Origin of the sequence: Flavobacterium sp. (assembly GCF_027531905.1) — a bacterium.
GTDB lineage: Bacteria > Bacteroidota > Bacteroidia > Flavobacteriales > Flavobacteriaceae > Flavobacterium.
Map to the genome: position 1 here is coordinate 1 of NZ_JAPZSU010000035.1, position 57,671 is coordinate 57,671.

Annotated in this window: 51 protein-coding genes, 2 tRNA genes and 1 pseudogene (1 of these 54 running past the window's edge); 28 read left to right on the forward strand and 26 right to left on the reverse strand. The window is 35.4% G+C overall.

Going from position 1 to position 57,671, the window contains the following annotated elements; translation table 11 throughout:
• From O9307_RS09435 to O9307_RS09470, 8 genes and pseudogenes are all read right to left on the reverse strand, one after another.
• Nucleotides 1-91 (reverse strand): annotated as a pseudogene (locus O9307_RS09435) (IS1595 family transposase); the annotation flags it as partial.
• Nucleotides 60-506 carry a DUF2851 family protein gene (locus O9307_RS09440; protein WP_366100352.1) on the reverse strand — a complete coding sequence of 149 codons (447 nt, stop codon included), beginning with the start codon at nucleotides 504-506 and terminating at the stop codon, nucleotides 60-62. The gene O9307_RS09440 and the pseudogene O9307_RS09435, both read right to left, overlap by 32 nt.
• A 61-nt stretch (nucleotides 507-567) precedes the next feature.
• Nucleotides 568-1,053 carry a 3'-5' exonuclease gene (locus tag O9307_RS09445; protein ID WP_298298221.1) on the reverse strand — a complete coding sequence of 162 codons (486 nt, stop codon included), beginning with the start codon at nucleotides 1,051-1,053 and terminating at the stop codon, nucleotides 568-570.
• A gap of 1 nt (nucleotide 1,054) precedes the next feature.
• A complete protein-coding gene (locus tag O9307_RS09450) occupies nucleotides 1,055-2,416 on the reverse strand; it encodes a pyridoxal-phosphate dependent enzyme (RefSeq protein ID WP_298298223.1) in 1,362 nt (453 codons plus the stop codon).
• Nucleotides 2,417-2,427: 11 nt separating this feature from the next.
• The gene (locus O9307_RS09455; RefSeq protein WP_298298225.1) at nucleotides 2,428-4,305 is read right to left on the reverse strand and encodes a putative porin; all 1,878 of its coding nucleotides are present in this window, start codon (nucleotides 4,303-4,305) and stop codon (nucleotides 2,428-2,430) included.
• 229 nt (nucleotides 4,306-4,534) lie between these two features.
• Nucleotides 4,535-6,394, reverse strand: coding sequence for a S8 family serine peptidase (locus O9307_RS09460; RefSeq protein WP_298298228.1), 1,860 nt, complete (start codon nucleotides 6,392-6,394; stop codon nucleotides 4,535-4,537).
• 70 nt (nucleotides 6,395-6,464) lie between these two features.
• Complete coding sequence (locus tag O9307_RS09465; RefSeq protein WP_298298230.1) at nucleotides 6,465-7,988, reverse strand: RagB/SusD family nutrient uptake outer membrane protein; 1,524 nt, start codon at nucleotides 7,986-7,988, stop codon at nucleotides 6,465-6,467.
• Nucleotides 7,909-10,938, reverse strand: a complete 3,030-nt coding sequence (locus O9307_RS09470) for a SusC/RagA family TonB-linked outer membrane protein (protein WP_298298232.1) — start codon at nucleotides 10,936-10,938, stop codon at nucleotides 7,909-7,911. The genes O9307_RS09465 and O9307_RS09470 overlap by 80 nt, the downstream gene beginning before the upstream one ends.
• Before the next feature lie 198 nt (nucleotides 10,939-11,136).
• On the opposite strand from O9307_RS09470, the gene O9307_RS09475 reads away from it, so the two are divergent.
• Nucleotides 11,137-11,796, forward strand: a complete 660-nt coding sequence (locus tag O9307_RS09475; RefSeq protein WP_298298235.1) for a ribonuclease HII — start codon at nucleotides 11,137-11,139, stop codon at nucleotides 11,794-11,796.
• 27 nt (nucleotides 11,797-11,823) lie between these two features.
• On the opposite strand, the gene lipB is transcribed toward O9307_RS09475, so the two are convergent.
• From lipB to O9307_RS09490, 3 genes are all read right to left on the reverse strand, one after another.
• Nucleotides 11,824-12,531 (reverse strand): lipoyl(octanoyl) transferase LipB, encoded by a 708-nt coding sequence (gene lipB, locus O9307_RS09480; protein ID WP_298298237.1) that lies wholly within the window; start codon nucleotides 12,529-12,531, stop codon nucleotides 11,824-11,826.
• A gap of 11 nt (nucleotides 12,532-12,542) precedes the next feature.
• The gene (locus O9307_RS09485) at nucleotides 12,543-13,289 is read right to left on the reverse strand and encodes a hypothetical protein (protein WP_298298240.1); all 747 of its coding nucleotides are present in this window, start codon (nucleotides 13,287-13,289) and stop codon (nucleotides 12,543-12,545) included.
• 139 nt (nucleotides 13,290-13,428) lie between these two features.
• On the reverse strand, nucleotides 13,429-14,163 hold the full coding sequence (locus tag O9307_RS09490; RefSeq protein WP_298298242.1) for a hypothetical protein: 735 nt from the start codon (nucleotides 14,161-14,163) through the stop codon (nucleotides 13,429-13,431).
• A gap of 180 nt (nucleotides 14,164-14,343) precedes the next feature.
• Between O9307_RS09490 and O9307_RS09495 the strand changes: the two genes are divergently transcribed.
• From O9307_RS09495 to lysS, 3 genes are all read left to right on the forward strand, one after another.
• Nucleotides 14,344-15,579 (forward strand): hypothetical protein, encoded by a 1,236-nt coding sequence (locus O9307_RS09495; protein ID WP_298298244.1) that lies wholly within the window; start codon nucleotides 14,344-14,346, stop codon nucleotides 15,577-15,579.
• 14 nt (nucleotides 15,580-15,593) lie between these two features.
• Nucleotides 15,594-16,601: a hypothetical protein gene (locus tag O9307_RS09500; RefSeq protein WP_298298247.1), complete on the forward strand. Its 1,008-nt coding sequence runs from the start codon at nucleotides 15,594-15,596 to the stop codon at nucleotides 16,599-16,601.
• Nucleotides 16,602-16,751: 150 nt separating this feature from the next.
• Nucleotides 16,752-18,455, forward strand: coding sequence for a lysine--tRNA ligase (gene lysS / locus O9307_RS09505; RefSeq protein ID WP_298298249.1), 1,704 nt, complete (start codon nucleotides 16,752-16,754; stop codon nucleotides 18,453-18,455).
• A gap of 68 nt (nucleotides 18,456-18,523) precedes the next feature.
• On the opposite strand, the gene O9307_RS09510 is transcribed toward lysS, so the two are convergent.
• Entirely contained in the window at nucleotides 18,524-18,706 is a 183-nt protein-coding gene (locus O9307_RS09510; RefSeq protein WP_298298251.1) for a hypothetical protein, read from the reverse strand.
• A 182-nt stretch (nucleotides 18,707-18,888) separates the two neighbouring features.
• On the opposite strand from O9307_RS09510, the gene O9307_RS09515 reads away from it, so the two are divergent.
• The 4 genes from O9307_RS09515 (at nucleotide 18,889) to O9307_RS09530 (ending at nucleotide 22,253) form a co-directional block, all read left to right on the forward strand.
• A complete protein-coding gene (locus tag O9307_RS09515) occupies nucleotides 18,889-19,107 on the forward strand; it encodes a hypothetical protein (protein WP_298298254.1) in 219 nt (72 codons plus the stop codon).
• 164 nt (nucleotides 19,108-19,271) lie between these two features.
• Nucleotides 19,272-20,201 carry a quinolinate synthase NadA gene (nadA, locus tag O9307_RS09520; protein ID WP_298298257.1) on the forward strand — a complete coding sequence of 310 codons (930 nt, stop codon included), beginning with the start codon at nucleotides 19,272-19,274 and terminating at the stop codon, nucleotides 20,199-20,201.
• Complete coding sequence (gene nadB / locus O9307_RS09525) at nucleotides 20,201-21,736, forward strand: L-aspartate oxidase (protein ID WP_298298260.1); 1,536 nt, start codon at nucleotides 20,201-20,203, stop codon at nucleotides 21,734-21,736. Before nadA ends, nadB begins: the two co-directional genes overlap by 1 nt.
• 70 nt (nucleotides 21,737-21,806) lie before the next feature.
• On the forward strand, nucleotides 21,807-22,253 hold the full coding sequence (locus tag O9307_RS09530) for a hypothetical protein (protein ID WP_298298263.1): 447 nt from the start codon (nucleotides 21,807-21,809) through the stop codon (nucleotides 22,251-22,253).
• Between the two features lie 57 nt (nucleotides 22,254-22,310).
• Here the strand turns inward: O9307_RS09530 and hemL are convergent, their stop codons facing one another.
• The 4 genes from hemL to O9307_RS09550 all read right to left on the reverse strand — a co-directional run bounded on the left by hemL (nucleotide 22,311) and on the right by O9307_RS09550 (nucleotide 25,835).
• On the reverse strand, nucleotides 22,311-23,597 hold the full coding sequence (gene hemL / locus O9307_RS09535; protein ID WP_298298266.1) for a glutamate-1-semialdehyde 2,1-aminomutase: 1,287 nt from the start codon (nucleotides 23,595-23,597) through the stop codon (nucleotides 22,311-22,313).
• Nucleotides 23,598-23,685: 88 nt separating this feature from the next.
• On the reverse strand, nucleotides 23,686-24,495 hold the full coding sequence (locus tag O9307_RS09540; RefSeq protein WP_298298269.1) for a glucosaminidase domain-containing protein: 810 nt from the start codon (nucleotides 24,493-24,495) through the stop codon (nucleotides 23,686-23,688).
• Nucleotides 24,492-25,382, reverse strand: a complete 891-nt coding sequence (locus O9307_RS09545; protein WP_298298272.1) for a pyridoxal-phosphate dependent enzyme — start codon at nucleotides 25,380-25,382, stop codon at nucleotides 24,492-24,494. Before O9307_RS09545 ends, O9307_RS09540 begins: the two co-directional genes overlap by 4 nt.
• A gap of 111 nt (nucleotides 25,383-25,493) precedes the next feature.
• Nucleotides 25,494-25,835, reverse strand: a complete 342-nt coding sequence (locus O9307_RS09550; RefSeq protein ID WP_298298275.1) for a hypothetical protein — start codon at nucleotides 25,833-25,835, stop codon at nucleotides 25,494-25,496.
• A gap of 101 nt (nucleotides 25,836-25,936) precedes the next feature.
• On the opposite strand from O9307_RS09550, the gene O9307_RS09555 reads away from it, so the two are divergent.
• From O9307_RS09555 to O9307_RS09585, 7 genes are all read left to right on the forward strand, one after another.
• Nucleotides 25,937-26,125, forward strand: coding sequence for a DUF5522 domain-containing protein (locus O9307_RS09555; RefSeq protein WP_078212576.1), 189 nt, complete (start codon nucleotides 25,937-25,939; stop codon nucleotides 26,123-26,125).
• A 911-nt stretch (nucleotides 26,126-27,036) separates the two neighbouring features.
• Nucleotides 27,037-29,022 (forward strand): urocanate hydratase, encoded by a 1,986-nt coding sequence (locus tag O9307_RS09560; RefSeq protein ID WP_298298282.1) that lies wholly within the window; start codon nucleotides 27,037-27,039, stop codon nucleotides 29,020-29,022.
• Nucleotides 29,023-29,193: 171 nt separating this feature from the next.
• Nucleotides 29,194-29,730 (forward strand): DUF4136 domain-containing protein, encoded by a 537-nt coding sequence (locus O9307_RS09565; protein WP_298298284.1) that lies wholly within the window; start codon nucleotides 29,194-29,196, stop codon nucleotides 29,728-29,730.
• A 305-nt stretch (nucleotides 29,731-30,035) separates the two neighbouring features.
• A complete protein-coding gene (locus tag O9307_RS09570; RefSeq protein WP_298298287.1) occupies nucleotides 30,036-30,464 on the forward strand; it encodes a hypothetical protein in 429 nt (142 codons plus the stop codon).
• A 10-nt stretch (nucleotides 30,465-30,474) separates the two neighbouring features.
• Nucleotides 30,475-31,719 (forward strand): threonine ammonia-lyase IlvA, encoded by a 1,245-nt coding sequence (gene ilvA / locus O9307_RS09575; protein ID WP_298298290.1) that lies wholly within the window; start codon nucleotides 30,475-30,477, stop codon nucleotides 31,717-31,719.
• A gap of 67 nt (nucleotides 31,720-31,786) precedes the next feature.
• Nucleotides 31,787-32,182, forward strand: coding sequence for a group III truncated hemoglobin (locus tag O9307_RS09580; RefSeq protein ID WP_298298362.1), 396 nt, complete (start codon nucleotides 31,787-31,789; stop codon nucleotides 32,180-32,182).
• Nucleotides 32,183-32,720: 538 nt separating this feature from the next.
• Complete coding sequence (locus O9307_RS09585; RefSeq protein ID WP_298298293.1) at nucleotides 32,721-34,484, forward strand: aromatic amino acid hydroxylase; 1,764 nt, start codon at nucleotides 32,721-32,723, stop codon at nucleotides 34,482-34,484.
• Nucleotides 34,485-34,688: 204 nt separating this feature from the next.
• Here O9307_RS09585 and O9307_RS09590 read toward each other — a convergent pair whose 3' ends face one another.
• The 4 genes from O9307_RS09590 to alaS form a co-directional block, all read right to left on the reverse strand.
• A complete protein-coding gene (locus tag O9307_RS09590) occupies nucleotides 34,689-35,309 on the reverse strand; it encodes a DUF4230 domain-containing protein (RefSeq protein WP_298298295.1) in 621 nt (206 codons plus the stop codon).
• A 2-nt stretch (nucleotides 35,310-35,311) separates the two neighbouring features.
• Complete coding sequence (locus O9307_RS09595; RefSeq protein WP_298298298.1) at nucleotides 35,312-36,277, reverse strand: GSCFA domain-containing protein; 966 nt, start codon at nucleotides 36,275-36,277, stop codon at nucleotides 35,312-35,314.
• Nucleotides 36,278-36,403: 126 nt separating this feature from the next.
• The gene (locus tag O9307_RS09600) at nucleotides 36,404-37,147 is read right to left on the reverse strand and encodes a hypothetical protein (RefSeq protein WP_298298301.1); all 744 of its coding nucleotides are present in this window, start codon (nucleotides 37,145-37,147) and stop codon (nucleotides 36,404-36,406) included.
• 249 nt (nucleotides 37,148-37,396) lie between these two features.
• Nucleotides 37,397-40,027 carry an alanine--tRNA ligase gene (gene alaS / locus O9307_RS09605; RefSeq protein ID WP_298298304.1) on the reverse strand — a complete coding sequence of 877 codons (2,631 nt, stop codon included), beginning with the start codon at nucleotides 40,025-40,027 and terminating at the stop codon, nucleotides 37,397-37,399.
• Nucleotides 40,028-40,224: 197 nt separating this feature from the next.
• Between alaS and O9307_RS09610 the strand changes: the two genes are divergently transcribed.
• The 6 genes from O9307_RS09610 (at nucleotide 40,225) to O9307_RS09635 (ending at nucleotide 46,462) form a co-directional block, all read left to right on the forward strand.
• Complete coding sequence (locus O9307_RS09610; protein ID WP_298298307.1) at nucleotides 40,225-41,202, forward strand: M23 family metallopeptidase; 978 nt, start codon at nucleotides 40,225-40,227, stop codon at nucleotides 41,200-41,202.
• 66 nt (nucleotides 41,203-41,268) lie between these two features.
• Nucleotides 41,269-41,601, forward strand: a complete 333-nt coding sequence (locus O9307_RS09615) for a MerR family transcriptional regulator (RefSeq protein WP_298298310.1) — start codon at nucleotides 41,269-41,271, stop codon at nucleotides 41,599-41,601.
• Nucleotides 41,602-41,632: 31 nt separating this feature from the next.
• A complete protein-coding gene (locus O9307_RS09620) occupies nucleotides 41,633-42,220 on the forward strand; it encodes a LemA family protein (protein ID WP_298298313.1) in 588 nt (195 codons plus the stop codon).
• A gap of 58 nt (nucleotides 42,221-42,278) precedes the next feature.
• The gene (locus O9307_RS09625; RefSeq protein ID WP_159682214.1) at nucleotides 42,279-42,716 is read left to right on the forward strand and encodes a TPM domain-containing protein; all 438 of its coding nucleotides are present in this window, start codon (nucleotides 42,279-42,281) and stop codon (nucleotides 42,714-42,716) included.
• Between the two features lie 3 nt (nucleotides 42,717-42,719).
• Nucleotides 42,720-43,532, forward strand: a complete 813-nt coding sequence (locus O9307_RS09630) for a TPM domain-containing protein (protein ID WP_298298317.1) — start codon at nucleotides 42,720-42,722, stop codon at nucleotides 43,530-43,532.
• 371 nt (nucleotides 43,533-43,903) lie between these two features.
• Complete coding sequence (locus O9307_RS09635; RefSeq protein WP_298298320.1) at nucleotides 43,904-46,462, forward strand: TonB-dependent receptor; 2,559 nt, start codon at nucleotides 43,904-43,906, stop codon at nucleotides 46,460-46,462.
• A gap of 76 nt (nucleotides 46,463-46,538) precedes the next feature.
• Here O9307_RS09635 and O9307_RS09640 read toward each other — a convergent pair whose 3' ends face one another.
• Nucleotides 46,539-47,327 (reverse strand): SDR family oxidoreductase, encoded by a 789-nt coding sequence (locus O9307_RS09640; RefSeq protein WP_298298323.1) that lies wholly within the window; start codon nucleotides 47,325-47,327, stop codon nucleotides 46,539-46,541.
• Between the two features lie 87 nt (nucleotides 47,328-47,414).
• Here O9307_RS09640 and O9307_RS09645 point away from each other — a divergent pair, with 87 nt between their 5' ends.
• Nucleotides 47,415-48,143 (forward strand): DUF2490 domain-containing protein, encoded by a 729-nt coding sequence (locus tag O9307_RS09645; protein WP_298298326.1) that lies wholly within the window; start codon nucleotides 47,415-47,417, stop codon nucleotides 48,141-48,143.
• Nucleotides 48,144-48,188: 45 nt separating this feature from the next.
• Here the strand turns inward: O9307_RS09645 and der are convergent, their stop codons facing one another.
• Nucleotides 48,189-49,499: a ribosome biogenesis GTPase Der gene (der, locus tag O9307_RS09650; protein WP_298298328.1), complete on the reverse strand. Its 1,311-nt coding sequence runs from the start codon at nucleotides 49,497-49,499 to the stop codon at nucleotides 48,189-48,191.
• A gap of 139 nt (nucleotides 49,500-49,638) precedes the next feature.
• Between der and O9307_RS09655 the strand changes: the two genes are divergently transcribed.
• Both O9307_RS09655 and O9307_RS09660 read left to right on the forward strand, forming a co-directional pair.
• The gene (locus tag O9307_RS09655) at nucleotides 49,639-50,136 is read left to right on the forward strand and encodes a hypothetical protein (protein WP_024981996.1); all 498 of its coding nucleotides are present in this window, start codon (nucleotides 49,639-49,641) and stop codon (nucleotides 50,134-50,136) included.
• A gap of 229 nt (nucleotides 50,137-50,365) precedes the next feature.
• The gene (locus O9307_RS09660) at nucleotides 50,366-51,133 is read left to right on the forward strand and encodes a TlpA disulfide reductase family protein (RefSeq protein WP_298298334.1); all 768 of its coding nucleotides are present in this window, start codon (nucleotides 50,366-50,368) and stop codon (nucleotides 51,131-51,133) included.
• Between the two features lie 276 nt (nucleotides 51,134-51,409).
• Here the strand turns inward: O9307_RS09660 and era are convergent, their stop codons facing one another.
• Nucleotides 51,410-52,291, reverse strand: coding sequence for a GTPase Era (era, locus tag O9307_RS09665; protein WP_298298337.1), 882 nt, complete (start codon nucleotides 52,289-52,291; stop codon nucleotides 51,410-51,412).
• A gap of 150 nt (nucleotides 52,292-52,441) precedes the next feature.
• Here era and O9307_RS09670 point away from each other — a divergent pair.
• From O9307_RS09670 to O9307_RS09680, 3 genes are all read left to right on the forward strand, one after another.
• Nucleotides 52,442-52,514: transfer RNA gene (locus tag O9307_RS09670), tRNA-Met, on the forward strand.
• A 35-nt stretch (nucleotides 52,515-52,549) separates the two neighbouring features.
• Nucleotides 52,550-52,622: transfer RNA gene (locus O9307_RS09675), tRNA-Met, on the forward strand.
• Nucleotides 52,623-53,341: 719 nt separating this feature from the next.
• Nucleotides 53,342-54,193, forward strand: a complete 852-nt coding sequence (locus O9307_RS09680; RefSeq protein ID WP_298298340.1) for a hypothetical protein — start codon at nucleotides 53,342-53,344, stop codon at nucleotides 54,191-54,193.
• Nucleotides 54,194-54,434: 241 nt separating this feature from the next.
• On the opposite strand, the gene O9307_RS09685 is transcribed toward O9307_RS09680, so the two are convergent.
• Nucleotides 54,435-55,133, reverse strand: a complete 699-nt coding sequence (locus tag O9307_RS09685) for a hypothetical protein (RefSeq protein WP_298298343.1) — start codon at nucleotides 55,131-55,133, stop codon at nucleotides 54,435-54,437.
• Nucleotides 55,134-55,314: 181 nt separating this feature from the next.
• Here O9307_RS09685 and O9307_RS09690 point away from each other — a divergent pair, with 181 nt between their 5' ends.
• Entirely contained in the window at nucleotides 55,315-55,803 is a 489-nt protein-coding gene (locus tag O9307_RS09690) for a DUF1761 domain-containing protein (protein WP_298298346.1), read from the forward strand.
• Between the two features lie 133 nt (nucleotides 55,804-55,936).
• On the opposite strand, the gene O9307_RS09695 is transcribed toward O9307_RS09690, so the two are convergent.
• Together O9307_RS09695 and O9307_RS09700 are read right to left on the reverse strand one after the other, a co-directional pair.
• Entirely contained in the window at nucleotides 55,937-56,812 is an 876-nt protein-coding gene (locus tag O9307_RS09695) for a type IX secretion system membrane protein PorP/SprF (RefSeq protein ID WP_298298349.1), read from the reverse strand.
• A gap of 102 nt (nucleotides 56,813-56,914) precedes the next feature.
• Nucleotides 56,915-57,671 carry the 3' portion of a gliding motility-associated C-terminal domain-containing protein gene (locus tag O9307_RS09700; protein ID WP_298298351.1) on the reverse strand. 221 nt of this gene lie beyond the right edge of the window, so only the last 757 of its 978 coding nucleotides appear in the window; its start codon lies off the right edge, out of view — the gene reads right to left on this strand; its stop codon occupies nucleotides 56,915-56,917.

Genomic DNA, 57,671 nt, shown 5'->3' on the forward strand with positions numbered 1-57,671 from the left:
ATTTTATTGAAGCCAAATATTCCAAACAGTCTAAGTCTGTTTTGAATGTGTCAAAAAAATCAATAATACTTTCTCCTTTGAATGATTCCATAACCTTTTTTGTTTTCCGAAATATAAGAAAATATCTTTACAGCTCTAAAATTCTTATATGAAAGCAAAAGCTCTTTATTAACATAATTTCGGAGCTCAACTACTGGAATTTCTTGATTATTGGGAGCAAAAACATCGGAATCGTGTTCCCAAACTACATGCAAAATGACATTATTGTAAGCTGTATCACGTTCATGATTATGCAAATACCAATCGGAAGATTTGACATGGATTTCGATATTGCCTGCCCATTTTTGATTAGCAATTATGATTTGAGCATTGAAAAAATCAGGACCTGCAGTTTCTAAATAATATCCAGGATGCAGTATCGAAATAGTTTCTCCTTTGACAGTTTGTAACTCAAGTGATGTTAACTTTTGGTATTGCCAAACATAATGCAAAAAATCTTCTTTCATATAGTAGACGATTCAAATGAATTGACTACTAATGTATTAAAAAATATTAAATGAAAGAAAATTATTTCAATAGATACAATTTAGCACAAGCTCTAGCATCAGATAATGCTTCATGATGATCTAATGCAATGCTCATTATTCTGCAACAGTCACTCAATTTTGCAGGTTTAAATCCTTTGGCTTTATAAATTTTTACGGTGCATTCCCATCGGGAACCAATATTTAAATCCTCATAATTCAGACCGTGTAAAGCCATCGTTTTGGACAACACATTTCGGTCAAAACTTTCGTTATGAGCTACAACTACTCTATTTTTAAGGCGCTTTTCAATCTCTGGAAAAACCTCTACAAACGTTTTAGCATTTGCGGTATCTCTGGGATAAATCCCGTGCACTTGAATGTTGAATGGATTATAAAAATTATTTGGCGGTTGAATCAAAGTAACAAACTCATCTACAATAATACCCTCCTCGACCGTAACAATTCCAACCGAGCAGGGATGATAGGCCGTCGCCGTTTCAAAATCTATTGCAGTGAAGGTGCTCATTTTATTTTATTGATCCGATAATATCGTATTTGGTAATAATATGATGATTTCCATTCCCAAGATCAATCAAAACAGCCGCATTTTCACGAGTGAATAATTTTGACACTTCTTCTATAGGGGTTCCCATTGGTACAATTGGAAATGGTGCTCCCATAATTTCTCTCAAAGGACGATCGGCAGTATTTTTATCAGTAATATAACTTTGAAACAATAACGACTCATCTACAGACCCAACAAATCCAGTAACATCAACCACTGGAATTTGAGAGATTTTATATTTACGCATGCGCTCAATTGCGTGAGATACTAGTTCTTCTGTTCTTGCAATAACTAAAGGTTTATCTATATGATCTTTAATTACATCCTCCGCTTTTGTAATTTCATCTTCCAAAAATCCTCTTTCGCGCATCCAATCATCGTTGAACATTTTGCCAACATACCTACTTCCTGAATCATGAAACAAAACTACAACAACATCTTCTGGTTTAAAGTGTTCTTTGAGTTGCAACAATCCTTTAATGGCTGCCCCAGCAGAATTACCAACAAAAATACCTTCTTCAAGCGCAATTTTTCTTGTATAAACTGCCGCATCTTTATCAGTTACTTTTGTAAAACCATCAATTAGAGAAAAGTCAACATTTTTAGGCAAAATATCTTCTCCAATTCCTTCGGTGATATAAGAATAGATTTCGTTTTCATCAAAAATACCTGTTTCGTGGTATTTTTTAAAAACGGATCCATACGTGTCGATACCCCAAATTTTGATCGTTGGATTTTTCTCTTTCAAATATTTTGCAACACCCGAAATCGTTCCTCCAGTTCCAACTCCAACCACAAAATGAGTAATCTTTCCTTCGGTTTGTTCCCAAATTTCAGGGCCGGTTTGCTCATAATGCGCTATAGCATTCGATGGATTGTCATATTGATTCACATACCAAGAATTAGGTGTTTCTTCAGCTAAACGTTTGGAAACGGAATAATAAGAACGTGGATCTGTTGGTTCTACATCTGTTGGACACACGACCACTTTGGCACCAACTGCACGAAGAATATCCATCTTCTCTTTGGATTGTTTGTCGGAGATAACACAGATCAGTTTGTAACCTTTTACAATTGCCACCAAGGCTAATCCCATACCTGTATTTCCAGATGTACCTTCAATGATTGTTCCTCCTGGTTGTAAACGACCATCGACTTCGGCATCTTCAATCATTTTTATGGCCATTCTGTCTTTAACAGAATTTCCAGGATTGAAAGTTTCTACTTTGGCTAAAACCAAAGCATCAACTCCATTAACAATCTTGTTCAATTTTACTAATGGTGTATTACCTATAGTACCTAATATGTTTTGTGAAAACTTCATTTGAGAAAAAATTAATTAAAGAAATTCCATACCAAACCAAAACGAACCGTAAAATCTCTATAAGGTGTATTGGGAGCTGAAAAATAATTATTAGAAGAAAAAAGTGAGTTAAAATGCTCAGCTTTTAAATAGATACGTGTTCTTTGAATTTTAGCATTTACAAAAAAGTCGAATAACGGAAAGTTTCCGATTTTCTTGTCGTTTTGCACAAAAAATTCTCCAACAACTGGATTGTAGTCATTAGCATAATACGATGTAAAATAGTTCAACACAATTCCCGTTTGCAAATACAACGCTTTATTCTTAAAATAAGCATCTGAGAAATAAAAAGCACTTCTCAGCGTAAAATCGGGTACGTTCAAAATTGCATCAGATTGAGTTACTTTTTGATATAAAAAGGTATTATCAAATCCAAATTTTCCAAAATTGAATTCACGACTTGCTTTTACTGATAAATAATTGATGGTTTTATCATACTGATTAGGCGCAACAATCTGTTGTCTATCTAACTTTTGAGCAGCAGTCGTTATATCTTCAAAAAATAAAAAATCTTTTAAAATGGTGTATTGAGCAGAAAAATTAACCCATTGAGTCGTAGCATTAGCTAAAATGCTATTTATTTTTTCATTTTTAAAATTGTTCGACCAATTATAGTTAACGAAACTGGATTGGTACAAATTATAGTTGTTATTGGCTAATTTATTTTTGTTTTGGTATTCAAAAGAAAACTGATTATCCTCGTCTAAGTCAAAAACCATTTTAGCTTCAAGATTAGACAATGATTGATTAGTAATAGATCGGGAATACAAAAATTTACCGTTCCATTTTCCTTTTGAATAATTGTATTGAGCACCAAAACTATTAATCTTTTCACTTATCACACTCGGGATTACGTCTGAAGCTAAAATTAAAATTTGGTTGTAATAATAGTTACTTCTAAAATCATCAATGAAAAAATTAAACCTGCCTAGTGTTGTATTTTCATAAACTGCGCCAACTCGATTATACATTTTATTAAAATGCGTTTGGTCGTTGATATTGCTCGAAGAATAAGAATCTCCAAATCTCATAACAGAAGAGTTTCCTACTGTTGATGCTACTGTAGCTTGATTGTATTCAAAGAATTTATTTTCGTAATTGAATTGATGGTTCAGCAATAAATTATTCGCTCCCTTTTTCTTATTGATTCTAAATTCGTGATCCAAGAACAAACGTCTACCTTTCAAAAATGATTTTGCATCGGTTAAGAAAACCTCTAAACGTGCTCGATTATCATAGTTTGGATCCTCACCTTCAAAATCAGAAACCGTTGTAATACCTCCATTTTCGCCATTTAGAATATCTTGATAGGTAAAATGCCCGTTGGCAATATATCTAAAATCCTTAGTATGATAACTGGTCGTAAACCTGAAATTTCCCGAACTTGATAATTGGTTGATGTATCTTCCTAAAGATCGCAACCCACGATAAGCGATAGAAAAGTTAAGATTTTCATTCACATTAACAGCGAAATAGGAATCTAAAGATTGTCCTTGTTGAATAGTAGTTTTAAAATAGAGTTCTGTTACAGGAGTAGCTACAGATGCATATCTAATTTGATTGGCCTCCATAAAATTGAAATGCTTGGCTTTGAACCCCATTTCTGGAAAAATATCATTTTTGACTAAACCATAATTAAGGGTATTATAAGTTTGCCCCTCATTCGGAAAAGCCAAAAGACCAAAATTATCTTTTCGTAAATAATTATGCGAATACTCCTTTCTGATTGTCAAAGAGGTATCAATATAAGTGGTATCTCTATCCAAAGTAATGATTCGATACAAATCGATTGGGGCTACTTTGACTTTGGTTGTATCCACCGATTTAGAACTGTCGTTTTGAGAGTTCATTCTTTTTGGAGCTTGGGGGAAAGCCATATAGGAAACAAACAAAAAAAGGATATAAAAATATATACGCATCGAAAATATAAAATGTTAGAAATTTGAAATCAAATTTAGTCAGCAAAGATAAATGATATAATCACTTTTTGCACAAACAAAATCATAAAGATTTAAAACATAAAAAAAGGATTAAAAACCATTAGGTTCTTAATCCTTTACGATATATTCTAAATTAAGGTTAGTCTTTAATAAACTTTGAAGTTACAGTAGTAGCATCACTAACAAAAGTTATTAAATAAACCCCTTTGTTAAGACTACCAATTCTCAATTGATTATTGCTAAATTCATTAGTAGCCAAAACCTCCTTACCTAAAACATCATAAACTTTAATTGATTTAAGATTAAATTCTGAAGGCAAAGAAAACGAAACAAAATCTTGTGCAGGATTTGGATAAATCTGAATAGATTTTTCAATAGAAAAATCTTTGCTTGATAATATCAAACCATTAGTTGCATCAGCAATTAATGAGAATTCTTGACTACCGCCAATTAACGTACCTCTATGTTTTACCGTAATAGTATAAGTACCTGGCGCAGCATTTTCAATAAAAACTTTCTCTATGTTATCAACATCATTTGGACCGCTATTTGTAGCAGGTTGTGAAATAACATCTGGATTTAATTTCCATGGATAATACACAACCCCATCTTTAGTGATCTCAAGATCCAGATTATTCACCAACTTTGAAACACGGTTATCCGCATCTGCAGCGCTTACTGAAGTTACCGTACTCGCTGGATCAGTCCACGCAACAGAAACAGACAAAGGTTGCGAAGTACTAATACTAATATTTCTAGTAAAAATTGTATTATTATTAAGTGTTTGCTCAGTTATTAAAGTACTACTCCCATTATTTGAAATTAGTTTAGCAGCAGCTTTTGCATTGGCTAAACCCCAGCCAAACTCATAGTCAGGCCCAATTGAAGCACCGGTTTCTAATGCCGTATGACAAATCAAACCACGAACTGTAGCCGATTTCATGAAAGATTTATTAATATTGTTAAAATGTTGCTGAAGCAAACATATTAAGCCAACTATAGAAGGAGCTGCCATAGAAGTACCACTTAACAAACCATAAGAACTATCAGAAGCAACAGTTGTTGAATAAACAGAAAGCCCTTTCGAAGAAATATCAGGTTTAATTCTTCCGTCATCAGTTGGTCCCCAATTACTAAACGAACTAATTACTACACTCCCCGGCCCTGAATATAATGGAACATGATTAACCGCAGCAACAACCAATACATTTTTTGATAAAGCAGCACCAGTTAGCATATCATACCCCCCTTTTGCTATAATTTGAGGATGAATTAAATTTCTATCATTTCCAGCCGCCTTTACAATCTGATAATAAGGCATAACCTCTGCAATTTTATCGTAGTCAACAGAGGTCTGATCATATGTACCAAAACGCCAGTTTTGCAAATTTGTAATTGAATATCCATAGGAATGATTAGAAACTAAGTATCCTTCACCTGCAAATTGAATCATTTCACCTAAATCATTATCCCAGAAATAGGTTTTAGCACTTGCTCCATAAGCTATGCCTTTACTACGGGAATCAATACCTGCGCTAAGTATTGTTCCAGTTACGTGCGTTCCATGCTCACTTGGTGAAGAAGCATCATCACCAACTAAAACTCGCCCAGAAGTAAACTCTCGGTGTGTGTTACGTACTTTTCCTCCGTCCCAAACTCCAGCTACTACACCATTTCCAGTTAAATTCAAGCCAAGACTTCCCCCATCATATAAACTTGTAGCATCAAGAGTGATCGCTGATTCTGCATTATCCTCTGTAAAAAAAATTGGGAAACCATTATCAATTCGTTCTAGTGAACCTTTAAACATCCTACTAAAACGATTTGACCGTTTGAAATCAGTAATCAACTTTTGTTGCTTAGCATGAGTAAACTCATAACTACTTTTGAGATTTTCAATTTTTTTTTTATTATAAGTAGCAACAATCTTCTGTCTTTCAAGTTGCGACTGCCCATAGGCAATTTGCACAAAAAGAGCTAAAAATAAAATTTTTTTCATACACAAACATTTTAAAAAAAACCTCCCTTATCCGATGGAGGAAAGGGAGGTTAATATTACTCTTAAATACCTAGTAACCAGGATTTTGTATAAGGTTTTTATTCAAATCTATTTGAGATTGAGGTATTGGCAATTGCCATTTAGTACTCCCTGCTGGTATTGTAAGTGCTGAAGCTTCTACTTTTGTACCTAGACCATTAGCAAAATCACCTTCTACAGCATTACGCACCATAGGTAATCCTAACCTTTTTAAGGTAAAGAAACGATCCATCTCAAAAGCTAATTCTAGTCTTCTTTCTAACATGATTGCATTAAACAAAGCAACCCCAGTTTCAGCACCTGAAACGAAAGGTGCGTAGCGTTGAGCACGAACTTGATCTAAAAATGCCAAACCACCACCATTAATACGATACTGTGCTTCAGCCATATTTAAAAGAACTTCTTCAATACGAATTACTTTTATGTCAACAATAGCAGGGTTCCCCGTTAAACGTCCATCATACTTTATGATGTGATTATATACGTTACCATTATAAGCACTTGTTCTAAAATAAGCCGCTTTTCTTATGTCTGTTGCTGAAAACAAATCTGCAACATTCTTCTGTGCAACATATTCTGAACGAATACCCGCAGTAACAGTTTGGCTAAATACAACACCAGGCGTAACACCATCAACTTGGTCAATTCTTAGTTTAAACAAAACACCACTAGAGTTTACATCATCCCACAGACCAACAAAACTTGCTCTAGGACAAACAGCATTTCCAGCCAATGCTAAATTACCGTTCTCGATAACCTTAGCATAGTCTCCCATATATAAATAAACTCTAGACAATAAAGCACAAACAGCAGCTCTATTTGCCTTACCAGCAGTATTTTGATTGGCTGTAGCAATAAGTGCTTTTGCCCTCTCTAAATCTGTAACAATTTTAGCATAAGATTCAGCAACAGTCCCTCTACTAGGTTTAGCAAAAGGATCTACTTTATCTAAATATGGCATACCCAATGAGGAATTGGCATCAGAAGATTGAGTAGGAATTTTAGAATAAATACGTACTAAATCAAAATTATTCAAAGCTCTAATAAATAATGCTTGCCCTTCAATATTATCTCTTTGAGCATCTTTTGGCAAATTATTAATTTGATCTAATGCTCTTGTAGCAGTTTCTGCAGCTCTATAAGCACTTTCATAGTAATCAAACGATGAACTACTAGGTACATTAATTAACCTAAAACTGTTCGCATTTGTATTTCGACCTTCGACCATCAAAATTAAGTTATCGGTCATTACTTCACTATCAATAACAAACTCTGAGCCATAACCATTAGCTCCACCGTTTTTTATCATATATGAATAAGCTCCTGTAATCATATTTTCAAAATCGGAAGCTGTACGTAAAACAATACCTTCACTTACTGAATTATATGGTGTAAAAGTAATGTCGTCATCATTACATGAATTTAATACAAATGATAATGCAACTAGATATATTATTTTTTTCATCTTACTTAGATTATAAATTAATTGAAATACCAAAAAGGAACGACTTAACTGTCGGATAAGAATACAATGCATATTGTCCCGGAATTGCATTTGTAAAACTTGACGTTTCTCCACTACCAACACCTACTTCAGGATCACCTATGTATTTGGTCCATGTCAACAGATTCTGCATTGTCGAGAAAATTCTTATGTCTTGTACAGGTAGATTTGCCCAATACTTCTTTGAAAAAGTATAACCAATATTTAAATTACGTAATCTGATATAACTACCTTCTTGTAAAAAACGATCTGAAGTCACATTCGAATTAACTCCAGAAATTTGTCTTGGAATTGGATTAACAGCGCCTGTATTAGTTGGTGTCCAGAAATCAAAAGCATCAACAGCTTGGTTTCTTGTTGGTGACGCACCATCAGCATTCATATTTTGCCACATGTAGTTATATATATAATTACCTTCTTTGAAAACGAAATCCGTTGATAAATCAAAACCTCTATGTGAAAATTGGAAACCAAAACCACCTTCATATTTTGCATATGGAGTTTTACCATTAAGAACCCTGTCATTTTCAGTATAAACTGATGTTATAGAACCATCTAATTTCTTATAAGTCGCTAATCCTGTAGCTACATCAACACCTGCATAAGGAACTAAGAAAAATTCATCTGGCTGATATCCAACCTTGTTAACAGTAAGACCTCTAAGTAATTGATTATTAGGGTCTTCAGGGCGATTCAATAAATTTATTTTTCTATCAATTACAGCCCCATTAAAGTAAACCGTTAAATTTGTATGATCAGTTCTAATTAACGATGCTTTCAACTCTAATTCGAAACCTTTTGAAGTCCAGTCACCAGCATTAATTGGCGCACCAAATGCAGTCCCTACTGTTGTTTGATCTTGATAAATAAAATCTTTTCTTTTATCATTAAAGTAGGAGGTTGAAAATGTAATTCTATTTTTCAAGAAAGCAGCCTCTAAACCAACTTCGTTTTTGATTGCTTTTTCAAACTTCAAATTGTCATTACCAACAGTATTTCCAGTCAAAACTGTTCCGATATTTCCACCATATGGAGTAGTAGAAAATAGATTTTGGGCAGAATAACTACCAATTCCAGCTGTTGAATTCAATTCACCATAAGATGCACGCAATTTTAAGTTGTCTAGCCATGAAACACCTTCCATAAACCCTTCTTTACTAATATTCCATCCTAGAGAAGCACCTTTAGCAAATTCGTATTTATTATTTTTACCTAAAACTGATGATCCATCACGTCTTCCATAAAGCGACACCAAGTATTTACCCTCATAATCATAATCAACATTAGCAAAATAACTAAGGGTTGAGTTCTCTGTTCTCGTAGTAGACGGTACACCTACTACAGCTGTACCAGCTGTTGGTAAATCTCCATTAACATAACCTTTACGAGTCATTGTATATGATCTGAAATTTGTTTTAAAATACTCATACAATACAGTAGCTTCAAAATTATGTTTATCATTAATTGAATACTTATAACTCACACTATTAGTCCACTGATAATCAAGCGCATCATGACCATTATCCGTTTTAGAACCCCTAGCAGTTGGGTCACCAACTATTAAATCTAAAAAAGAATTCGGTTTAGTAAAAACTTCTCTTTGGTATCTTTCATAGTTCATATTCATTTGTGTTTTGAACTTAAGATCTTTAAGCAACCTAACTTCTAAATATGGTCTTCCATATAATCTAAAAAAACGCTGTTGCTCTGGATTATTTACAATTGCCTCAGCAATTGGAAATCCTTGTGCTAAATTAGTATTAAAAACAGGATTACCGTTTACATCATTTACAATGTTACCTTGAGCATCTCTTGCATAATAAGGCTCGTAAGGATTGTAGTCATACATTGCTCTAAAAGGATTTTGTGCATTATTACGATCCCTTGGCTCATTAAATTTTTCGTATGAACCACCAATATTAAAGCCTATTGTTATTGCATCGTTTGCTTTGTAATCACTATTATAACGAGCTGTAATTCTATTAAATCCATCTAAGTCATTAATAATACCTGAATCTGCAGTATATGCAACCGACATATAGTTAGAAAATTGCTCGTTACCCCCAGAATAAGAAAAAACATTATTCTGTAAAAATCCGTTTTGTAACAAATCATCTTGCCAATTATGATCATATGACTTAAGCAATGCCAATTGAGTTGCAGATACACCAACTGAACCACCTGCTCCAATTAAACCTTCATATCTAATCTTGTCATTTGCATTCATCATAGTAAATGGATCAGCAATTTTTTCACTAAAACCAAATGAGCTATTAAATGTAAATTTTGCTTTAGCATTAGACCCTTTTTTTGTTGTAATTACAACAACACCATTAGCACCACGAACACCATAAATCGCAGCAGCAGCACCATCTTTAAGTATACTTACGCTTTCAATATCAGCACCATTTAATGCTGAAGCCTCTGAAGCACCAACAAACGCACCATCGACTACATAAGTCGCAGAAGAACTGCCTCCAGTAATACTAACAGCACCACGAACTGAAACGTATGCATTTGCACCTGGCTTTCCATTTGCAGCAGTCACCTGAACACCAGCAGCTTGTCCTTGCAAAGCATTAACAACCGTAATTGTAGGAGATTGACGTGTAATTTCACCAGAAGAAACATTAGATACTGATGAAGACACTTTATTAGCATCTTTTTTAAAGTATCCCAAATTTTGAACTATCACTTCACCTAAAACCACTCCTGCTTTCATCTCAACATTAACAGTATTAGAAGCACCAACAGTCTTTCTTTGGGTATCCATCCCTAAGAATGAAAACACAAGTACATCCCCTTGTTTCGCTTTAATAGAATATTTTCCATCGAAACCCGTCTGAGTACCCGTTTTAGTACCACTGATAACCACATTAACTCCTGGTACAGCTCCTGTTTCGTCTGTAACAGTACCTGAAACAGTCTTCTCTTGCGCGAAGACAAATTGCATTGACATCGCCAATAGCAAAGAAAAAATCCATTTGAATTTTGATCTCATATTATTATTGTTTGAATTAGTTATGCAACAAAAATCATAATAAATTATTAATATACCAAACAAATAACAAAATAATTCCATTAACAAATGTTTATAAAACAATGGCTATATGTGAAAATTTTAAATAATTCTCAATAAAAAAGTTAGTATACAAAAAATAACAACAAATAAATCAATATTTTTGCCAAAAACAATTTAATGCTAAAACCTTTTTTTTTAACGAAAATTTTAGAATGTGGTTGTGATGAAGCTGGCAGGGGCTGTTTAGCGGGTCCTGTAACCGCTTCTTCTGTAATACTTCCCTTTCATTTTAACAATTCTTTACTTAATGATAGCAAAAAATTAACAGAGAAAACGCGGGAAAAACTTAGGAAAATCATTGAAAATGAAGCCTTAACCTATGCCGTTACTCATATTGAGCCTTTTGAGATTGATGAAATTAACATTTTAAATGCTTCTATAAAAGCAATGCAAGAATGCGTGGTAAAATTGGCCCCAAAACCATCAGCTGTGATAATTGATGGTAATGCTCCTTTTATACCCAAAAGAGGCATTATTAAAAAAGGGATTAAAATATTTACTGAGGAAGAAATTCGTTTTTTAAGCACACTACCCAATGCGAGTATTATAAAAGGAGATGGCAAATATTTGAGTATAGCTGCCGCATCAGTTTTAGCTAAAACATACAGAGATGAGTACATGAATCGCATTCATGAAGAGTTCCCTATGTATAATTGGAAAAAGAATAAAGGCTACCCTACTCAAGAACATCGAGAAGCCATAAAAAAATATGGCGTGACCAAATACCACAGAATGAGTTTCAGATTATTGCCTGAACAACTCAGCTTGGATTTATAAACTTAGAATGAGCTTCTTTCTATTTATTTATTGCTGTTCAAAAAACTCACATTTGAATAATGCAGCAAAGTGCTTTAGGATTTTTGCTTTCACTTCATTCTCATCTACAACTTCTACTCCAAGTTCTACATTCAAAGAGGTAACAGCCTTACCTCGAATGCCACATGGAATGATATTATCAAAGTAACCTAAGTCAACATTAACATTTAAAGCAAAACCATGCATAGTCACCCAGCGGGAAGCACGAACACCCATAGCGCAAATCTTTCTCGCAAAAGGAGTACCAACACCTAACCAAACCCCCGTTTCACCTTCGCTTCTACCACATTCTAAACCATACTCTTGTAACGTCAGAATAATAGCTTCTTCTAGAAAACGCAAATACTTATGTATATCCGAAAAAAAATTTTCTAAATCCAAAATAGGATATCCCACAATTTGCCCAGGTCCATGATATGTAATATCTCCCCCACGATTGATTTTGTAAAAAGTAGCACCCTTAGCTTCTAATTGTCCTTGATTTAAAAGCAAATTACTTATGTCTCCACTTTTACCTAAAGTATACACATGAGGATGTTCTACAAAAAGTAAATAATTAGGTGTTGGAAAATTAGTTTCCTCTCGCCTATTTTGAATTTTTAAGTCGACAATTCCTTTAAACAATTCTTCTTGGTACTCCCAAGTTGCTTTATAGTCTTTACTGCCTAAATCTTGAAGTTGGATAGTTCTATTCATGCTGTCTTTTACTAAAATTCAACCTCTAAATTTAATTTTTCTGGATGCTCCATATATTCTGAAAAAGGATACTGGAGTGTAACTGTTTTTCTGTCCTCACTAAATAAGGCTGAAGTATTCGAAACTTTTTTTACTGGTTTAGCAAAATGATACTTTACAATATAATTGGATGAAGCAAAAATCATTTTATTCATTTCAGCAGCTTCCTCATTTAGCGTTTCTTTTTTGACTATATTCAAAACTGCAATTCTAGTAAATTTATTTCCTTTAAAAGAATATGACAAAGTAGAATTGTTGTTTGCCAGCCCTTCTGAAGGAATAGCTGACCCAAATTCAGTTGCCTTATTAGCTTTATTTTGAAGTAAACTAATCGCATTGATTGCCGTCATAGCATCTTGTAATTCTGAGACGTTCTTGAAATTAGTTTGTAACGAAAACAAAAACTGCTTTTGCTCTTGATTCATTTGCATACGCATATTGAAATTTTCTAATTTTTTCAACAGTTGCTGCTCGTCTATTGATAATTTGGCAATACTATCTTTATTATCCGCTAAAAGTTGCTTAAAAGTAAAAGTAGAATCAATGCTCTTCTCATTTTTCAAAGAATCTTTAGGCATCATCGCCATTAAACTAGACCCATCCAAATCAACATTGAATTTTCCCGAGCCATCCTTATTTACATAAATATTTTCGGTCACTGTACAACTAGTCACTAAACTAGTGATCAAAAAAACAAGAAACATTAATTTGGTTTTCATATTCCAATAGTATTAACCTCTAAAATGACACATTTGAAAAAATTACTACATTTAATGTAGTACACATTTAATTTGAGCCAAAGATACTAAAAACACTTGCTCAAACTCAAAATAGCCAAGCTCTTTACCTATTTTAGACTTATTCAAATTCAACAGTCACAGCAGTACTTTCGGGATTTATCAAACTTTCAAGCAGATCAAAAGTAATTTCTACCGATTTTTGATCCGGACTTATTTTCGCATTTGCCACTGATACCGACTGTATCTTTTTAGGAAAATGATAGTTGAATGTTAATTTTTGATGCAACTTCATAGGAGATAATTTAGACTTATATTGTACTAAATCCTCTTGGTTTTTCTTTAAAAACTTCTCACTAATAATTGTTACCACCCTTTTAAATTGATTCCCTGAATACTCAAAAGAGACCTTGTAATAATGTTCTTCAGCACTCAAAGCATAATTATGAACAATGTCACTCACATATTCCTGCGTCTTATACAAATCTGCAATTTTGGAAGGATGAAGAAAATCTTGCTTAAAGGTGGTTCGAAACTCTTTTTCAAAAGAATTCTTTTTGATATGCACCTGCACACCTTTGTAGGCATTAAACACAGCCTTTTCTTCAGGTGTTAACTTTGAAAAAGTGCCATCATATTTTTTTATATAATCATCAAAAACATAGGTAGTATCTTCAAAAGCTTCATTTTTATTATACTCTTCACCAGCTATCAGCTGATAACTTTGTTCTACTCGGTGCAATTCAAAAGTAGCCTGACCACTTCCATCGGCATTTACTACTATCGTTTCGGTTACTTGACACCCCACTAAAAGGAGCAAACATATAACCAATAAAAAGATGTTTTCTTTGTTCATATCCTATAATTAATAAACCAAATGTAAAGAAATAACTTATAGATAAAAATTTTCTATGTTTTAAATCAATTACGAATTAAAGTCACTAGGCATAAAATTTATGAATTACAAAAATATTGCACTAAAGGATTACAAAATAAAAAAATAAATTTGCGCACCTAAACCTAATAAACTTAACCCATGCATGGCATTTTAAAAAACAAAAAGATTTCTCTAACACTAACCATCACTGTTTTAGTTTTGATTGGTTGTGAAACCGACGTAAACTACAAAAACTACCAGCCCAATTATTTATCAAGTATTGATGCTACAAATTTACCTGCTGGCAACAAGCCTATGACCCTATTTGAAGACAACGAAGACCCAGCACTCATGTATGACAAAAAAGATCGTTGGTTTCGAGTTAACGAACCCCTTCAAGTCATACTAAAAGGAAAAGATTCTGTACAAGTTTCATTGTATTCACCTGTTGCTTTGACAGACGTGAACATCTATGCTAAGCTCCCAAATTACGAAAACAAATTCGTACTCTTTCACTTTAGCAAAATTCCTGCGTTTCATCGCTCAGTACATCAAATCCCTTTAGTTGTTGGCAAAAATGATTACCTATTAGAAAACGGAAAAACGGTAACTATTGAAAAAATAGAAGGATTTTCATCCGGATCTATTGAATTTTCTGTCACTTCAACAGATCCTTTATTTGCCAAATTCAAAAAAATAAAATCCAATCATTTAGTTCAATTTCACGATGGCTTTCACATCAATGAATATGGAAAATTCCTTCCTATGAATCCTGTTCTAGCGAAAGAAGCCATCACAATGATCATAAATTATTCCTATGCCTTAAGTCATCCTTTATATTACCAAACCTTTACCAATTTTGATAAATACAAACAAGACCAAGCCATTTTAGCAGGAACTCCTATAAATGGCGCTTTAAATTGGCACGGCAACACTGATGATGCGAATGGAGTTTATGATTATTACACCAAGGACGAAATAGAAAAAATTTACTGGAATTACTTAGATTCTAGGACCGTTTACCTAGCAATGGTAGGAGGCGGAAGTGCTTGGGGAGGTGGACCTTTGGCTTCTCAATGGGAATCTGGGTATATCACAGGTCATTGGTTAGGTGAAATGTCGGTTTGGTCACATGAATATTCTCATCATATTGGATTTAGCCATAGTAGCAATTTAGCCAATAGTGGTGAAGGTGGTGGACAACAAGAAATGCTCACTCACTTTTATAAATATTTGATTTATCTAAACGACCTTCCGTTTATCGATCCTGACATTCTAAAAGGGTGGACAAAAACGACCTATTTAAACAAAAAAGATTACAAAAAACCCGTTTTCAAAATCAGCCCTAACAACCCTTTCTTACTTAAATACAAAGGAGAAGGAAAATGGAACTAAAATCACGCATCCCAATGAAAAAAAAATTATTTATAGCCATCTTATTTGTTTTTGCATCTTGCAGTAAAGATTCTGATGCGGTTTACGAACCTACCAATTATCAATATTATTACTTAAGTAACGAAACAACTATCAAAGCCAATCAAATTATTGGAGGAAAAGGCACTTTAGAAGCTAACGCCATCACTATCGCTAACAATAAATTATACGTTTGCAACGGCGATGTTCTTGAAATATTTGACGCCACAACTTTATCTTATCTTTCAAGTCTCAAAAGCTATACAAAAGGAACTACCACAATTCCGTTCACAAAGTTATCTTCTATTTCTGTTGACAATGACCGCATTTACCTTGGCAGCATTGATTCTAGAGTTTTTGTTTTGGACGAAAAAACACTATCTAGTATCAACACGATTGGAAATGGACAATGGTGGCAAACTTTTGTTCACGTATTTGGACTAAAAGCAAAAGATGGTTTCCTTTTTGTCAAAGAAAAAGAAAATTCAATTAAGGTATTCCAAACAGCACAAATTACAGAAACTAGCAATTGGAACTTAGCGCCAATCGCAAAATTAAATACGCTAAAAGGCTACACAGAAATATATTCGATGGATATCGCCAATGGAAATTTAATCGTTGCTGGACAAAATGCCAACGGTTTTTTGCATTACAATCTAAAAGACATTGAGAAAAACGCAACCAACTCGTTGAAAGTTCCTATTTTACCTAATACTAAAACACAAACTGATAACGTTCCATTATCTGTGGTCTTCAGCGATGAATGGGCTATAACAACTGAAAAAATAAAAAACACCAACTATATTCGCCTGTATCCAAAAAACGTTTTTTTAGATCAAAATTACACGCCTACCATCAACAATTCGGATATTATGGGAGAAAATGCATTTAACTCCATTACTAATTGTGCATTGCTAAAGGATCGTTTGTTTGTGGCCGACAACACCAATCAAGTGATAAGAGTTTTAAAAGTAAACAAAGCAACTATTGCGGAACAAAAATAAAATGTCTTGATTTTTTCAATACGTTTTATTTATAAAAACTCTTCGTTTTAAAATAACAGAAAGACAAATAGCTGTTCCAAAAAATCTAAATTCTAAAATCTGAAGTCTGCATTCTTTTCTTATCTTTGCGGACTTAAAATTAAGAACATAATGGCCTTATCAGAACAAGAAATTATCCGAAGAGAAAAACTTCAAGCACTACGTAATCTAGGAATCAATCCTTATCCTGCCAATCTTTTTCCAGTTAATCATACCTCAAAGCAAGTAAAGGAAACTTTTGAAGAAGGCAAGAAAGTAATTGTTGCTGGCCGATTAATGAGTGTGAGAGATCAAGGAAAAGCTTGTTTTGCAGAGCTTCAAGATAGCGAAGGACGTATACAATTGTACGTAAATCGCGATGTTTTATGCCCAGAAGAAGATAAAACATTATACAATCAAGTTTTTAAAAAATTAACCGATTTAGGTGATTTTATTGGTATTGAAGGAGAATTGTTTACTACCAAAGTAGGTGCACAATGTATTCGTGTGGATCATTTTACCTTTTTGAGCAAAACCCTACGCCCTTTACCCTTACCAAAAATCGACGAAGACGGAAAAATTCACGATGCGTTCAACGACGCCGAGTTGCGTTACAGAATGCGTTATGTAGATTTGACCGTAAACCAACACGTAAAAGAAACCTTCATCAAAAGAACCAAATTGTTCACAGCGATGCGAACCTTCTTTAACGAAGCTGGGTATTTAGAAGTAGAAACACCTGTTTTGCAATCCATTCCTGGAGGTGCAGCAGCGAGACCATTTATAACGCATCACAACTCTTTGGATATTCCATTATATATGCGAATTGCCAATGAATTGTATTTGAAAAGACTAATCGTTGGTGGCTTTGATGGTGTGTACGAATTCTCAAAAAATTTCCGTAACGAAGGTATGGACAGAACCCATAATCCTGAATTTACCGCTATGGAAATTTATGTAGCCTACAAAGACTACAATTGGATGATGGAATTTACAGAGCAATTATTAGAATATTGTGCAACGGCTGTAAACGGAACTAGCGAAGTGACTTTTGGCGAACACACTATCAATTTCAAAGCACCTTATGCTCGTGTAACGATGACCGATGCTATCAAACACTTTACAGGTTTTGATATTTCTGGAAAAAGCGAAGCCGAATTGTTTGAAGCTGCTAAAGGTATGGGAATTGAAGTGGATGAAACTATGGGTAAAGGAAAATTGATCGATGAAATTTTTGGCGCAAAATGCGAAGGAAATTATATTCAGCCGACTTTCATCACTGATTATCCAAAAGAAATGTCGCCATTGTGTAAAGAACACCGCGATAATCCAGAATTAACAGAGCGTTTCGAATTGATGGTTTGCGGTAAAGAAATCGCCAATGCCTACTCAGAATTGAACGACCCAATAGACCAAAGAGAACGTTTTGAAGACCAAATGCGTTTGGCTGAAAAAGGTGATGACGAAGCCAACGGAACTATTGACGAAGATTTCTTGAGAGCATTAGAATACGGAATGCCACCAACCTCTGGATTAGGAATTGGAATGGACCGTTTGATGATGTTCTTGACTAATAACGCCTCTATTCAGGAAGTGCTTTTGTTCCCACAAATGCGACCAGAAAAGAAAAAAGCAACTATAGAATTAGAAGCTGACGAAAAAGTAATTGTTGCCATTTTACAAGCCAATGACAATCAAATGGAATTTAGTTTACTAAAAATCAAATCCGAATTGAGTGGTAAAAAATGGGACAAAGCGATGAAAAACCTTTCTGCACTTGGAATGACCGAAGTTGTGGTTGATGGTGATGTAAAAGCTTGTCGATTGAAGGAGTAATCTTTTCTTAATCATAAAAACAAACCCGATAATATGACCTATTATCGGGTTTGTTGTTTCTATACAAATTACTTTTTTACTACTTCTTTAATATGCTTCGAGTGTAGCTTGTTGTCTTTTGCATATTTTGCTAATTGAACTCCCGCTTCTTTACTCCTATCTGAGGATAAAACAGTAGCTCCGTTCGCAATTAATTGATGATACAATCCATCGCCATTTTCAAGGGCATTTTTATCAACAGAACCCATCATGACCCTGACCGAAACTAGTAAGCATATACTTATGGATTTGGCTTAGAAAGCCCAAAAACTTTCTTTCTCCTAAATAATTATAGAAACTAAAACTGCATTAAGTTATTAACATTACCTGAAGAATAAACCAGCAAACTTTAAATCCCTTACCCAACACTTTCGAAAAAATCACCCAATCCAATTTGTTCGATGCTTTCGAGCAATCCCTCGAATTGCTGCTCTCGCATTCCATTACTTTTGAAGTGCGCACCACCATCCATTCCGATTTAATTTCCAAAGAAGACCTTACAGCAATGGTTCATTATTTGGAACAAAAGGCTATCAAAGCAAATACTATATTCAGTATTTTGCAAATGAAGCCCCATTCCTTGAAAAATTGGGCTATTCCCACCGCCAATTAGATTCGGAATCCCTTTCCACAGCCAGCATCCAAATAGTGATTCGGAATTAAACTAACCGCTCTTTTTGAAACACTTCTAAACCTGACATTTGTCATTGGCAATCCAAGAGGATTACAATACTTTTACACCGCCTTTAAAAAAAAGTGATTTAAAAAAAGGAAAAAATGGAAGACTTAAAAGCAAAAATCGTTGCCCTCAAAAAAGAAAAAAATGCAGTTATTTTGGCGCATTATTATCAAGAACCAGACATACAAGATATTGCTGATTATGTGGGTGATAGCTTAGGCTTATCCCAAGAAGCGACTAGAGTTGATGCACCTATTATTCTTTTTGCTGGCGTACATTTCATGGCCGAAACCGCCAAAATTTTAAATCCATCCAAAAAAGTCATTTTACCAGATCTCAATGCTGGCTGTTCTTTGGCAGATTCTTGTCCTGCTGATACTTTCAAAACATTCAAAGAAGCCCATCCAAATCACTTGGTAATTACTTATGTGAATTGTTCAGCGGAAATAAAGGCCTTGAGCGACATTGTATGTACTTCTGCCAACGCACTAAAAATTGTCGAATCAGTTCCAAAAGAAACACCGATTATCTTTGCCCCTGACAAAAACTTAGGCAAATATATCAGTAATAAAACTGGAAGAGAACTATTGCTTTGGGATGGTTCCTGTGTAGTTCACGAAGCTTTTTCATTAGATAAATTAGTAGAATTATACAAACAAAATCCAGATGCCGAAATCATTGCGCATCCAGAATCAGAAACGCATATTTTAAAAACAGCCCATTACATTGGCTCTACAGCCGGAATGATTACTTATGCAAAAAATAATCCTTCTCATAAATTTATAGTTGCTACCGAAGCTAGCATTTTACACAAAATGCAACAGGAAGTACCCAATAAAATCTTGATTCCTGCACCCTCAAAAGAAGATAACACTTGTGCTTGTAGCGAATGTGCTTATATGAAAGTAAATACCCTTCAAAAAGTGTATGATTGTCTGCTCCAAGAAACCCCCGAAATTATCGTTCCTGAAGCCATTAGAAAACAAGCTTTAGTGCCTATCGAACGTATGCTTGAACTCTCCAACTAATGACACAAACCAACTATTTAATTATCGGTTCTGGTGTGGCAGGACTAACTTTTGCCCTAAAAATGGCCACTCGCTTTCCAGAAAAAAATATTACAATCGTTACCAAATCCAATGCTGAAGAATCGAATACAAAATATGCCCAAGGAGGCATTGCTATTGTAACCAACAAAATAGAAGATTCCTACGAAAAACACATTCAGGATACCCTAATTTGTGGCGATGGTTTATGCGACGAAGCCGTGGTTCGAAAAGTCATCACCGAAGGACCAAAACGCCTACAAGAATTAATCCATTGGGGCGCACAATTTGACAAAAACGCACAAGGTAATTTTGATTTAGGAAAAGAAGGCGGCCATTCCCAAAGTCGAGTGGTACATCATAAAGACCAAACAGGTTTTGAAATTGAACGTGCTATCTTGCAACAAGTCTATTTAAAAGAAAACATCACGGTGCTCGACCATCATTTTGCCATCGATTTGATTGCAGAAGATAATTGTTGTTTGGGCGTTCAAGTTTTGAATCAAAAAGACAAAACTATTTTTCCTTGTTTTGCTGATTATACCTTGCTGGCCACTGGCGGCACAGGAAATGTATACGGACATACCACCAATCCCATTATTGCGACAGGTGACGGAATCGCTATGGCAAACCGTATTCACGCCACTATCACCGAAATGGAGTTTATTCAATTTCATCCCACCGCTTTATTTCATAATTCCAATGGAACTCAATTTTTGATTTCTGAAGCTGTACGCGGTTTTGGCGCCTATCTACGTACCAAAAGCGGACGCCGTTTTATGGAAGATTATGACGAAAGAAAAGAATTAGCTTCGAGAGATATAATTTCGCAAAGTATCGATTTTGAATTGAAAAAATCAGGAGATGCTTGTGTGTACCTAGATTGTACCCACTTGGATTTGGAAGCGTTTATCGCTCATTTTCCTATGATTTACAAACATTGCAAAAGCATTGGTATCGACATCACAAAAGATTGGATTCCTGTCGTGCCTGCTCAACATTATCTTTGTGGCGGAATTGTACTAGACGCTAATGGTAAGACTTCCGTAGAGCGCCTTTTCGCTTGCGGTGAATGCTCTAGAACGGGTTTGCACGGAGCCAATAGACTAGCTTCTAACTCCCTACTAGAAGCCTTGGTTTATTCCAATGCGATTTACGATTATCTTTCTGAAAACCCTGACCTAGAAGTAAGCAAAACACCCGTTTACTTCAAAAGCTACAAAGACCGCTTGCCTTTGATTACCAATTCTATTTTGAGTCAAATAAAAAGTGAATTACAACTTTTGATGCGAAGCCACGCAGGAATCGTGAGAAATAATCACGATTTGAAGAAAGCCAAAAAACAGTTAAAACATTGGCTAAAAGAACTTCAAGAACTCGAACAAAATTACCAAGGCAATACCGCTTTTTATGAATTGAAGAATCTGATTACCATTGGAATTCTAATTGTACAGCATTCAATGTTACGAGAAGAAAATCGCGGTGGCTTTTTCAAAATCAAGTACTTAAGATGCTAATTTTTTGTTAACATTAAACCTTTTTCTTTAAAAATCATCTTATCTGTATAAATCAAAAAACGAAAGTAAGATGAAAAAAGTAATTATGGCTGCCTTATTGGTAGTAAGCTTAAGCAGTGTCGCACAGCAAAGAAGAGAAAGACCTAATCGTGACGAAATGGAAAAATTGACTCCAGAACAACGTCAAGAGAAGCATTTGAAAAAAATGACAACTGATTTAAATTTGAATGCCAAACAACAAGAAGAAGTTAAAAAGTTAATGGCCGAACAAGGAAAAAAAGCTGCTGATTTTAAAGCCAAAAGAGAAGCTAAAAAAGAGGAGCAATTACTAGCTTCTGCCAAAGAAAGAAAAGAAATGGCTGAAAAAATGAAAGCCGAAAAAGAAGCAAATGATGCCAAAATGAAGTCGATTTTAACCCCAGAACAATACACAAAATGGGAAAACGACCGTGAAATTAGAAAAGAAAAAATGCTCGAGAAAAGAGAAGAAAGACGAAGACATAAAGGTGATTATTAATAAAAAAAAGGGAGTTTCTACAGCAAAGAACTCCCTTTTTTGTTGTGCTACTATTTCTTAAAAAGTCTTCGATACTTTATCAATAGCTTGAATGGTCAAATCCAAATCATCATAAGTCAACGCATCGGTAATAAACCAAGTTTCATAAGCCGATGGTGCAATGTAAATCCCTTCGTTCAACAAACCATGAAAGAATTTCTTAAAGGTTGCATTATCTCCTTTAGCAGCCGATTGAAAATCGACTACAGGTTCTGCATCAAAATGAACAGAAATCATAGAACCTACTCTATTGATTGTAAAAACCACACCATTTGCAGTAAGTACTTTACGAATTCCTGCTTCTAAATAAGCGGTTTTCTCTTCCAATCGTTGAAATACTGTTCTGTCGTTGTTTAATGACTCTAACATTGCCAATCCAGCCGCCATCGCTAACGGATTTCCAGATAAGGTTCCAGCTTGATACACGGGGCCTAGTGGCGCTAGATAATTCATAATTTCTTCACGAGCAGCAAAAGCACCAACTGGCAATCCGCCACCAATTACTTTTCCAAAACAAACGATATCCGCTTGAATGCCATATAATTCTTGAACACCACCTGCTGCCAAACGGAAGCCAGTCATCACCTCATCAAAAATCAATAAAATTCCGTTAGCCGAACACAACTCACGTAAACCTTCTAAGAATCCGTTGAGTGGTGGTACACAACCCATATTTCCCGCAACAGGCTCTACAATAATTGCTGCAATTTCATTGGGATTGGCAGCAATGAGAGCGCTAACATTTTCTAAATCATTGTAACGAGCTAGCAAAGTATCTTTTGCGGTTCCTTCGGTTACACCTGGACTATTCGGTACTCCAAAAGTACTTAAGCCACTACCTGCTGCAATCAAAAACGAATCGGAATGACCGTGATAGCAACCTGCAAACTTGATGATTTTATCTCTTTTGGTAAAGCCACGCGCCAAACGAATGGCACTCATACAAGCTTCTGTCCCCGAATTCACAAAACGAATTTTATCGATATTTGGTACCATCGAAACTGCCAAAGCAGCAATTTTGGTTTCCAATTCTGTAGGCATTCCGAAAGAAGTTCCTAATTTGGCACGTTCCGTTAGTGCCTCCACAACGGGTTCGTAGGCGTGACCCAAAATCATGGGTCCCCAAGAATTAATGTAATCAATCAAACGGTTACCATCTTCATCATATAAATACGCGCCTTTCGCTCTTTGTACAAAAATCGGAGTGCCACCCACGGCTTTAAAAGCTCGTACTGGTGAATTTACGCCTCCTGGAATTACTTTTTCCGCTTCAGCAAAAAGCTGACTGCTTCTTTGATATATCATATTATTCTAGACTTTTAAGATTATTATTACTGTTTTTTATTGCTTCCAACAACTGATAACTGAAAACCGAAAACTGATAACCGAAAACCTACTTCACAATCAATTTTTGTCCAATCGAAATCGCGTTGTCTGTTAAGTTGTTGTTGCGTTGTAAATCTTCGACCAAAACATTGAATTTTTTGGAAATGGAATACAATGTGTCGCCTTTTTGGACTTCATACAACGTGCCATCACCGTTTACCACTTGGTTGTCTACTCGATTCGAAACGGGAGCATTCACCACACTTTTGCCCAAAACCTGACTATCGTACTGATGCAAATCATAGCGTTCAATGTAAGCAATTAATTTTTCAGGATACAACGGATCGGTGGCATATCCAGCGGCTCGCAATCCCATGGCCCAAGCCACATAATCTCCCTTTGCCAATGAAAAAAGAGAGGCATATCGTTTTTTGGTTGTCAAAAATTTAGCATGATCTTTATACGAACCCGCTGGATCATTATATTTTCGGAAGCATTCTTTTTCTGAATCATCATCATGGTGTACAAATTCTCCTTCCCAATCATTATGACATTTGATACCAAAATGATTATTGGAATTAACTGCCAAACTGCTTTTCCCAGCACCTGATTCTAAAATTCCTTGTGCCAAAATAATACTCGCAGGAATGCCAAAATTTTTCATATTGCTCATCGCAATACCTTTGTATTGTTCGATGTACTGATTGACCACCTCTAATCTTTTAGTGGCAACTCCATTAGCTGATGAGTTCTTGGAATAAACGATTGTTTTTTTAGTACTACTAGAGTTTTTTTTATTATTTTGTGTTGGCGATTTAGTACTGTTACAGCTTACCAAAAACAGCAATACCATTAGGCAGAAAATTTTTTTTATCATAGTATTAAAATCGGTTTGTTTTGGTTTCTTAATTTGGCATTCATTCCCGCAATTCCTTGGAGTCCACCCGTGTGAATCATCAGAATTTTGGATTTTGGAGGAAAATAGTTGCGCTGGATTAAATCCATAACGCCAAAAACCATTTTCCCAGTATAAATTGGGTCTAACGGAATACCCGTTTGCGCATAAAACCAATTGATCCATTCGATAAATTCGGTTGTTACTTTACCGTACCCTCCAAAATGATAATCGGTTTGTAGCTCCCAATTTTTATTTTGTACAAAATTACGAATTTCATCTTGTAAAAAATCCCCTTTTAACGCTGGAAATCCCAAAATTTTTTGATGTGACAAAGCACTGTTAATGAGTCCCGAAATGGTTCCTCCCGTTCCAACAGCACTACAAACAAAATCGAAATCGGCATCAAGCTCCGTTAGGATTTCTTCACAGCCTTTGACGGCCAAATCGTTGGTGCCGCCTTCGGGAACCAAATAAAAAGATCCAAATTGTGCTTGCAGTTGTGCGATAAAAGCAGCGTCGGTTTTATGACGATAGGCCTCTCTGGTAACAAATTCAAAACGCATGCCGCATTCTTGGGCAAAAGACAAAGTTGGATTCTCTGCAATTTTATCGCGTAATTCTTCTCCTCGAATCACACCAATGGTTTCAAAACCTTGTTCTTTTCCAGCATAAGCCACAGCAGCAATATGATTGGAAAAAGCACCTCCAAAAGTGAGTAAAACCGAATGATTTTCGGCTTTGGCTTGCACTACATTGTATTTTAGTTTTCGGAATTTATTGCCTGAGACAAACGGATGAAGTAAATCTTCCCTTTTTATTTCAAGAGTAATTCCATTGGGCAAGTCGTATGTTATTTTTTGATTCAAAGTGTATGGATTTTATAAAATTAACCGCAAGGTTCGCAAAGATTTACACAAAGTTCACTAAGCTTTGCGGTCATTGCGCTTTCTTTGCAAACCTTGCGGTTAAATAGGCTTTTAATTTCTTTTTGTTTGCAAATAGTTTAAAAAACTAAAATACTTTCTAGTTTCGAGATACTCCAAATTGGATTCGTTGGCATAAGCTTCGCGTTCAAAACTAAGGTTGCGATACGCTACATTTTTATCTTGATAGTAACACCAACGGATTAAAAACTCTAGGCTGTACCAAAGAAAAAAAGGCACAATCAGCAATTCGAGTTGTTGTCGCAAATGTATTTTTTCGTGATTGATGAAAATGCGATTCTCTTTGTATCCTGCTTTTTTAACTAGCACAAACGGAAAAGCAGCGAGACCGCTATATCCTTTTGGAATTAAATATTTAGCAACAATAAGAATCATTTCGCTTTAAAATTTATAGATTTGCAACTGTTGCAGCCTTTTATTTAAGGAAAACACCATTCGTTCTAGTAGCACGAACATCCCCAAAAAACAAGTCGCTTATGTTAGAGCAAAGTAATGAAAATAAACTAATCGAGGGTGAAGATTTTTACTTTACTCCCGAAGGCTATAAATGTTTTACCGAAAAGCATCACCTAAAAAGAGGTTATTGCTGCAAAAGCGGTTGCCGTCATTGTCCGTATGGCTATGATAAGAAAACGGGAGGCTTTAAGAAGGTAGACAGAGGTTAGAAGTTAGAGGTTAGAAAATTGAAAGCAGAAAGCAGATTGAAGAAGGCAGAAATTAGTCATCAGTGCTCAGTTTTTAGTGTTCAGATTGAATAAAATAGAAAGCAGATTGTAGCAATAGCCGGTTAACAAAAGTTAACTAGTCTCGATGAAATGATTGAACTCAAAACATAAAAAACTCTTAGAAATGGATATCGTTTCTTTACAATACAGAATCAAAATTTACAAGTCCTACCATCGGTCGGATATTAGGTATCCTTAGTCGGTTTTAACCAACTAGAGGGCGAAGACAATGCCATTAGCTTGAGGATTAAATGATAAAATGATTGCTGATTTTTGATTAACGATTTTTGATTGTCGATGTATAAGATACTGAAAATCATATAATTTTTACTCACTTGCTCGAAAATCTAAAATCAAGAATCGTTAATCTTCAATCTAAAATCTCTTAACTTTATGACAGTGAACTAGAGGGTGATGATATATACCTAAGTAGTTTTGGAAGCAAAAAGTCCTTGGTCTACGGACTGCGAGAGGGATAGGAACTGGCTACCGAAGTAGCGTGGATAGCCCGACCGTAATACCGCAAGTGGCCGACTCACGACAACGCTGCATAGGCCACTTGGGGTATTTGGGTCTCGCCCAAATCTTACTAAAAAGTATCGCAATTAGCCAATTGGGTGAAATTTAAATAAAACAAAAACTTAACCACATAGAGCTATAGATTACTAGCAAATCAACATAGAAAAAAAAGAAATAGCACTATTTTTCACAATAGATTAGCTATGTGAATAGTAAAACGTCTATTGACTTCTTTTAAAAAACTATATATTCTATGATTCTATGTGGTAAAAATAATTTCATGCAATGGGTATCACTATTATTTTATTTTCGATTGTAAAAACAAAAAAAAGATGACATTTAAAGAACAAATTCAACAAGGAATTCCTGATATTTTACCACAACCTAAGCCGTATGATGCTGCCATAAATCACGCGCCAAAACGTAAAGAGATTTTAACGGCAGAAGAGAAAAAGTTGGCGTTGCGCAATGCGTTGCGTTATTTTGACCCGAAACATCATTCGGAATTAGTACCTGAATTCTCGGACGAATTAGAGCAATACGGGCGCATTTATATGTACCGTTTTCGTCCTGATTACAAAATGTACGCACGTCCGATTGACGAATATCCGGGAAAAAGCGAGCAAGCGAAAGCTATTATGTTGATGATTCAAAACAATTTGGATTATGCCGTGGCGCAGCATCCGCACGAGTTGATAACCTATGGCGGAAATGGCGCGGTGTTTCAAAATTGGGCACAATACCTTTTGACGATGCAATACTTGTCGGAAATGACCGATGAACAAACGTTGACGATGTATTCTGGCCACCCGATGGGATTGTTCCCTTCGCACAAAGAGGCGCCGAGAGTGGTGATAACGAACGGGATGGTGATTCCGAATTATTCGGCACCAGACGATTGGGAAAAAATGAATGCCTTGGGCGTTTCGCAATACGGACAAATGACGGCTGGAAGTTATATGTATATTGGACCACAAGGGATTGTGCACGGAACGACAATCACGGTTTTGAATGGTTTTAGAAAAATTAAAAAGAATCCAAAAGGAGGTTTATTTGTAACTTCTGGATTGGGAGGAATGAGTGGCGCGCAACCCAAAGCGGGAAATATTGCGGGTTGTATCACCGTTTGCGCCGAAGTAAATCCGAAAATTACCCACATTCGTCACAGCCAAGGTTGGATTAATGAAGTGATTGAAGATTTAGACGCTTTAGTGCAACGTGTAGCCTTGGCAAAAACCAATAACGAAACCGTTTCTATTGCTTACTTAGGTAATGTAGTGGATGTTTGGGAGCGTTTTGACCAAGAAAACATGCATATAGATTTAGGTTCTGACCAAACTTCTTTACATAATCCGTGGGCTGGCGGGTATTATCCTGCGGGCATATCGTTTGAAGAAGCCAATGAAATGATGGCGAACCAACCGGAACTTTTTAAAGAAAAAGTACAAGAAACGTTGCGTCGTCACGCAGCGGCAATCAACAAACATACTGCAAAAGGCACCTATTTCTTTGATTACGGCAACGCCTTTTTGCTAGAAGCCTCAAGAGCAGGAGCCGATGTGATGGCTGAAAATCCAACGCTTGGTAGAGAGTTCAAATATCCTTCGTACGTTCAAGATATTATGGGCCCGATGTGTTTTGATTACGGCTTTGGTCCTTTCCGTTGGGTTTGTACTTCAGGAAAACCAGAAGATTTGGCCAAAACAGATGCTATTGCTTGTGCGGTTTTAGAAAAAATGATTGAAACCTCCCCTATAGAAATCCAGCAACAAATGCAGGATAACATTCAGTGGATTAAAGGCGCTCAAGAAAATAAATTGGTCGTAGGTTCACAAGCGAGAATTTTATACGCTGATGCCGAAGGACGTACTAAAATCGCCGAAGCGTTTAACCAAGCGATTGCCAAAGGCGAAATTGGTTATGTGGTTTTAGGCCGTGACCATCACGATGTTTCAGGAACCGATTCGCCTTATAGAGAAACGTCGAATATCTATGACGGTTCAAGATTTACCGCTGATATGGCCATTCATAATGTGATTGGCGATAGTTTCCGTGGCGCTACTTGGGTGTCTATCCACAATGGCGGCGGTGTTGGCTGGGGCGAAGTTATCAATGGTGGCTTTGGTATGGTTCTTGATGGTTCAAAAGAAGCTTCAAAACGTTTGACTTCAATGCTATTTTGGGATGTCAACAACGGAATTTCTCGCAGAAGCTGGGCGCGTAACGAAGGAGCGATTTTTGCCATCAAACGCGCTATGGAAGTAGAACCTTTACTAAAAGTGACACTTCCGAATGCAGTTGAAGATTATTTGCTATGATATAGGATTTCCTTTGAAATCTTGATATCAAATACGTTTTTTTGAAAGGTGATTGTGATTTTAAACAAAAACATTTTGATAATTATAATCTAATGTTAAAAAAAATCATCTTGGACTGAAAACAGCTTATTTTACAGCTTAAATAGAAAATATAACTTAAATAATATTCTTATGAAACCAATATCATTATTTGCCTTAGTGCTAGTTGTTTTTTTTAGTTCTTGTAGTTCGGTTAAAGTGTATTCGGATTACGACAAAAATGTTGATTTTTCTCCTTATAAAACTTATGCGTATTACAAAGCGGGCATTGATAAAGTAGAAATTTCTGATCTGGATAAAAAACGTATTTTGAGAGCGATTGACCAACAAATGGCTGCCAAAGGATTTACCAAAAGCGAAACGCCCGATTTGTTAATCAATATTTTTACCAAATCAAGAGAGCAAGTCAACGTAAACCAATTCAACGCAGGTTGGGGTTACGGCTGGGGCTGGGGTTGGAATCCTTGGATGATGGGCGGTAACCAAACCACCGTTTCTACTTCTACCGAAGGCACCTTGTATATTGACCTTATCGATGCCAAAAAGAAAGAAATGATTTGGCAAGGTGAAGGTATCGGAACCTTAACTAAAAACACGGACAAAAAAGACGAAGTAGTAGCTGAATTTGTTGGAAAAATTTTAGCACAATATCCTCCTGTGAAAAAATAAATCGTGGTGAATAACTTATTTGTTTATATTTGCGCCATCACATTTTTATATGAAAAACAATAACAGTATTATTAGCATCATTTCAATTATCATTCGATGAGAATGAGAGGTGCTGTATATCAATAACAAATATATGAACCTCCCAATTGGGAGGTTTTTTTTTAAAATATGACACAAAACACTAGTATTATTAGCATCATTATTATTCGTCTTTGTTGACGAGTTAGGATGTTATGCATAACTATGAAACCTTTCTCGTCACTTGAGAAAGGTTTTTTTTTGACTAAAAATGAACCACAATTACAATGAAAGAAAAAATAACCCTAACGCTATTTTGCGAAAAAGAAGAAACACTAATCAGTAAAATTGTTCTTATATTCACTCGAAAAAAAATAAAAATTGACCATTTTTGTGTAAACAATTGTGAACAGACTTTATTGTACAAAATCAGCATTGGCTATTGGGATGACGAAACGAATAGCAAAACCATAGTGGCAATTTTGGAACGAATTATCGAGGTTTTTTGTTGTTACTCCCAAAATCAAAAGGAACTAGAAACCCATCAAATCCTACTTTTTAAAATCCCGATAATTCTTAAAAAGCAAATTACACGCTTTCCTATTTATTATCTATTTCAAGAAAAGGAGTACTGGATTTGCTGTGGCAAAATAGCCAATGAGCACTTTTACACCTTACAAAACACCCTAACACAATCAACATTACAATTCAATTAAAAAAAATAAAATGAACTTATTTCAATCCATACAACAAGCGCAACAAGAACTAGCTACAGTAATTCCCGCAACACCATTAACCGAAAATCTTAACCTTTCAGAAGAGTTTGAGGCTACGATTTTACTTAAAAGAGAAGACCTTCAAGTGGTGCGTTCCTATAAAATCAGAGGTGCTTACAACAAAATGAAATCCTTAACCGAAAGCGAAAAAACAAACGGCATTGTTTGCGCGAGCGCAGGAAATCATGCGCAAGGTGTGGCGTATTCTTGTCATCTTTTACAAATTCAAGGCAAAATCTACATGCCCAAAACCACACCCAATCAAAAAGTTAAACAAGTACAACTTTTTGGCAAAAAGTGGGTCGAAATTGTATTGACAGGCGATACCTTTGATGATGCCTATGCCAAAGCGGTTGCCGACGCCAAGGACAACCAAAAAGCATTCATTCATCCTTTTGATGATGAAAAAGTCATTGCGGGTCAAGGTACCGTAGGACTTGAAATCCTAGATTATTACCAACAACCTATCGATTATGTTTTTGTTCCCATTGGCGGTGGTGGACTAGCTTCTGGCCTATCTACCGTTTTCAAACACTTAAGTCCTAATACCAAAATCATTGGCGTTGAACCGCAAGGTGCTCCTTCGATGAAAACATCGATTGCCAATCGAGCCAATACATCTTTAGACACTATAGACAAGTTTGTAGACGGCGCGGCAGTAAAACAAGTGGGGAACCAAACGTTTGCCATTTGCCAAAAAAACCTTGACGATATCGTCCTAGTTCCCGAAGGGAAAGTATGCACCACTATCTTGCGTTTGTACAACGAAGAAGCAATGGTGGTAGAACCCGCAGGCGCTTTGACCATTGCAGCATTGGATTTTTATAAAGAGCAAATCAAAGGAAAAACCGTAGTTTGTATCGTAAGCGGCAGTAATAACGATATTGAACGCACCGCCGAAATCAAGGAACGTTCTTTACTTTATGAAGGATTGATGCATTATTTCATGATACAATTTCCGCAACGTCCTGGCGCACTCAAAGAATTTGTCAATACCATTTTAGGCCCCGACGACGACATCACCTATTTCCAATTTGCCAAAAAGAACAGTCGAGAAGTTGGCTCCGTTGTGGTAGGTCTAGAAGTGAAAAATCCAAACGACATTTTAGTCATCAAAGACAATATGAAAAAAATGGGGTTCGAGTACCAATACCTCAACGAAAAACAAGATCTTTTTACCCAACTCATTGGTTAAAAGAAACTAAAAAACAACCACCTTTTCCAGTAAAAAAGTACCTTTGAAACTCAATTTCAAAACTGTTATGACGCCCACTCAAGACATACAAGACCTAAACGACATCAAAAAAATGGTCGATACCTTCTACACCAATGTTCGAGAAGATGCTGCCATTGGCCCCGTTTTCAACGAAAAAATAGGCGATCGCTGGCCAGAACATCTCGAGAAAATGTATCGCTTTTGGCAAACTATTTTACTCGAAGTCCATACCTATTCGGGAAGTCCATTTCCGCCGCACAAACAATTGCCCGTAGACAAAACCCATTTCGACCGCTGGATGGCGATTTTCACCACCACGCTCGACAGTTTATTTGTAGGCCCATTGGCCGATGAAGCCAAACTAAGAGCCAAAAATATGGCTGAAATGTTCAACTATAAGATTGAGTATTTTAGGAAGGCTGAAAGAGAGCAATTGAAATAGTACTGTTTCCTAGACAAAAGCATACAAAATCAGGAAATTTTTCAGTTGTTTTTTTTGGACTTCAATTGCCTCCTGCTTTAGCTGGAGGAGTGAAATTTGAATATTTTAAAGGCTTTAGCCAAAATTAGCTGATTTATTTGGCTAAAGCCAACCCAAATCCATACCCCATTACTCCAGCTAAAGCTGGAGCCAATTGAAAGCAAAACGAGCTGAATAGTTACAAGACACACAGTTTTTAATCTGTGAAAATCTGTGTTATCTGTGTCTAAGAAAATTAGCCATACAATCAGGAGCAAAACAAAAGGCATTGTCAGCCAGTATGGGTTCCCGCCATCCGCTATAATCTTTGGTACCGAACCCCGGCACCAAAGGATTTTCACTACTGTCGGGGCTAAAGGACTTTCATTGGGACAATTTTTAAAAAGTAAACCATTGTTAAAATCCTATAAAAACACTTGGTTTACTAAAAATTCCGAATAAAAAACTACAAATAATCATTCGAAATTGTATTTTTACAAAAAACTATACCGATTTCGATATGAATGCAAAAATAGAAAGTAATCCCCTAATCGAGCGATTACCGAAACATTTGAAACAGTTTATCAAACCACAAAATTATGAAGATTACACGCCCATCAACCAAGCCGTTTGGCGCTATGTAATGCGCAAAAACGTGGATTACCTATCCAAGGTCGCTCACAGCTCCTACCTCGAAGGATTAAAGAAAACAGGCATCGAAATCGACTCCATTCCGAGTATGTACGGTATGAATCGCATATTGTCCGAAATTGGATGGGCAGCGGTTGCCGTAGACGGTTTTATTCCACCCAACGCTTTTATGGAATTCCAAGCCTATAATGTGCTGGTGATTGCCTCAGATATTCGTCAATTAGAACACATCGAATACACACCAGCGCCAGATATCATTCACGAAGGTGCGGGACACGCTCCTATTATTGCCAATCCAGAATATGCGGAATACTTGCGACGTTTTGGTGAAATTGGTTGCAAAGCCATTTCTTCGCATAAAGATTACGAAATGTATGAAGCCATTCGTCTGCTTTCGATTTTAAAAGAAGCCGAGGGAACGCCACAAAGCGAAATTGAAGCTGCTGAAAAGGCAGTAGAAGATTTGCAAAACAATATGGGTGAACTTTCTGAAATGGCTCAAATCCGAAACTTGCATTGGTGGACCGTGGAGTACGGTTTAATTGGCACACTTGAAAACCCAAAAATATACGGCGCTGGTTTGCTTTCCTCAATTGGAGAAAGCGCTTGGTGTATGACCGATAACGTCAAAAAAATACCGTACACTTTTAGCGCAGCGCAACAAAGTTTTGACATCACCAAAGTGCAACCTCAACTCTATGTAACTCCTGATTTCGCTTATTTGAGCTTAATCCTAGAAGAATTTGCCAATACGATGGCTTTGAGAACAGGCGGTTTATCAGGCATCAAAAAACTCATCGATTCTAAAGCTTTGGGAACTGTAGAATTGAGTACTGGTTTACAAATCTCGGGTGTTTTTACCAACGTGATTGAATATGAAGGCAAACCCATTTACCTACAAACCACTGGAAAAACAGCCTTGGCGAACCGAGAGAAAGAATTAGTAGGACACGGAACTGCTGCTCACCAAGAAGGATTTGGTAGCCCCATCGGAAAACTCAAAGGCATCAACCTCGCAATTGAAGATATGAGTCCACGTGACTTAAAAGCATACGACATTTACGAAGGAGAAACCGCCACTTTGGAGTTTGAAGGCAACATCAAAGTAGTTGGGGAAATCATAACTGGGAAAAGAAATCTTCACGGTGAAATTATCTTGATTTCTTTCAAAAACTGTACGGTTACTCACGGCGAAACAGTTCTTTTTCAACCAGAATGGGGAACTTATGATATGGCTGTAGGCAAGAAATTAGTTTCTGCTTTTTCTGGCCCTGCGGATGTAAATAGTTTTGATTTAATTGCTCACGTACCGAGTAGCAAAACCATCAAAGCTTCAACCTCAGAAGAAAGAGATGCCTTAGAAGTATTGTATCATACCGTTCGTAATATCCGTGAGACCAAAGACACAACAACATCATTGGCTCCAATTTTTGACAAATTAAAAGAAGAACATTCAAATGACTGGTTGCTTAGTGTTGAATTGGCAGAACTTTCAAAAGCAAGAAACGAAACGCAATTACTTTCGGACGTTCTTGCACATTTAGAAAATCTTAAAAAGCAACGCCCTGAAGTAGCCAAATTAATTTCGAATGGTTTGGAATTGATTTTTGAAAAAGAGGAAACGATTCAGTAAAATAGACAAACACAAATTGCACAGATTTTCAAAGCTTCCACCTAAACGACAGCTGGCAAATCAAAGAGCAAAAATCAACCGCAAATTCGCAAATTTATATTTCAACATAAATTTGTGAATTTGCGGTTTAATTTTTAAAACACACCTTTCAATGTAAACTTTTTTATGGAATTTGGAATTTATTTTTTGGAATTTATTTTTGTCTTACAACTTCAAATCCTGTTTTAGCTGGCTTTCGGTTTCGATGACTTCACCATTGTATTGTAGTTTCCAGCCTAAAGAATTGGTTAAGATGAGCATTTTGGAAATTTCGCTTACCAAACGATTTTTAGCATTAATTTTCAAAGTAGATTTGTCTACTTTTTTAGCCAAATTAGCTCGTACGGTTTTGTTAATTTTGTTGTAATCATCTCCAGTAAATTCGTTGAGTTTGCTTTGCTCCACATCATAATATTGGATGTCAGGATAAATCGAAATCTCCTCTTTTGGAATGGAAAGAATCGTTATGGTTTTGTTCTTTTCATCGATATCATATTTCATTTGATGTAAATCATAAGCCAGTGTTACTTTGGCATTCACAATCACAATCGCCTTCTTTTCAAAAGAAATCATATCCAAAAAGTACTTATTCGAATTCTTAAACGTGATGACTTCCGAAAAATGGCCTTCGGTCACCACCAATTTCCCCACATTTAGGATTTGTTGCTGAATGAGATTCGTATTGTAATCGAATTCGTCTTCTTTTTCTTTTTTAAAATCGCAGTATTTAAACAATAACAAGCCAATGACTACTACTCCAACTCCAATTAAAATGCGTTTCAACATAACTAAAATTTTATAAATGAATACTGTGCCTCTAATGTAGCTATTTTTTCTTTCAGGTTCGCCTCAAACTTCTGATGGCTTTCAGAATTTGGATTAAAAGGACGATGCGCCAAGCCTTTTTGTATGGTTTGAACCAATTCCATTGTAGCTATTGCATTGGCGTCAATTTGAGTCGTCGTAAATCGTTCCCAAATGTAATCAATCGCTAATCCGCTAGGATGCATCATATCATCGGCATAAAATCGGTAATCCCTAAGTTCGTCCATCATAATTTCGTATGAAGGAAAAATCCCCCTAGCCCCCGAAGGGGGAACTACTTCCGATTCTTGTAAAAAGCTATAAATAGCTGCTATTAAATGCGCTTTGCTTACTTGATTTTCGACAAAACCGTCCTTAAGATGGCGAACGGGTGAAACAGTAAAAATGAAATTACATTTGGGATTTAGGGTTGCAATCAAAGAGATTGTATTTTGAATCGATTTTTGGATGCTATCAATCGACAACAACTCTTTGGTAAATTGCTTTTGTGGCACTTTATGACAATTCGCTACAATACTGTTGGTTTCAATATGGCGATATACCCACGAAGTACCATAGGTAAAAATAATATGGGTCGCTTGCTGTAATTGCTTTTGGGTGTCGGAAAGAATTCGGTTCAAGTTGCTCAATACTACTTCGGAATCTGGATGACTTAACTCAGAATGTGCTTCATAACAATGCCATCTTTCATTGAAGAAAAAAATATCGCTCTTGGTAAAATGGCGTTGTAACACCACTCTTTCTATGAGCTTTTCTATAGAAAATGGGTTGAAAATAATCCCAAAAGGATTCACTTGGGTTTGAAATTTATAATAGCGCAATTTTTCTCCTATGTTTTCAGCAAAGCAAGAGCCAAATAAAAGAATTTTGGAGCGATATTCTATAAAATTAATATTTTGGGGAATGGGTATTTTCGTTGTAAAGTTCATTTCTAATTTTAATATTCCAAAAATACGAAATAAAAATCTTTAAAATAGAAAACCACAACTACTCCAATTTTGAAACGGAATAGTTGTGGATTTAAGTTAATTCTATTTGACTAAATATTAAAAATATTAGTATATGAATGTAGTTATACCATCTGCTAAAACTCCATTACGAAAGGCTTTTTGCTCGGTTGGAAAACCATCAGCATTATAGATATAAGTGTTTGAAAACACTTCATTAGAGTTAGAATAAGTTATTTTAACAACATTATTAATAGAATAATATTCATTATCTATCAAAAGATTAAAACCAAGTACATTTTTAAAAGGATTATTTTTGGTATCATATTCGTATGATGTAATACTCTCAGAACCATAATATGATCTTTCTTTCTTGCTTAAATTACCATCTTTGTAGGTGTATTTCCCAATTGAACCATATTCTTGTTCAACACCTGTTGCAACAGAAATTCTAAACTCTTCAAAGGAAATAGTACCGTCAGTATTATGAACATATTTAGTTTTATACTTGTACTGTGCTCCAGGCTCAAAAGTTATCATAGACGTAAGCTTACCATTTGTGTATGCAAAATCCGATGTGTAATCTACAACTCCTTTATTATCAGTGTCAACAATTTTTGTTATAACATCTCCAGTATAAGTATAGGCTGTTTTATTTCCATCATTATCAACTATACTTACTATTTTATTACCACTGTAGGCATAATCTTCAGTATAAGTTTTGCCGTTATTAACAGTAGACGTTTTTTTTACCAATATTGTAGCTGTTGGATTTGATGAATTAGAATCATCATTAGAACAAGATGTAAGTACTAACAAAGTAGCACCAACTAGAGAAAGTAATTTTTTCATTATTATGTGTGTATTTTTTTTGCAAAAAAAACCATAAAAAAAACAAAACACAACTTATTAATCTTAAAATTTATAAAAACATACCTACAAAATAAAACAAAGAAACATAAACAATTGCTAATGATTTGATTATTAGTTTTAATTTTTATTTTGAAAACCTTCAAAACAGAAAACCCCTTTAGTAATCTTTAACAAAACGATTACTAAAGGGGGTAATTCCTCAATTAACAACTATAAATACAGCAGCTTTTAGTTCAAAAACTCAACCGCTTTCGACAAAGCTTCAGGAACACCAGCTGCGTTCTTTCCACCAGCTGTAGCAAAGAACGGTTGTCCTCCTCCGCCTCCTTGAATGTATTTTCCTAATTCGCGAACCACTTGTCCAGCGTTTAAGTTTTTATCAGCTACTAATTCTTTAGAAATATAGCAAGTCAACATTGGTTTGTCTTCATTTACAGTAGCCAAAACAATGAAAATATTGTTACCTAAATTTCCTAATTCGTAAACTAAGTCTTTAGCACCTTCTGCATTTAAATCTACTTGTTGCGCTAAGAATTTTACACCGTTTACTTCTTGAAAAGCAGCTGCTAATTCGCCTTTCATATTCTTGGCTTTGTCTTTTAGCAACGCTTCTATCTGCTTTTTCAAAGAAGCATTCTCATCTTGCAGTGTTTGAATCGCTTTTATAGGGTCAACAGCATTTTTCAACACTTCTTTCATCTCTCCAAAAGTAATCAATTGTGATTCAAAGAAATCCTTAGCTGCTTCACTTGTAATCGCTTCAATTCGGCGAATTCCTGCTGCCACTGCTCCTTCAGAAACAATTTTAAAATGCCAAATCTCAGAAGTATTCGCCACGTGAGTTCCTCCACAAAGTTCAACAGAATCACCAAACTTAATCATTCGAACCAAATCGCCGTATTTTTCTCCAAACAAAGCAATAGCTCCTTCTTCTAGCGCTTGTTCTTTAGCAATTCCACGTTTTTCGATTAATGGTAAACTTTCGCGAATTCTTGCATTAACAAAGTTTTCTACTTCTTTCAATTCTTCGTCTGTTACTTTAGAGAAGTGAGAAAAGTCAAAACGCAAAGAAGCCGAACGCACCATAGAGCCTTTTTGTTCAATATGCGTTCCTAAAACTTTACGTAATCCCTGATGCAACAAGTGGGTTGCAGTATGATTAGAAGACGTTCTTGCTCTTTGCTTTACATCTACAATCGCTTGGAAAGTGTCGGTTAAATTTTCTGGCAATGATTTTGCCAAGTGAATCGTTTGATTGTTCTCTTTTTTGGTATCGATGATGTAAGTGATGTTTCCATTACTAGCTTCTAAATAGCCTTTATCGCCAGTTTGTCCTCCACTTTCCCCATAAAAAGGAGTAGAATTAAAAACTAATTGAAAGATTTCCCCTACTTTTACACTCTCTACTCTACGGTATTTTGTGATTTTTACTTGGTGTTGCAAACGGTCATAGCCTACAAATTCTTGAATATCATCTTCTACAATTACATTCCAATCGCCTGCTGTCATTTTTGAAGCCGCACGAGAGCGTTCTTTTTGCAATTGTAATTGTTCTTCAAAGACTTTTTCGTCTAATTGCAACCCTTTTTCAGATAAAATCAATGCTGTCAAATCGATTGGGAAACCATAGGTATCATACAATTCAAAAGCTTTTTTACCATCAATTACAGTGCCTTGATTGTTAGCAATCACTACGTCCAACAAAACCAAACCTTGATCTAGCGTACGCAAGAAGGAACTTTCTTCTTCACGAATTACGTTAGAGCATAATGATTTTTGTGAACGAATTTCAGGGAAAGAAGCACTCATTTGAGCACTTAAAGTATCTACTAATTTATAGATAAAAGGTTCTTTGGTATTTAAGAAAGTAAAACCGTAGCGAATAGCACGACGTAAAATTCTACGAATAACATATCCTGCACCTGTGTTGGATGGCAATTGTCCGTCGGCGATTGCAAAAGCAACAGCACGAACGTGATCTGCAATCACACGAATCGCAATATTTATTTTTTCTTCTTCTTCATTGGACGCTTTGATGGTATATGTTGTACCAGTAATCGTCTCGATTTCTCTGATAATTGGGGTAAACACATCCGTATCATAATTCGATTGAACCCCTTGTAAAACCATACAAAGACGTTCGAATCCCATACCTGTATCTACGTGTTGTGCTGGTAATTTTTCAAGAGAACCATCCGCTTTACGGTTAAACTCCATAAATACATTATTCCAAATCTCCACCACTTGAGGATGATCAGCATTTACTAATTCTTTACCATCAATTGCTGCTTTTTCTTCGGCAGAACGAATATCTACGTGAATTTCGGAACAAGGACCACAAGGACCTTGGTCTCCCATTTCCCAGAAATTGTCTTTTTTATTTCCTAATAAAATTCGGTCTTCAGCGATTAAAGTTTTCCAAATATCATAGGCTTCTTGGTCGAAAGGAACATTTTCTTCAACGCTTCCTTCAAAAACAGTTACATACAATATGTCTTTGTCTATTTTGTAAACTTCTGTTAGCAATTCCCAAGCCCAATGAATGGCTTCTTTTTTGAAATAATCTCCAAATGACCAATTCCCTAGCATTTCGAACATCGTGTGATGATATGTATCAATACCAACTTCCTCCAAATCATTATGCTTTCCTGAAACACGCAAACATTTTTGAGTATCCGCAATACGCTGGCTTTTTGGCGTTCCTAAACCCAAAAAATATTCTTTAAATTGCGCCATTCCTGAGTTGTTGAACATTAAGGTTGGGTCGTCTTTAAGAACGATAGGCGCCGAAGGAACAATTAAATGTCCTTTGCTTTCAAAAAAATCTAAAAATTGTTTACGTACGTCTTGTGATTTCATAGTATTCGATGCGAAATTGGTCTTGAGTTGATTTAATAATTTAGAAAAAAGAACAGTTTCCTGTTTATCAGTAGGCTACAAAGACTACTTTTTCTAATTATTTTATTTATGGTAAAAAAAAGAAGAACATTTGAAACATTTCTTAAATTTGTTCGACTAACTTTTTTACAAGTTGCAAAAATAGGGTATTTTAAACTATGGCGAAAGTAAAATATTATTACGATTCCGAAAAATTAGCATATCGAAAAATTACCACTAAAAAAAGTAAGAAATTCGGTTTTGCCGTCTTGTTTCTAGTGGCTGCCGCCCTTTTTGGATTTCTATCTTTTGTTGCTTTATTGAATGTTCCTTATTTCAAAACCCCCAATGACAGAATTCAAGAAAGGGAAATTGAAAACTTGAGGTTGAATTATGCCATTTTAAATAAAAAACTGGAGCAATTACAAGGAGTTGCAGAACAAATAGCTGAACGTGATAATAATTTATACAGAACGTATTTCAACACAGCACCCATTTCTGATGAAGAACGAAAATCGGGCTATAAAAACAAAAATAGATATACTACCTTACAAGGATTTAACAATTCGGAACTTGTAAGCAGTACAACCAAAAAGATGGATGTTTTAAGCAAACAATTAGCGATTCAATCAAAATCTTTAGATGCTATTTTGAAATTGGCAGAAGCCAAACAGGACTTTTTGGCTAGTATTCCTGCCATTCAGCCAGTTCAAAATGAAAAATTAAGACATGTTGCTTCTGGTTTTGGTTATCGTACCGACCCGTTTACTAAAGCACGTAAAATGCATGAGGGAATGGATTTTACGGCAAAAACTGGGACACCAATTTTTGCAAGTGGTGATGGAATCGTTGTTAGGGCAGACAACTCGGCTTCTGGATTTGGGAATCATATTGTAATTCGGCATGGTTATGGCTACGAATCACTGTATGCACATTTGAGTAAATACAAGTGTAGAGCGGGACAACGTGTTAAAAGAGGAGACATCATTGGCTATGTAGGAAGCACAGGACGTTCAGAAGCTCCGCATTTGCATTATGAAGTGCATAAAAATGGTAAAGTAGTGAATCCGTTGAATTTTTATTATGGTTCAATTTCTGCAGTAGAATATGTTGCCATTTCTAATGCTGCCAACCAAGAAAATCAATCGCTGGATTAATGCTTTTAAAAAAGTGTTCCGTTTAAAAGTAATCAGCTACTATAATTTATAAAAAGAGAGTAAAAAATGCATATAGAATTAGCACCAGAAAAAAGATATTACAGCATTGGCGAAGTGGCCAAAGCCTTTGGCGTTAATGCCTCTTTGATTCGATTCTGGGATAGTGAATTTGATATTTTAAAACCTAAAAAAAATGCCAAGGGAAACCGAATGTTTACTCCCGAAGATGTCAAAAATTTACAATTAATTTATCATTTGGTCAAAGAAAGAGGGTTTACATTAGAAGGCGCTAAAACCCATTTGAAAGAAGGACAAAAGAAAACCTTGGATAAATTTGAAATTATTCGAAAATTAGAAGCCATAAAAACACAATTAGTACAAATAAAAACAGAACTTTAAAAATTAAAATTAACAACTAAATTAAATAAACATGAAAAGATTTTTGCCTTGGATTATTGCAGCTGTAGTAATATTTGGAATTTATAGCTGGGTGAAAGGAATTAACAACACGGCTGTTGGTTACGAACAAACCATCAACGAAGCATGGGGTAATGTCAATACTTCGTACCAAAGAAGAAACGATTTGATTGGCAACTTAGTAAACACTGTAAAAGGCGCCGCTGACTTTGAAAAAAGCACGCTAACGGCAGTTATTGAAGCCCGTGCAAAAGCTACTTCGGTTACTGTTGACCCAACCAACATTACCCCAGAACAATTAACCGCATTCAACTCGGCACAATCAGGTGTTTCCTCTTCACTATCGAAATTATTGGTTTCTGTAGAAAAATATCCTGATTTAAAAGCAAACGAAAATTTCTTGAAATTACAAGACGAATTGGCTAGTACTGAAAATCAAATTTTGACTGCCAGAACTCGTTTTAACGAAGCGGTTAAACCTTACAATACGCACATAAAAACCTTCCCTAACTCTATTTTTGCTGGAATGTTTGGCTTTAAAGAAAAAGCTTATTTCCAAGCTGTTGAAGGCGCAGAAAAACCTGTGGAAGTAAAATTCTAATCCTCTCCAACCCCTCCGAAGGAGGGGCTTTTTTTATACCACTGAAAAAACAAAACAAATGTCAAAAGTAGAAGACTTTTTAACTAAAGAAGAGGAAAGTGCCATAGTAGAAGCCATTCGCGTGGCCGAAAAAAATACTTCGGGCGAGATTAGAGTTCATATAGAAGCTACCACTTCTCTTGATGCTTATGACCGTGCTATGGAGGTTTTTCACGAACTCAATATGGATGCTACCGAATTACAAAATGGTGTACTCATTTATCTTGCAGTGAATGACAAAACCTTTGTGATTTGTGGTGACAAAGGCATAAACGATGTAGTAGCTCCTGATTTTTGGGACTGCACTCGCGATGCCATGGTGAGCCAATTCAAATTAGGAAATTACAAACAAGGTTTGATTGATGGCATTTTAAATGCTGGAGAACAACTCAAAAAATACTTCCCTTGGCAAGAAGGTGATACCAACGAATTGTCGAACGAAATTTCTAAAGGATAACCTATGAAAAATTCCAAAATAAAAACATCAAATTCCAACGGGATTTTTCGATTTCTTCTTTTGCTTATAGCAGTCTCAACGTTTCAGTATACCTTTGCACAATTTACTATTCCTGAAAAACCTAGTTTTCAAACGTCGGTCTACGATTATGCGAATTTATTTAGTGCTGAAGAAAAAGCGCAACTGGAAGAAAAATTAGTTCGCTATTCGGATTCGACTACCACTCAGATTGTAGTAATTTCTATTGAAAGTCTGAAGAATGAAAATGTCAATCAACTGGCAACCAATTGGGCACATACTTGGGGAATAGGACAAGCCAAGGAAGATAATGGTGTCATCATTTTGATTGCTAAAAATGATAGAAAAATAGCCATTAATCCTGGTTACGGACTCGAAGACAGACTAACTGCTGGAATTGGAGGAGAAATCATCCGAAATATCATTACTCCAGAATTCAAGGCAGGAAGTTATTATAAAGGAATCGACAAAGGAACTGACGCACTTTTTGATGTTTTCAAAGGCAAATACAAAGGAGAACGAAAAAAGTCTTCAGGAAAAAGTTTTCCCATTTTACCTTTGATTTTCATTATTGTCGTCTTGATTATTATTTTCTCTAAAAACAAAGGCGGAGGCAATTCTGGAAACCGAGGCGGAGGCGGCCCTAGCCTACTCGATGTTATCATTTTGAGCAACCTTGGTCGCGGAGGCGGAGGCGGATTTGGTGGTTCATCTGGCGGAGGTTTTGGCGGTGGCGGATTCGGAGGCGGATTCGGCGGAGGCGGATTCTCTGGTGGAGGCTCAAGTGGAAGTTGGTAAGTAAAACTTCTAATTTGGTGTCAAAACATATTCACAAAAGCATAAAAAAACAGCGTAATGATGGTTCATTGCGCTGTTTTTATTTAAAACCAAACCAAAACACCTTATTAATCAGCGATTTGTTTTTAGATAAAAAATATTTTAATAATTCTACTAATTTTATAGAATTAATAATATATATTTGCTCCTAAATATTTTCAACCCAAAATAAGACTACAATGAAAACGAATCAAAAGAATGCTTATTCAAAGGAAAAGCTAAAAAAGAAACAAGTATCAATTATCAAAATCAGTGATTGTATGATGTGTATGTGCCTAGCCTAATAAAAATTTATATTTTAATTCGACTACTTACATGTAATTTATATAACAATGAAAAATATCTATACAAAAACACTATCAACCCTACTCTTAATTTTACTATTTTCAACTTCCTATGGCCAAAGCCTTTTAGAGGGAGAAGTTAGAAACGATGACAATGCGCCTATAGAAGGTGTCAATATATTTATAAAAGGAACCACCAATAGTACGACTTCAGATGCTAATGGTAAGTTTTCCATTCAATCGAAAGCATTGCCATTTAACATTATTGTGCAATACGCTGGTTTTAATAACAAAGAAATTAAAATCACCGAACTACCTTCTAATGCAAAACCATTACAAATAAATATCTCTACAGGAGAAGAAAAAGTATTATCTGAGGTAGTGGTTACCTCAAGACGAAGAATAGAAAAAGCTCAAGATATTCCTATTGCTATTTCAGTTGTAACAGGTAAACAAGCGGAACAAGCTGGGGCATTCAACGTGAATCGTCTAAAAGAATTGGTTCCGTCTGTCCAATTGTATTCTTCCAATCCAAGAAATACTGGAATTAACATTCGCGGTTTGGGATCTCCTTTTGGACTGACTAATGACGGTATTGACCCAGGTGTTGGTTTTTATGTAGACGGTGTTTACTTCTCTAGACCTGCCGCTACAACCTTAGATTTTATAGATGTAGATCGAATCGAAGTATTGCGCGGTCCTCAAGGTTCTTTGTTTGGAAAAAACACAACTTCGGGCGCATTTAACATCACTTCTCGCAAACCTAGTTTCACTTCAGGTGCTGACTTTGAAGTGAGTTATGGTAATTACCAGTTCATTCAAGCCAAAGCCTCTGTTACAGGAGCTTTGAGTTCTAAAATTGCTGGTAGAATATCATTCTCTGGTACTCAACGTGATGGATTAATCGAGAATGTTGTAACTGGAAGAGCTACTAATACACTAAATAACCAAGGAATTAGAGGACAATTACTTTATACTCCTACTGATAGAACAAATATATTATTCGCAGCAGATATCACATTGCAGCGTCCTGACGGATATGCACAAGTAGTGGCTGGCGTTGCTCCTACACAAAGAGCGGCTTACCGTCAATTTAATGCTATTATTGCCGACTTGAATTACCAACTTCCTAGCTTGAATGCTTTTGACCGTAAGATTGACCACGACACCCCTTGGCGCTCTGGACAAGATTTAGGTGGCGCCTCTTTAAATATTGATACAAAAATTGGTAGCGGAACACTTACCTCAACAACAGCTTGGAGATTTTGGAATTGGGACCCATCGAATGATAGAGACTTTACAGGTTTACAAGTATTGGCATTATCACAAAACCCTGCCCGACATACTCAATTTACGCAAGAAGTTCGCTATGCAGGACAATTAACCTCATCTTTAAGTGGTGTGGTAGGTCTGTTTTTCATTGACCAAGAAGTAAAAGTAAGAGGAAATGAAGAGTCTGGAAAGGCACAATGGCGATTTGCACAAAGCACCACTAGCGCATTATGGAGAACACCAGGTCTTTTTGAAGGATATGGTATAAGAACCAACTCGAATGTACGTTCAACAAGTGCCGCTGTATTTACTCAATTGGACTGGGCAATCACTGAAAAATTACACGTACTCCCAGGTTTACGATATAATTATAACAAAAAAGCTGCTGATTACGACCGTAAAACCTACGGAGGGCTTCAAACAACAGACCCAGCTTTACTTGCACTTAAAAGATTAGTTTATACAGACCAATCGTTTACTTCAAGTACTGATGACACAGACTTTTCAGGAAATTTAACCGTGAACTACAAAGTATCTGATAAAATCAATGCCTATGCTACCTATGCAAAAAGCTATAAACCGGTTGGTGTGAATGTAGCAGGACTTCCGACTATTGCTGGCCAACCAGCTCTTGACCTTGCAGTTATTAAACCTGAAAGCGTTAACCATTATGAATTCGGTATAAAAAGTTCACCTATTAAAAATTCAGTTTTGAACTTGACCTTCTTTAATACTGAGATTAAAGATTTCCAAACCAACGTGCAAGCGGCTGAATTGGGTGTAAATCGTGGCTACCTTGCCAATGCTGACAAAGTAAGAGTAAAGGGTATAGAATTAGATGCTAGTTTTATACTTAACAAACACTTTAGCTTTAACGCTGCTGGTACTTATAGCGATGGAAAATATGTTAAATTCACAAACGCCCCATTGCCACTAGAAGAAACTGGAGCTACGGTATCGTTTAAAGATGTTTCTGGAACAGACTTGCCAGGAGTTTCAAAATGGGCAGGAAGCCTTGGAGGTGAATACACTAAAAATGCTAAATTCTTCGGAAGCATAGGTAAATTCTTCATCGCCCTAGATAGTTTTGCTCGTTCTGAATTCTCTTCAAGCCCTTCTGCATCGAAATATTTGGTGGTACCTGGTTATGCTATATTTAATGGTCGTTTGGGGTTCCGTGTTGCAGATGGTTTGTCGGCGTACATTTGGGGACGTAACTTATTCAACAAAGATTACTACGAGCAATTACTGCCTGCTGGTGGAAATTCAGGACATTATGCAGCAGTACTTGGTGACCAAAGAACGTATGGAGTAACCTTAAAATATTCGTTATAGTGTAAATGAACTTCATTTTTACTTGGTTTTGAGCCGTCTGAAATTACTATTTTAGATGGCTCTTTATCATAAACATCTATCTTACTTTACTCTCTAAAACGAAATGATGAAGCATTTTTGGAAAAAATCTTTTTAAATAAATCCCTAAAACTTCTTTACCTCCAATATAAGCTTCAAATTTATTGGCTTCAATAGCCTTAATCATTTTAGAAGCAAAGACATCCACGGGCATTCCGTTTTGTGTCGCTTCATCATTTGATTTTTGAGATTCTCCGTTTGCAGTTAAAGCGTTTATAGCTACATTTGTCTGTACAAAGCCGGGACAAATAAGCGTGACTTTGATATTGTCTTTTTCATGTTCCATACGCAAAACATCAAAAAAACCATGTAATGCGTGTTTTGCACCACAATAACCTGAACGATATGGGCTTCCGAACTTCCCCATTAAACTGGTTATAGTTACAAAATGACCTTTCTTTCGTTGGATAAAATGCGGCAAAAGCGCTTTTGTTAAAGCCACCGTTCCCAAATAATCGACCTCGATCAATTTTTTATCTACTTCAAAATCAGTTTCGGCAATTAAGGAGCGTTGACTGATTCCACCATTATTAATCAAAACATCAATGGAACCAAAAAATTGCAAGGCTTTAGAAACAGTACTTTTGGATAAATCAAAATGAGACAAATCGAAAGGAAGTACCACAACATCTGCGCTATTACACTTTTCCTTTACTTGCTCTAATGCTTCAAGATTTCGCCCAGACAAAATAAGCTTTGCCTGTTTTGAAGCTAAAGCATAGGCTAATGCCTCCCCTATTCCACTTGAAGCACCTGTAATCCAAATTACTTTTCCAGTTACATTCATAACATTTTGATTTTTTACTAAGATATAAAATAAAACATTTTTTTTGCACTATTCTATTCGTAGACTTACATTTACAAAAAAAATATTTTGAAAAAAAAGTTCCTTATTCTTCTCTTTTTATCCTACTTTTTTTCCTTTTCGCAATCAGAAAAAAACATTGACCACCAAAGCATTCTTTGGACTCGGTATTATAATTTACTGACGGTAAACGACAATTGGTCCATTCATACAGAGTTTGACAATCGTGTTTTCTTGAAGCCAATTGCCGAAAACCTATTTGTCTTTAGAATCCAAGGCAGATACAAATGGAATTCTAATATAGAAACTGGAGCTGGTTTCACTTACTTTTCTGTTTATACTCAAGACCCACAACAAGACTTTGATTTTGAAATTCCTGAATATAGAGGACAACAAGATGTAACGTATAAGTTCAATCTAAAAAAAATAACCCTCAACCAAAGACTACAGGTTGAAGAACGGTTCATACACAACGCTTCTAAAACAGGACTTATAGATGGCACTACCTTCAGTTGGCGTTTTCGTTACCGATTGCAAGCAGAATATCCGTTTTGGGAAAAAGAAAAACAATATCTCAAAGCAGTTGTATACGACGAGATTATGCTAAATGCTGGAAAAAGTATCATCTACAACACCTTCGACCAAAATAGAATCTATGGTGCCTTACAATATGGTATCAACAAAAACATTGCTATTGAACTTGGCTATCTAAAAAGCTTTCAACAACGCCCTAGCGGGGTCGACTATTTCAATAGAGACATCATAAGAGTAAGTATCTTTCATAAAATGCATTTATAAAAAAAAAGACCAAAACACTTTTTATGTTTTGGTCTTTTAAACTTATTATTTTTCTCGAATATAAATATCAATCGGAACACCAGAAAAATCCCATTGTTCTCTAATTTTATTTTCTAAATAGCGTTTGTAAGGTTCTTTTACGTATTGTGGCAAATTCGCAAAAAATACAAATTGCGGTGTAGCCGTTGGTAATTGCATACAATATTTAATCTTCACATATTTCCCTTTAGTAGCTGGTGGTGGATATGCTTCGATAACCTTCAACATAAATTCATTAAACTTAGAAGTAGGTATTCTTTGTTGTCTATCCTCATACACTTTTACAGTCGCCTCAAGCGCTTTCAACAAACGCTGTTTGGTCAAAGCCGAAACAAAAAGAATTGGCACATCTGTAAATGGCATCAATTCCTTTTTAATTTTCTCTTCGTAATCGCGAGTAGACATGGTATCTTTTTCTACCAAATCCCATTTGTTAACCAAAATGATTACCCCTTTTCTGTTTTTTTCAGCTAACCAAAAAATACTTTGATCCTGTCCTTCAAAACCACGAGTAGCATCAATCACCAAAATACAAACATCTGCGTGTTCAATAGCACGAACGGAACGCATTACGGAATAAAATTCTAAGTCTTCTTTTACTTTGGCCTTACGACGAATTCCAGCAGTATCTACTAAATTAAATTCAAATCCAAAACGATCAAATTTTGTATCAATAGCATCTCGAGTAGTTCCTGCAATATCAGTTACCATAAAACGATCTTGACCAATCAAGGCATTAATAAAACTAGACTTTCCCGCATTCGGACGACCCACCACAGCAAAACGTGGCAAAACCACCTCTTCTTGCACTGGCTCAGGTTTTACTGGAAAAGCTTCGATCAAAGCATCCAACAAATCACCTGTTCCACTTCCAGAAATACTTGCAAAAGTAAAATACTCTCCTAATCCTAAATTATAAAACTCTACTGCGTCTTTCTCACGCATCGCATTATCTACTTTATTCACGGCCAATAAAACAGGCTTAGTCACTTTACGCAACAACTTTGCCACCGTTTCATCCATCGGTGTAATTCCCTCTTCTACATCTACCACAAAAACAATCACATCGGCCTCATCTATTGCCAATTCAACTTGTTTGCGGATTTCTCCCTCAAAAACATCATCAGATCCGCGGACATATCCACCCGTATCTATCACAGAAAACTCTTTTCCGTTCCACTCGCTTTTACCATAGTTTCTATCTCTGGTTACCCCAGAAACTGAATCTACAATAGCTTCTCTTCTTTGTATCAGCCTATTAAAAAGGGTTGATTTCCCTACATTAGGTCTTCCTACTATCGCAACAATATTATTCATTTTATTCGTATTCAAATAGTTATCCTTAGCGCACACTTTTGCGGTTAAGGCGTGCAAAGGTAGTGTTTAAAACTATGAGAATCAATTTTTTTGATATATTAGCACAACTAAACTATACCAAACCCAATATCCCAAAACCATGGACCCAGATAACGAAATTAGATTACGCCTACGATTTTATAAAGACATCACCGAAAACACTGACGCCGTTCGCGCAAAATTCGAAAAATTCATTCATGAAAAATCCCCTGATTATTATGCCAAAATCAGAGGCTATCACATTTGGCTCAACATCAAAGGTGATAAAAAAAGATATTGGTCACCCCATTTGCATCTCGAATTAGAAAAAAAATCCGAAACCGAAACCCATATCCGTGGCCTCTTTGGGCCAGACCCAACTTTGTGGACCTTATTTATGTTTCTGCATTTTATGATTGCAGGTACTTTCATCGTGTTTTGCGGCATTGCCTACACGCATTATGTCCTCAAAGAATCCACACAATGGGATTTAATCGTACTTTCTATGATGATTTTCGCTTGGTTTCTGCTCTATGTCATCGCCCGACAAATCCGATCCAACGGCGAAAAACAAATGAACGACTTAGAAAAAGTGTTTTTAAAAATAATTGAATCTTAATCATTAAAAACCCGTTGGGTGAAATTCAAATAAAATAAAAACTTAACCACATAGAGCCATAGATTAATAGTAATCAACATAGAAAAAATAGAAATAGCACTATTTTTCACAATAGATGAGCTATGTGAATAGTAAAACGTCTATTTGTTTCTTTTAAAAACTATAAATTCTATGATTCTATGTGGTAAAAAATAATTTCACCCAACGGGTTTATTAAAACCAAAAATTCATGAAAATCCGATTACTAGTAGTATTTATACTTTTTGCGTCTTGCACCAATACTACTCAGTACGGAATGCCAGACACTGACCCAAATTTAATTCAGAAAGATTTTATGAAATGGTATACCTATCACTACAATACTATTATTTTATCATCTGACTTCAAAGCAATTGACGAAAACTCTAAAATCATCAACAAAGAAAATTTCTTAAAAAAGCTAATATTAGGAAAATACATTCCAATTCAATTAGTATCAAAAAACGGTCAACAATTTTACCAACTATTCAAATTAGAACCAAACTGCAATCCAAACATACCAAGCACTATTAAAAACGAAAGCTTACAATCCTACCACAATTTCAAAAAAGAAGGCACATCAATTCCACATTTTAACTTTAAAGATCTAAAAGGAGTTAAATACAACAATGAGAACACAAAAAACAAAATAATAGTTTTAAAATGTTGGAACCTACATTGTCAAAAATGCATCGAAGAAATGCCTGAGCTCAATTCATTAGTAGAGAAGTACAAAACCAGAACAGACATTGTATTCATAAGTTTAGCCGATGACAACAGTCAAAAATTATCGAGCTTCCTAACCAAAAAGAAATTCAACTATGCCGTAGTATCAAATCAAGCGTTATTCATAAAAAATACTTTACGCATTTCGGTATTTCCTACCCACATCATCATCAACAAACAAGGAAAAATCTCAAAAGAAGTAACTACTTTTAAAGAACTAGCCATTGCATTACAAAAAGAAGCTCTTAAATAAGTAGCCATTCCAGCTCTCCATTACAACTCCTCGTTCCAAAAAACTGTGGTTCTAATGTGCTTGAAGGAGCTTCCGCTGGTCGCTCTGCAACCACAAGAACCACTAGTTTTTGGTACTCCGGGGTTTCCATTACGATCTGGGCTAAAAAAAAATCAGTAATTGAAACAAATTCCACTACTGATTTCACGTTTATTATACCTCAATAAAAACTGAACAGCTTCAATATACTTTTCACCTTTCACTTCTAACTTCTAATCTCTCACTTCTAACTTATAGTTACTGATTATATCCGAAACGCTTCAACATATTGGCATTACTTCTCCAATTTTTGTTCACTTTTACATATAATTCAATATGAATTTGTTTGCCAAAAAATGTTTCCAATTCTGCTCTCGATTCCATTCCAACTTTTTTCAAAGCAGCGCCTTTATGACCAATAATGATTCCTTTTTGCGTATCACGTTCTACCATAATCACTGATCGAATTCGAATGATAGCATCCGTTTCTACAAATTCTTCGGTAACAATCTCAACAGCATACGGAATCTCTTTGCTGTAATTCAATAAGATTTTCTCTCTAATAATCTCATTAACAAAAAAACGTTCAGGTTTATCGGTCAATTGATCTTTAGGATAATACGCTGGCGATTCAGGCAACAAAGCAATGATTCTCTGAAACACCTCAGGAACATTAAAATTCTGTAATGCCGAAATTGGGTAAATCTCAGCATTGGGAACTTTGGCGGTCCAAAAAGCGACTTGTTCTTCCAATTGCTCTTGATTTGAATTGTCAATTTTATTCAACAACAACAAAACTGGAATTTTAGAATGGATAATTTTATTAAAAAAAGCATCGTCTTTCAATTCTTGCTCCCCTATTTCAACCATATATACCAAGACATCCGCATCTTCAAAAGCCGACTTTACAAAACCCATCATTGCTTCTTGCATTTCATAAGCGGGTTTAATAATTCCCGGAGTATCGGACAAAATCAATTGAAAATCGTCTCCATTTACAATTCCTAAAATTCTATGTCTGGTAGTTTGTGCTTTAGAAGTAATAATGGATAATCGCTCCCCAACAAAAGCATTCATTAGTGTTGATTTTCCAACGTTTGGGTTTCCAATTATGTTAACAAAACCGGCTTTATGTGTCATTTTTTATTCATTTTATTTTACTTCGCAAAATTCGATGTAAAAGATATAGGCTGCAAAGGTAGCCATATCAACTCAATAGACGAAATAAAACATTTTTTTAAATTTTGGTTGTATTTCTAGAAAAACGTCGTACATTTGCACCCGAAACATCGCGGGATAGAGCAGTAGGCAGCTCGTCGGGCTCATAACCCGAAGGTCACAGGTTCGAGTCCTGTTCCCGCTACTAAGTTAATTTTACTGAGATTACAAAACGCACATCGCGGGATAGAGCAGTAGGCAGCTCGTCGGGCTCATAACCCGAAGGTCACAGGTTCGAGTCCTGTTCCCGCTACTAGAAAACACCACTTGAAAAAGATGGTGTTTTTTTATGCCTTTTATTTTCCATCTTCCTTTATAAATATTCAAAAACTTCACAACATTCTTATCCATTGATAAGGATAATATCAAGAAATTAATCTTAAAAACGCATTCACACCTAAGCACTTTCAATAAAAGCCGCTGCCCGACCAAACTGCAACTATTTCCTTTTTTTATTGGATTGAGTCGCATGGGGTCAAAATTGTTGTAGTAAAAATTCTGATCGAAAACGAATCTAAATATTTTTCTTAATAAAAACATCATTCTATTCAAAAACCCTACTATTAAGTACCCTGAATTTTGTAAGTTTATTACAACAATACATAATACTCACAAAATCAATTGTATATAAATTCTTAATTTTTTTAAACATTTAATATGTTTTTTTTGGTTAAATATTTTTTTTAATCAATTTAAACTAAAAAGATAATTAATTCTGCGTAATTTTGTTAATTTTGAAAAAATACAATACTTTTTTAGCAATTTTTCAAAATATTTTTCATTTTAAATTTTAACAATCCTAAACCTATGGATATCATTTATAACAGATCATATTCTAATCCCTTAGAACCTTAAAATAACTCTTCTTAACCAAAAAATAAACAGATGTAGTACTATTTGAAAAGAGGAATATAATCAGAATGATAAAAATCTATTACTTCACTAAGCTTAATTCCTAAAACCTTTAAAAAAATGAAAAAATTATTAGCTTTATTACTAGTGTTTTTAGCAAGTAACTTATTTGCACAAACCACTAAACTAGACAAAATAATCAAGAAAGATTATTCTATTCTTGAGGTAAATATTACCAATATTACAGATAGTGATGTTGAATTCAGTTATCCTAATGAAAAACTTAAAAATACCCTAAGCTTATCTAAAGTAGCCAAAATTATTTTTAAAACTGGTAGAGAACAAAGTTTTAATGTAGCTGATAATTCCACAGCTGCTCAACAAAATCCTGCTGAAATTAAAGCTGTAGCACAAACAAGTCAACCAGCTGTAAAACAAAATACAATTGCAGTTTTACCAATACCATTTGTAAACACAGAAACACTGGCAACATCTGCAGAAATGGCAAAATTTGCTCAAAATGACATGTACAACAAATTAATTGAAAGATCTGCCAATATTTTTCCTTTAACCGTTCAAGATTTACGTGAAACAAATTCTTTATTAAAAAAAGCAGGAATTGATTATTCTAATATTGACGAAGTACTTATTGATGATTTGCAAAAAGCGTTAGGCGTTGACAATATTATTGCTGCTAAAGTATCCTATATAATCACAGTTGACCAAACCAATATTGGATATGAAAACGCTACGATTACCGCCAAAAGTGATTCAAAAGCCAAAGTGGATGATTTTAGTGTATCTACAACAACTCAGGATAAGAAATTTAATTTCACAGTATATTTTGATATTTATAAAAATGGAACTAAGATATTTACAGAAACTAGAAAACCATTTTTTGATCAAAAAGACTCTTGGATGGATGCTATGCAGTATTTATTAAAAAGAGGCCCTATCTATAACAAAAAATAACCGTGTTGCGTTGTAAACGCGTTTAAACAAAGAAAAAAAGAGGGCGTTTTGTAATCTTAAACTGAGTTTGAGTTTCACAAAAAAGCCCTCTTTTATAATGAATAGGCTTTCTTTTAATAATTCCATTTATTGTAGAATTAAACATTTATACAAAACAATTTTTTCTTTATTTATCCATCCATCGCTTCAAGTAAAACGACTTAAACTATTGTATGCTTTGATAGCGATTCATTGAACTTATTTAAGAATAGTTTAATTCTCTTAATTTTTTCAACGATTCTAATTCTTTTGGTATAAGGCCTTTTAATTCATTATCAAATAGGCTTACATCTTCCAAATCTCTTAACTTTACAATATCTAAACGCAATTCCTGTCTTGATTGATTATTACTCAGCTCTACTTTTAAGGAATGAATAGCGTATAATGACGTTAGCGTTTTTCCATTAATTTCATTATTGAAAAGAGACAAAAGTTCTACATTAGTCAATTTTCCAAACTCAAAGGGCAAAGTTTCTTTCAACTTACTAAAATACAACTGAATTTGAACCCATCGACTAAGGTTTCCAATAGAAGGAGGAACAACCTCTGCTACTTGGTTAAGCGAAACCTTTCTCATTTCTAATGCCCTGAAATTTGCTAACTCAATTGAAATCAAAACATTTTGAGTAGTATGTAGCAAATTAAGTTTTTTCAAATCCACTAAACCTCCTTTTGCAATAGGTAATGCTTCTGACAAATTAGCCTCGGACACATCAATGCCAATCCATTTATTTTTCTTCGGGACAACACCGCACCCAATACTAATTGGCGCGGCTATATTCCATTGTGTATCATTTTTAGCTTGGTACCAATCTAATAAAGCTTCACGTTCTAAAACAGAAACTGCAGCAAAAGAACTGGCAGAGAAAGACAAAAACACGAGGTAAAGTACTTTTTTCATGGATTGTTAAATAATTCTTAAATTAACGTTCTAAAAATAACATACTTGAAGATGAAATACAAATAAAATCGATGAAATACACCATTAAAAAAACAAGCCCTATAATTCTACATGAATAAGATTAAAATGGCACAATCCATTTTTTTGTACATTTGACTACTAACCTTAAAATGAACGCATTATGGAAATGAATTTTCAATCGCTATTTGTAGCGGCTTTGATTACCCTTTTAGTTGGATTTATTTGGTATCACCCAAAAGTGTTTGGTACTGTTTGGATGAAAGAAGCCGGACTCACCGAAGAACAGCTTAAGACTGGAAACATGTTGAAGATTTTTGGGCTAACTTACTTATTTTCTTTGTTTATTGCTTCCATCGAAATGACATTAACCATTCATCAAATAGGGGCTATGGGAATGGTTGGAGGTCCCGCAAAAGTTAATGAGGCCCTTCCTTCTTTTACTGCTTTTATGGCTGATTATGGCACCGCATTTAGGACTTATAAGCATGGTGCATTACATGGATTAATGTCTGGGCTGTTTTTTGCTTTCCCCATGATTGGAATTAACGGACTCTTCGAAAGAAAATCTTGGAGATATATTTTAATTCATTCAGGCTATTGGATCGTTACGCTTACCATTATGGGCGCCATTATTTGTGGCTGGGTATAATTTTAAAGATGCGTTTCAACACAATTGAAACGCATCTTTATTAGCAATTGAACAAGGCTTTTAACAAAACTGCTCTCAATTGAGGGCAGTTCAGTATATAAACCTTTCGGATTTATATTTTAATTCTTGCTGTTTATAGTTTGAAATAAAGTCCTAATTGGTGTGCATTCCCAATTAGAGAGGTGTATTTCTCATTGAATGGGATAGCAGCGCTGTATGCAATTCCTACTTTCTCAAAACGAATTCCTGCTCCTATTAGTAGTTGATTAGTGTCGAGGTAACCTAACTGCAACCATCCTTTTTCTAAATACATGAAATTGATACTGCTTGTAATTTCGAAATCTTTTTGGTATGTTCTATTGATAAGAACCGATGGTTTTATTTCGATATCTGTAGAGGTAGTAAATTTGTAACTTGCATATGTTAGGAATCCAGAAGCAAAATTATTGTCTTGCATTAACGTTGGAAGTGCTACAGAGAGTTCGAATTTTTTAAATTTATATACTGCGCCAATTTCAGTCCGTAAATCATTTCTTGAAATACTATTCCCGTCAAACACTTTGTCTTCCATATCTACAAATTGGTTAGGAAAAAGTCCTCGTTGAGGATCGAATACTTGTCTATTTAGACCGAAACTAATCCCTAAAGCCACCGATTGTTCTTCATTTATATTAAGTTTATATGCCAATGCTTGCTCGATAACCGTTTCTAAAAATGCACCTTGTAGATTGTATGATAAACGAGTTCCTGTAGCAAGATTTTTTGTCAATCCCACATCAAAAGTGCCTAAAATCCAATAGGAATTGTTCCCATTATCGACTTTACTTGGTATATAATTATTCACTACAGAGAGTCTAGTGCTGTTTTCTTCGCCAGCATAAGCAACGTTCATACTGAATTTATTTTCTTGAAAAAGGCGGTTATTCAATGGGTATTGCCCATAAGATGACGTAATAAACACGATTGAAACTAGGAGTGTTTTTATTATTTTTTTAAAAGTATTTTTCATTTAATCTTTATTATTTGTAAAACGATTTAAAGCAATTTTACATTTCAGTTATTTCTTAAACAACCTGTAACGTAACGCCCTTGATGAAGGGACAAAAAATCTTTAGTTATTAATAATTCGTAGGGCTTCTTTGTAAACAAATTGTTTTCCTTCTTGGTCTTTACCTGCAAAATGCAAATAGTAAATCCCACTTTTAAGTTCAGAACCACTCCAGTTATTTTTATAGTTTACAGAATTGAATACCAATTGTCCTATAGTGTTAAAAACAGATACATCATGACTGGTATACAAATCGATATTGTTTATTACAAGAAAATCGTTATGACCGTCGTTATTAGGTGTGATGATGTTATTAAAAGCTAAAACTTCTCCTATCTCGTTTTCATCGTTTATTTGAATAGTAAAGGTCTTATCAACAATTCCTTTTCTTTCATCTTGAGCTCGAATACGTATTGTATAAGCGCTTTTTTTCTCGAAATCAAAAATTGTTTTGGTATAAAGGCTTCCATTTATGATTTCAAAAAGTTCATTATCGAACCCTGCACCATCTAAAAAAGATATCGTGTGTAGGTCACTAACATCTTTGTCTACAACTGCGATTGCGCCAACAAGACTTCCAATAGGTTTGTTTTCGGATACAGCCGCTGTAGATAAAGCAACATCTGTAGGAATGTTATTATCCTTGATTACGACTGGTTCATCATAGGAGCCTAACTTGCTTTCTCCCACAAAAGTAATCGGAAGGGTCACGGCATCTGAAACAACATTCCTCTCTTTGTTGTATAATTTAAATGTAATCAAACCACTAGTATCATTACTATAAACAATAAGATTAGCCATGTAACGATCTTTTGATTTT

What these genes read in the sequence shown, in the direction of transcription:
- O9307_RS09440 (WP_366100352.1), bottom strand. Translation starts at nt 506, where the DNA reads ATGAAAGAAGATTTTTTGCATTATGTTTGGCAATACCAAAAGTTAACA.
- O9307_RS09445 (WP_298298221.1), bottom strand. Translation starts at nt 1,053, where the DNA reads ATGAGCACCTTCACTGCAATAGATTTTGAAACGGCGACGGCCTATCAT.
- O9307_RS09450 (WP_298298223.1), bottom strand. Translation starts at nt 2,416, where the DNA reads ATGAAGTTTTCACAAAACATATTAGGTACTATAGGTAATACACCATTA.
- O9307_RS09455 (WP_298298225.1), bottom strand. Translation starts at nt 4,305, where the DNA reads ATGAACTCTCAAAACGACAGTTCTAAATCGGTGGATACAACCAAAGTC.
- O9307_RS09460 (WP_298298228.1), bottom strand. Translation starts at nt 6,394, where the DNA reads ATGAAAAAAATTTTATTTTTAGCTCTTTTTGTGCAAATTGCCTATGGG.
- O9307_RS09465 (WP_298298230.1), bottom strand. Translation starts at nt 7,988, where the DNA reads ATGCAATTCCGGGACAATATGCATTGTATTCTTATCCGACAGTTAAGT.
- O9307_RS09470 (WP_298298232.1), bottom strand. Translation starts at nt 10,938, where the DNA reads ATGAGATCAAAATTCAAATGGATTTTTTCTTTGCTATTGGCGATGTCA.
- O9307_RS09475 (WP_298298235.1), top strand. Translation starts at nt 11,137, where the DNA reads ATGCTAAAACCTTTTTTTTTAACGAAAATTTTAGAATGTGGTTGTGAT.
- lipB (WP_298298237.1), bottom strand. Translation starts at nt 12,531, where the DNA reads ATGAATAGAACTATCCAACTTCAAGATTTAGGCAGTAAAGACTATAAA.
- O9307_RS09485 (WP_298298240.1), bottom strand. Translation starts at nt 13,289, where the DNA reads ATGAAAACCAAATTAATGTTTCTTGTTTTTTTGATCACTAGTTTAGTG.
- O9307_RS09490 (WP_298298242.1), bottom strand. Translation starts at nt 14,163, where the DNA reads ATGAACAAAGAAAACATCTTTTTATTGGTTATATGTTTGCTCCTTTTA.
- O9307_RS09495 (WP_298298244.1), top strand. Translation starts at nt 14,344, where the DNA reads ATGCATGGCATTTTAAAAAACAAAAAGATTTCTCTAACACTAACCATC.
- O9307_RS09500 (WP_298298247.1), top strand. Translation starts at nt 15,594, where the DNA reads ATGAAAAAAAAATTATTTATAGCCATCTTATTTGTTTTTGCATCTTGC.
- lysS (WP_298298249.1), top strand. Translation starts at nt 16,752, where the DNA reads ATGGCCTTATCAGAACAAGAAATTATCCGAAGAGAAAAACTTCAAGCA.
- O9307_RS09510 (WP_298298251.1), bottom strand. Translation starts at nt 18,706, where the DNA reads ATGATGGGTTCTGTTGATAAAAATGCCCTTGAAAATGGCGATGGATTG.
- nadA (WP_298298257.1), top strand. Translation starts at nt 19,272, where the DNA reads ATGGAAGACTTAAAAGCAAAAATCGTTGCCCTCAAAAAAGAAAAAAAT.
- nadB (WP_298298260.1), top strand. Translation starts at nt 20,201, where the DNA reads ATGACACAAACCAACTATTTAATTATCGGTTCTGGTGTGGCAGGACTA.
- O9307_RS09530 (WP_298298263.1), top strand. Translation starts at nt 21,807, where the DNA reads ATGAAAAAAGTAATTATGGCTGCCTTATTGGTAGTAAGCTTAAGCAGT.
- hemL (WP_298298266.1), bottom strand. Translation starts at nt 23,597, where the DNA reads ATGATATATCAAAGAAGCAGTCAGCTTTTTGCTGAAGCGGAAAAAGTA.
- O9307_RS09540 (WP_298298269.1), bottom strand. Translation starts at nt 24,495, where the DNA reads ATGATAAAAAAAATTTTCTGCCTAATGGTATTGCTGTTTTTGGTAAGC.
- O9307_RS09550 (WP_298298275.1), bottom strand. Translation starts at nt 25,835, where the DNA reads ATGATTCTTATTGTTGCTAAATATTTAATTCCAAAAGGATATAGCGGT.
- O9307_RS09555 (WP_078212576.1), top strand. Translation starts at nt 25,937, where the DNA reads ATGTTAGAGCAAAGTAATGAAAATAAACTAATCGAGGGTGAAGATTTT.
- O9307_RS09560 (WP_298298282.1), top strand. Translation starts at nt 27,037, where the DNA reads ATGACATTTAAAGAACAAATTCAACAAGGAATTCCTGATATTTTACCA.
- O9307_RS09565 (WP_298298284.1), top strand. Translation starts at nt 29,194, where the DNA reads ATGAAACCAATATCATTATTTGCCTTAGTGCTAGTTGTTTTTTTTAGT.
- O9307_RS09570 (WP_298298287.1), top strand. Translation starts at nt 30,036, where the DNA reads ATGAAAGAAAAAATAACCCTAACGCTATTTTGCGAAAAAGAAGAAACA.
- ilvA (WP_298298290.1), top strand. Translation starts at nt 30,475, where the DNA reads ATGAACTTATTTCAATCCATACAACAAGCGCAACAAGAACTAGCTACA.
- O9307_RS09580 (WP_298298362.1), top strand. Translation starts at nt 31,787, where the DNA reads ATGACGCCCACTCAAGACATACAAGACCTAAACGACATCAAAAAAATG.
- O9307_RS09585 (WP_298298293.1), top strand. Translation starts at nt 32,721, where the DNA reads ATGAATGCAAAAATAGAAAGTAATCCCCTAATCGAGCGATTACCGAAA.
- O9307_RS09590 (WP_298298295.1), bottom strand. Translation starts at nt 35,309, where the DNA reads ATGTTGAAACGCATTTTAATTGGAGTTGGAGTAGTAGTCATTGGCTTG.
- O9307_RS09595 (WP_298298298.1), bottom strand. Translation starts at nt 36,277, where the DNA reads ATGAACTTTACAACGAAAATACCCATTCCCCAAAATATTAATTTTATA.
- O9307_RS09600 (WP_298298301.1), bottom strand. Translation starts at nt 37,147, where the DNA reads ATGAAAAAATTACTTTCTCTAGTTGGTGCTACTTTGTTAGTACTTACA.
- alaS (WP_298298304.1), bottom strand. Translation starts at nt 40,027, where the DNA reads ATGAAATCACAAGACGTACGTAAACAATTTTTAGATTTTTTTGAAAGC.
- O9307_RS09610 (WP_298298307.1), top strand. Translation starts at nt 40,225, where the DNA reads ATGGCGAAAGTAAAATATTATTACGATTCCGAAAAATTAGCATATCGA.
- O9307_RS09615 (WP_298298310.1), top strand. Translation starts at nt 41,269, where the DNA reads ATGCATATAGAATTAGCACCAGAAAAAAGATATTACAGCATTGGCGAA.
- O9307_RS09620 (WP_298298313.1), top strand. Translation starts at nt 41,633, where the DNA reads ATGAAAAGATTTTTGCCTTGGATTATTGCAGCTGTAGTAATATTTGGA.
- O9307_RS09625 (WP_159682214.1), top strand. Translation starts at nt 42,279, where the DNA reads ATGTCAAAAGTAGAAGACTTTTTAACTAAAGAAGAGGAAAGTGCCATA.
- O9307_RS09630 (WP_298298317.1), top strand. Translation starts at nt 42,720, where the DNA reads ATGAAAAATTCCAAAATAAAAACATCAAATTCCAACGGGATTTTTCGA.
- O9307_RS09635 (WP_298298320.1), top strand. Translation starts at nt 43,904, where the DNA reads ATGAAAAATATCTATACAAAAACACTATCAACCCTACTCTTAATTTTA.
- O9307_RS09640 (WP_298298323.1), bottom strand. Translation starts at nt 47,327, where the DNA reads ATGAATGTAACTGGAAAAGTAATTTGGATTACAGGTGCTTCAAGTGGA.
- der (WP_298298328.1), bottom strand. Translation starts at nt 49,499, where the DNA reads ATGAATAATATTGTTGCGATAGTAGGAAGACCTAATGTAGGGAAATCA.
- O9307_RS09655 (WP_024981996.1), top strand. Translation starts at nt 49,639, where the DNA reads ATGGACCCAGATAACGAAATTAGATTACGCCTACGATTTTATAAAGAC.
- O9307_RS09660 (WP_298298334.1), top strand. Translation starts at nt 50,366, where the DNA reads ATGAAAATCCGATTACTAGTAGTATTTATACTTTTTGCGTCTTGCACC.
- era (WP_298298337.1), bottom strand. Translation starts at nt 52,291, where the DNA reads ATGACACATAAAGCCGGTTTTGTTAACATAATTGGAAACCCAAACGTT.
- O9307_RS09680 (WP_298298340.1), top strand. Translation starts at nt 53,342, where the DNA reads ATGAAAAAATTATTAGCTTTATTACTAGTGTTTTTAGCAAGTAACTTA.
- O9307_RS09685 (WP_298298343.1), bottom strand. Translation starts at nt 55,133, where the DNA reads ATGAAAAAAGTACTTTACCTCGTGTTTTTGTCTTTCTCTGCCAGTTCT.
- O9307_RS09690 (WP_298298346.1), top strand. Translation starts at nt 55,315, where the DNA reads ATGGAAATGAATTTTCAATCGCTATTTGTAGCGGCTTTGATTACCCTT.
- O9307_RS09695 (WP_298298349.1), bottom strand. Translation starts at nt 56,812, where the DNA reads ATGAAAAATACTTTTAAAAAAATAATAAAAACACTCCTAGTTTCAATC.